This is a genomic window from Rhizobium sp. Root491, from assembly GCF_001427205.1.
Lineage (GTDB): Bacteria > Pseudomonadota > Alphaproteobacteria > Rhizobiales > Rhizobiaceae > Agrobacterium > Agrobacterium tumefaciens.
Genome location: NZ_LMFF01000001.1, coordinates 1 through 55,709, shown reverse-complemented (window position 1 = coordinate 55,709; position 55,709 = coordinate 1). Strand labels below are relative to the sequence as shown.

Below are 55,709 nucleotides of genomic sequence, written 5' to 3'. Positions count from 1 at the left end.
TAACCCCATCGACTTCCAAGAATTCATGATCCTGCCGGTCGGCGCAGAAAACATTCGCGAAGCCGTGCGCATGGGCTCCGAAGTCTTCCATACGCTGAAAAAAGAACTGTCCGCACAGGGCCACAACACCAATGTCGGCGATGAGGGCGGTTTTGCACCGGGTCTCGAAAGCGCGCCGGCAGCACTCGATTTCATCATGAAGTCGATCGAAAAGGCTGGCTACCGTCCAGGCGACGACATGTTCATCGGTCTCGACTGTGCGGCGACCGAATTCTTCAAGAACGGCAATTACGTTTATGAAGGCGAAGGCAAGACCCGTTCGCCGATCGAGCAGGCCGAATACCTGGCCGAGCTCGTGGCGAAATATCCGATCATCTCCGTCGAAGATGGCATGGCTGAAGACGACTGGGATGGCTGGAAGGCGCTGACCGATCTCATTGGCAACAAGTGCCAGCTGGTGGGCGACGATCTTTTCGTCACCAACTCCGCCCGCCTTCGCGACGGTATCAAGATGGGTGTCGCCAACTCCATCCTCGTCAAGGTCAACCAGATCGGTTCGCTTTCCGAGACGCTGGACGCAGTCGAAACGGCGCACAAGGCAGGTTACACCGCCGTCATGTCGCACCGTTCGGGCGAAACGGAAGATTCCACCATCGCCGATCTCGCGGTCGCAACCAACTGCGGTCAGATCAAGACCGGCTCGCTTGCCCGTTCCGACCGGCTCGCAAAGTACAACCAGCTTATCCGCATTGAAGAAATGCTGGGCCCGCAGGCTGCTTACGCCGGCCGTTCGATCCTGCGCGGATAATCCGCGTTCGGGTTTCGCGATATGGCCCGCCGCCTGGCGGGCCAGTCTCAGGGATGGGCGGTTTATCCGCACTGCTTACTCCCGAGTTGATCCGGGGTTCAGTCAGCCCAGGTCCCTGGGTTGAAAGGACTCTTTTCACGGCGAAGACGCGCTGTGGCTTGATGCCGGATCACGCTCGGCTAACGAACTCTCTCTGATATCTTCGTCATTATTAGCCCGCCTCTGGCGGGCTTTTTTGCGTCTATCAGCCGCGCGGAATTTAAGGTCAACGGATAGTTAAACAATCCGCATTAGTCTCGAGACTCACATTATGCGTTTTAAGGCTTCTCTCCGGCATGTGGACCAGACATCATAAAAAGAGACGATTCGGCCGTTTGATCGTTCCGGCCATTACGATCGCTTTTCTTTCCTATTTCGGTTATCATTCCATCCACGGCGACTTCGGCCTTCAGGCGACGGAGCGGCTGGAGCGGCAGCGTATTGCCAGAACGGCAGAGCTTGCCAAGCTCACGCAGGCGCGCGTTGCGCTGGAGCGGCAGGTCGAATTATTGAGCGACGGTTCTCTCGAACGTGACATGATTGACGAGATTTCCCGTTATCAGTTGAATATGTCCCGTACGGACGAAATTGTCATCATGAATACCTACTTCTAATTAACCGAAATCAAGTTAATTAATGATTTGTGATTTATTCACAGCACTTTAGCGTGAATATGTGCCATGCGTTTAAAGCATTGCTGCATGGCATTTTCTTGAATATGGTACGCGCCAATCTATCCATTCAAACGGCAACTCAGGGAGGGATGAATGGCGCCGCGAAAAACCGCGTCCGTATCCGGCCGAAAGACAACGGCAAAGGCTGCAGGCGAATTCACCGGTAAGAACAGCCCGGACTTTTCTAAGGAAGAAGAGCTTCACGCCTATCGTGAGATGCTTCTCATCCGTCGCTTCGAGGAAAAGGCCGGCCAGCTTTACGGCATGGGCTTCATCGGTGGTTTCTGTCACCTCTACATCGGTCAGGAAGCCGTTGTTGTCGGCATGCAGATGTCTCAGAAGGAAGGCGATCAGGTGATCACCGCTTACCGTGACCACGGCCATATGTTGGCTCTGGGCATGAGCGCGCGTGGCGTCATGGCTGAGTTGACCGGCCGCAAGGGCGGCCTGTCGAAAGGCAAGGGCGGCTCGATGCACATGTTCTCCAAGGAGAAGCATTTCTACGGCGGCCACGGCATCGTCGGTGCGCAGGTTTCGCTCGGAACCGGTCTTGCCTTCGCCAATAAATATCGCGGCAACGACAATGTCTCCGTGACATATTTCGGTGACGGCGCCGCCAACCAGGGTCAGGTCTACGAGAGCTTCAACATGGCCGCTCTCTGGAAACTGCCGATCATCTATATCGTTGAAAACAACCGTTACGCCATGGGCACCTCGACCGCCCGCGCCACCGCACAGTCGAACTATTCGCTGCGCGGCCAGTCCTTCGGCATTCCCGGCATCCAGGTGGATGGCATGGATGTGCGCGCCGTAAAGGCCGCCGCCGATCAGGCGCTGGAACATTGCCGCTCCGGCAAGGGTCCGATCATTCTGGAAATGCTGACCTACCGTTACCGTGGTCACTCCATGTCCGACCCGGCGAAATACCGTTCGAAAGACGAAGTGCAGAAGATGCGCTCCGAACATGACCCGATCGAGCAGGTCAAGGCACGGCTTCTGGAGCAGGGCTGGGCAAGTGAAGACGAGTTGAAGGCCATCGACAAGGATGTCCGTGATATCGTCGCCGATAGCGCAGACTTCGCCCAGAACGACCCAGAGCCGGATGTATCCGAGCTCTACACCGACATTCTGCTCTGATCGGGAAAGGGAAACCCATGCCAGTAGAAATTCTTATGCCCGCCCTTTCCCCGACCATGGAGGAAGGCACGCTTTCCAAATGGCTTAAAAAGGAAGGCGACAAGGTCACATCCGGCGACGTGATTGCCGAGATCGAGACCGACAAGGCGACCATGGAAGTGGAAGCTGTGGATGAAGGTGTTATCGGCAAGCTGCTGATCGACGCCGGCACCGAAGGCGTCAAGGTCAACACGCCGATCGCCGTTCTCATCCAGGAAGGCGAAAGCGCTGCCGACATCTCTTCTTCCGCCAAGAAGGAAGAGCCGAAGGCCGAAGCTGCAAATTCCGATTCGGATGCCGCAGGCGGCAAGACCCGCGAAGCATCCGAGGAGCCGAGCGCTGCCAAGGAAGCCGCAAAGGTTCCGGCAGCACCTAAGATCGAAGTCGCTGCCGATCCGGATATTCCTGAAGGCACGGAAATGGTGATGACGACGGTGCGTGAAGCGCTGCGCGACGCCATGGCCGAAGAAATGCGCGCGGATGAAAAAGTCTTCGTCATGGGTGAGGAAGTCGCCGAATATCAGGGCGCCTACAAGATTACCCAAGGCCTGTTGCAGGAATTCGGCGAACGCCGCGTTATCGACACCCCGATCACCGAGCACGGTTTTGCCGGTATCGGCGTCGGTGCGGCAATGACGGGCCTGCGGCCCATCGTCGAATTCATGACCTTCAACTTCGCCATGCAGGCGATCGACCAGATCGTCAACTCGGCTGCGAAGACGCTTTACATGTCGGGCGGCCAGATGGGTGCGCCGATGGTGTTCCGTGGCCCCTCGGGTGCTGCTGCCCGCGTTGGCGCTCAGCATTCGCAATGTTACGCCGCATGGTACAGCCATATTCCGGGCCTCAAGGTCGTCATGCCCTACACGGCAGCGGACGCCAAGGGTCTCCTGAAGGCAGCCATCCGCGATCCGAATCCGGTCATCTTCCTTGAGAACGAAATTCTCTACGGCCAGAGCTTCGAAGTGCCGAAGCTCGACGATTTCGTGCTGCCGATCGGCAAGGCGCGCATTCACCGCAAGGGCAAGGATGCGACGATCGTTTCCTTCGGCATCGGCATGACCTACGCAATCAAGGCGGTTGCGGAACTCGAAAAGCTCGGCATCGACGTCGAACTGATCGACCTTCGCACCATCCGTCCGATGGATCTGCCCACCGTCATCGAATCGGTCAAGAAGACCGGTCGTCTGGTCACCGTCGAGGAAGGCTTCCCGCAGTCATCGGTTGGTGACTTCATCGCCAATCAGGTCATGCGTGCCGCTTTCGACTATCTCGATGCGCCGATCCTGACGATTGCCGGCAAAGACGTTCCGATGCCTTACGCGGCAAACCTCGAAAAGCTGGCTTTGCCGAACGTCGATGAAGTCGTTCAGGCTGTCAAAACCGTCTGCTACAAGTAAGGGGAGGCGTTTCGATGCCGATAAACATCACCATGCCTGCCCTTTCTCCCACCATGGAAGAGGGCAATCTGGCCAAGTGGCTGGTCAAGGAAGGCGACAAGGTCGCACCCGGTGACGTGATCGCCGAGATCGAGACCGACAAGGCAACCATGGAAGTGGAAGCCGTCGATGAGGGCACGGTCGCCAAGCTCGTGGTTCCCGCAGGCACGGAAGCGGTCAAGGTCAACGCCCTGATCGCTATCCTCGCCGCCGATGGCGAGGATGTGGCTGAGGCAGCAAAGGGCGGCAATGCTGCTCCTGCCGCGTCCCAGGCCAAAGCCGAGGCTCCTAAGCAGGAAGCTGCAAAGGCCGAAGCGCCAAAGGAAGAAGCTGTCCCGGCCAAGGCTGAAAAGCCAGCTGCCGACCAGGCCTCCACACCTTCCACCCCGGCCCCGGTTGCAAAATCCGGCGAGCGCATCTTCGCTTCGCCGCTTGCCCGTCGTCTCGCCAAGGAAGCCGGTCTCGACCTCACGGCCGTGTCCGGTTCCGGCCCGCATGGCCGTATCGTCAAGACAGACGTAGAAAAGGCCGCCGCTTCCGGTGGTGCGAAGGCAGCTCCTGCCGCCGCAGCATCCGCAGGCGCACCGGCTGCCGCACTTGCCAAGGGCCCGTCCGAAGAAGCTGTTCTCAAGCTGTTCGAACCCGGTTCTTACGAACTGGTGCCGCATGACGGCATGCGCAAGGTCATCGCCAAGCGTCTGGTCGAATCCAAGCAGACCGTTCCGCATTTCTACGTTTCCGTGGATTGCGAACTGGATACGCTTCTGGCGCTGCGCGCCCAGCTCAACGCCGCCGCTCCCGAAAAGGACGGCAAGCCCGCCTACAAGCTTTCGGTCAACGACATGGTCATCAAGGCGCTGGCTCTCGCGCTGCGCGATGTGCCTGATGCCAACGTCTCCTGGACGGAAAGCAACATGGTCAAGCACAAGCATTCGGATGTCGGCGTTGCCGTTTCCATTCCGGGTGGCTTGATCACGCCAATCATCCGCAAGGCGGAAGAGAAGTCGCTCTCCACCATCTCCAACGAGATGAAGGACTACGGCAAGCGCGCCAAGGAGCGCAAGCTGAAGCCCGAGGAGTATCAGGGCGGCACGACGGCCGTGTCCAACATGGGCATGATGGGCGTCAAGAGCTTCTCCGCCGTCATCAACCCGCCGCATGCCACCATTCTGGCAGTCGGCGCGGGCGAACAGCGTGCTGTCGTGAAGAACGGCGAGATCAAGATCGCCAATGTCATGACGGTTACGCTCTCTACCGACCACCGTTGCGTCGATGGCGCGCTCGGAGCCGAGCTGATCGGCGCCTTCAAGCGCTATATCGAAAACCCGATGGGCATGCTGGTTTGATCGGAGAGTGAGATGGTGAAGTCGGTCCTCTGCTTTGGCGATTCCCTCACCTGGGGATCAGATGCGGAAACGGGTGGCCGGCACAGCCATGACGATCTTTGGCCGAGCGTCTTGCAAAAGGCGCTCGGGCCTGATGTGAAGGTGATCCACGAAGGGCTGGGCGGACGAACCACCGCCTATGATGATCATACCGCTGATTGCGATCGCAACGGTGCAAGGCTCTTGCCGACGCTGCTGCACAGCCACGCGCCGCTTGACCTGGTCATCATCATGCTCGGCACCAACGACTTGAAACCGTCGATTCATGGCTCGGCCATCGTCGCGATGAAGGGTGTGGAGCGGCTGGTCAAACTGGTGCGCAACCATGTCTGGCAGGTGCCGGACTGGGAAGCGCCGGATGTTCTGATCGTCGCGCCGCCGCAACTGTGCGAAACGGCCAACCCGGTGATGGGCGCTATCTTTCGCGATGCGATCGATGAATCGGCGATGCTCGCGCCGGTCTACCGGGATTTGGCCGACGATCTCGATTGCGGATTTTTCGATGCGGGGTCAGTTGCCCGCACGACGCCCGTAGACGGCGTTCATCTCGATGCTGAAAACACGCGGGCCATCGGGCGCGGGCTGGAGCCCGTCGTTCGCATGATGCTCGGACTTTGACAACAATTCTCGTTTCGGAACGGCATGCCGTGACCCGATAGGACAAGGCAGGATACCTATGGCTCAATCTTATGACGTCATCATCATCGGTTCGGGACCGGGCGGTTATATTGCCGCGATTCGCGCAGCCCAGCTCGGCATGAAGGTTGCCGTGGTCGAGCGCGAGCACCTTGCAGGCATCTGCTCCAACTGGGGCTGCATTCCTACCAAGGCGCTGCTGCGTACTGCCGATGTCTTGCATACGGCTCAGCACGCCAAGGATTACGGCCTGACGCTCGAAGGCTCGATCAAGCCTGATGTCAAGGCGATCGTCGATCGTTCGCGCGGCATCGCGCACCGCATGAACAACGGCGTCGGTTTCCTGTTCAAGAAGAACAAGGTCGATATCATCTGGGGCGAGGCCAAGATCACCAAACCCGGTGAAATCGTAGTTTCCAAGACCCAGAAGAAGCCCGTCGAACCGATGGGCCCGGTTCCGAAGAACACGCTGGGCGAGGGCACCTATACCGCCAAGCACATCATCGTCGCCACAGGCGCCCGCCCGCGCGCGCTTCCAGGCATCGAACCGGATGGCAAGCTGATCTGGACCTATTTCGAGGCAATGAAGCCGGAAGAACTGCCGAAGTCGCTGCTCGTCATGGGTTCCGGCGCCATCGGCATCGAATTCGCCAGCTTCTACCGCACCATGGGTGTCGACGTTACCGTTGTTGAAATCATGAGCCAGGTGATGCCGGTCGAAGATGCGGAGATCTCTGCCTTCGCCAAGAAGCAGCTGGAGAAGCAGGGCATCAAGTTCCATCTGGAAACCAAGGTTGCCAAGGTCGAGAAGGCTGCGAATTCGGTTACTGCGACGCTCGAGAAGAAGGACGGTTCGTCCGAGAAGATCACCGCTGACCGGATGATTTCGGCTGTCGGCGTCGTCGCCAACATCGAAGGTATCGGCCTTGAGGCCGTCGGCGTGAAGACCGATCGCGGCTTCATCGTCATCGACGGTTACGGCAAGACCAACGTGCCTGGCGTCTACGCCATCGGCGATGTCGCCGGCCCGCCGCTGCTCGCCCACAAGGCCGAGCATGAGGCCGTGATCTGCGTTGAAAAGATCGCCGGTCTGCCGAATGTTCACCCGATGGACAAGCTCAAGATCCCCGGCTGCACCTATTGCAACCCACAGGTCGCCTCTGTTGGTCTCACCGAAGCCAAGGCGAAGGAACTGGGCCGCGATATTCGCGTCGGCCGCTTCTCCTTTGCGGCCAACGGCAAGGCCGTGGCGCTCGGTGAAGATCAGGGCATGGTCAAGACCATCTTCGACAAGAAGACAGGCGAGTTGATCGGCGCGCACATGGTTGGTGCGGAAGTCACCGAACTCATTCAGGGCTTTGTGGTCGCCATGAACCTCGAAACCACCGAAGAAGAACTGATGCACACGATCTTCCCGCATCCGACCATTTCCGAGTCGATGAAGGAAAGCGTGCTCGACGCCTACGGACGTGTGCTGAACGCATGAGTGCCCCGTGATGCCCGGCATTGTCTAACCGTGCCGGGTGTCCCATATGTCTCAACGCTGGTTCTATAAGGGAGCGCGGGAATGGAAAATATCGGCTGGATTGCGGCAATCATCATCGGCGGTCTTGCCGGCTGGCTCGCCGGCAAACTCATGGATATGCGTTTCGGCATCTTCATGAATATCGTTCTCGGCATCGTCGGTTCGGTGGTTGCCGTTGCGGTGCTGAGAACCTTCGACGTTTTCGTGCAGGACAGCAGGCTCGGTTATTTCGTAACGTCCTTCATCGGCGCCAGCCTGTTGTTGTTCATGGCTAAGCTGGTACGGCGCTGACTAGGCTTCGTGCCCGGAAGGGGCTTACGCTTTTTCTGGAATTGTTCTAAAGCATCGCGTCAATAAATGTGATGATCGCGGCAAGCGATAGAAACAGGTTTCTTATGGTCACTATTCTCGACAGGACTTCGTCCGAAGAAAAGCGTATCCGCCACCCGGAGAAGGCCCATCGGCCCGATACCGAAGTCATGCGCAAGCCGGAATGGATCCGCGTCAAGGCGCCGACATCCAAGGGCTACCACGAGACGCGCGAACTGGTGCGCAGTCACAAGCTGGTGACGGTGTGCGAGGAAGCCGGCTGTCCAAATATCGGCGAATGCTGGGACAAGAAACACGCGACCTTCATGATCATGGGTGAGATCTGCACCCGCGCCTGCGCCTTCTGCAACGTCGCGACCGGCAAGCCCAATGCGCTTGACATGGACGAGCCGGAAAACGTCGCCAAGGCCGTCAAGCAGATGGGACTCAGCCACGTCGTCATTACCTCGGTCGACCGCGACGATCTTGCCGATGGCGGCGCGGAGCACTTCGAAAAGGTGATCTGGGCGATCCGCGCTGCGTCTCCCAACACCACCATCGAAATTCTGACCCCGGACTTCCTGAAAAAGCCCGGCGCGCTGGAGCGTGTCGTCGCGGCGAAGCCCGATGTCTTCAACCACAATATGGAAACCGTTCCCGGCAATTACCTCACGGTTCGCCCCGGTGCGCGTTATTTTCATTCCGTGCGCCTGTTGCAGCGCGTCAAGGAACTGGACCCCACCATGTTCACCAAATCAGGCATCATGGTCGGCCTTGGCGAAGAGCGCAACGAAGTGCTGCAGCTGATGGACGATCTGCGCAGTGCTGACGTGGACTTCCTGACTATCGGCCAGTATCTGCAGCCGACCCGCAAGCACCACAAGGTCGAGGCTTACGTCACGCCGGAGGAATTCAAGTCCTATGAGACGGTCGCCTATACCAAGGGCTTCCTGATGGTCTCCTCCAGCCCGCTGACGCGTTCCTCCCACCATGCGGGCGACGATTTTGCACGCCTGCGCGCGGCCCGCGAGAAGAAGCTTCTGGCCGCTGCGGAGTAAGTGGGCGGGGCGGGCAATTTCTCTAACGCGTCATCCTTGAGCTTGTCCCGAGGATGACGTTGCTGCTTTCACCTGAAGTCAGGCCACAACCTTCTCCGGCCGATGCGCGCGCATGCACAGGATGACGCTCAGCACGACTGAGCAAATCGCCAGGACTTCGACGATTGTTGGCCCACGACCTTCCCAGAGGAAGCCATAGAGCAACGCAAAGAGCGTCTCGAACAGGATCATCTGTCCAACCATGGTGAGCGGCAGCAGGCGGCTCATGCGGTTCCAGAGAGCATTTCCGAGAATGGATGCGGTGAACCCGAGACCGGCGGCGATGGCCGCAAAATGCAGCCAGTCCTTGGAGCTATGGCTTTCCCCGCCGAAAGCAAAGGCCGGTATGGCGAGCGCCAGCGCCAGCCCGCCGGTCACCACACCCGTCATCATGTTCCAGTCGTCGGCGCTGACATCGTGAAGGCGTGACAGCCAGCGGGCATTGCCAACCGCAAAGGCCGTCCATGAGGCGAGCGCGCCAAGCGCACAGGCCAGCCCGATCAGGCGGGATACATCCAGCCCCGCATCGCTTTCCGTCAGCGACTGCCAGGATATGCCGATAATGCCGATTGCGCCAAAGGCGAGCGACGGCCACAGACGCTTGAGCGATACCGCGCCATGATCGCGCGTGCCGATGATGGTGACGGCAACCGGCAGGAAGCCGATGATGATGGACGTGAAGGCAACGCCGCTCAGTTTCACCGCCGTTGATATGAAGACATAATAGGCGATGTTGCCGATCATGCTCAGCCAGCCGAGCGCGATCCATTCGCGCGCACCGAAATGGGCCGATACCCGTTTCAGGCGCGGTCCGATGATGATGAGCGAAATCAGCCCGTAGGTCAGGTAACGGGCCGTCGACAGTTGCAGGGCGGAAAAATCCGGTACGAGTTTCGGGGCGAGAAAGATCGCACCCCAGAGAGCGCCCGCCATCATGCCGTAGATAACACCGAGGCTTGTCTTGTTCATGTCATGTCACATCCGCATTCACGATTGCCCGCGATGTGCCACAGCCACGTACGGCTGTCTTGACAAAAACTCCTGAGAGAAGAGGTGCTGTGCTTTCAGTGAATTCCGAAGGCCCGGCGATAAGCGGCAGGCGTTTTGCCCATCGCGTTGCGCATGGCGCGCGTCAGTGCCGTCTGGTCGGAAAAGCCGGCCCGCAAGGCAATTTCCGCAATCGGCAATGTGGAGTGGCGCAGCAATGCGCAGACCTTGTCCATGCGCAGCTCTGCAAGCCAGCGGTGAGGAGGGAGGCTAAACTCTTCCAGAAACAGCGCATGCAGGCGGCTATCGCTGATCGCGGCGCAGGATGCGAGCGTCTCGATGGTCCAGGGGAAAAATGGCTCCGCTCTGACGATCTCGCCCAGCGCATGCAGGCGGTGGCGGATATCGGTCTTTTCAGTCGCAAGGCTGTCGATCAGGAGCGGTGCCCAGAGGTTGGCAATATCCTCACGCGGCCCATCCGATCCGATGACGCCGCGCATGTAAGCGATCAGCTGCCGTGTATCCCGTGCGATATCGAGAAACGGCTTGTGCACAAATCTCTCCAGCACCTGTTCGGGAACAGCAGTTTCGTCGATATCGACCACCAGCGACCGGTTGATCGTCGTCGCTTCCTGTGTGTGCGATGTGTTGGGATGAATGAAGACCGCGCGCCCGGTGGACAATTCGTCCTGTAGCCCTGCTACATCGATCCGCAGACATCCCGAGACCGGAAGAACGATCTGCACGAAGCCGTGCCGTTCCTTCGGTCTTTCCTGCGTATAGGTTCTGATATCGGCGGATGCGGCGATCATGAGATTGTCATTTCCATCGTGCAAAGAAACGGCCGCCTCGAAAAGCGGCCGGTTTCAGTCCTGATTATGACATCGTCTTGAAGATTGGGCCAGCCGGCTTTATCGAGCCGGCGTCTAACATTCTTCCTTGGCGGTCGATTCGCCGCGTTTGCGCTTGCGCAAAACCGGCTTGTTCTCTCTCGCCTCGCATTTCGCAACGTCGATGAGATAGGCAAGCATCGGCATTTCGTTCATCGATGCAAGTTGCTTGGCGGATTCGAGAAGGTTGATGATGTTGGAAAAATCGTCCATCGGCTCACTCAGTGGCTCAAAGCGGGTTATGTGGGTGTGAACCCAGGGATGAATAAGCGCGGTGAAAATGGGAGGTTCCAGCGCCGTTGCATCCCATGGGTGTAATATTAGTCGCAAATAAATAGCAATCCCTGCGAGGGGGTTGCAATAGTTAAATTTCCGTAACATCGGACGCCGCGGCCATAACGCGGCAGAATAATAGCCGCGCTATTTAAAAATGGCATGGTGGCGAAGACGAGGTTTATTCGATGCCGAACTATCTTGAAAAGGTGGAGGACGCGGCTGCGATTATCGCATCTGCACAGCGTATTTCGGTCGTCGGTTGCTCCGGAGGCGGAAAATCGACGCTTTCCCGGAAGCTCGTAAGACGCTTTGGATTTGAATACATTTCCATGGATCGCGATATTTTCTGGTTGCCCGGCTGGCAGGCACGCCCGCGCCAAGAACAGCGGCAAAGGATTGCCGCCGTCGTCACCAAAGACCGGTGGCTGATGGACGGCAGCAATCCATCGTCTTTCGACATGCGTCTGCCGAGATCCGACATCGTCCTTTGGGTGCGCATGCCGCGCTGGCTTTGCCTTTGGGGCGCCATCACCCGGATTGCCAAGGGGTATGGCAAGGCGCGTCCTGAAATGGCTGAAGGGTGCCCCGAAAGACTGGATCTCGATTTCCTGCGCTATATCTGGAATTTCGAACGCCGGCACGCCCCGATCTTCGAGCAGAATTTCGCGCTTTATGGTCCCAACGTGCCGGTATTCCAGCTTAAAAGCCGAAAACAGCTTCGCCGCCTTCTTGATCTTCTTGTTATCGAGGATTAACTCCCGCTCATGCCACAGTTCGAAACGCATCGCCTTGTAAAACACTCGCCCGACCGCATGTACGACCTCGTCGCCGATGTGGAGAAGTATCCGCAGTTTCTGCCGCTTTGCGAAGCGCTGGTCATCCGCTCGCGCAAGGAGCGGGACGGCAAGACCCTGCTGGTGGCAGATATGACGGTGGGCTACAAGGCCATTCGCGAGACCTTCACCACGCAGGTGCTGCTGAACCCGGCAGAGCGCGCCATCGACGTGAAGTATATCGACGGCCCGTTCAAATATCTCGACAATCGCTGGCGTTTTGAAGCCTCCGCAGAGGGCGGCTCGGCCATTCATTTTTTCATCGAGTATGAATTCAAGAACCGGCTGCTCGGTGCGGTCATGGGATCGATGTTCGACAGGGCCTTCCGCATGTTCGCCGAAGCCTTCGAGACCCGCGCCGATAAAATCTACGCGGACCCGGCCTGATTGAGGGTAATCAGCATCTCGAGCGCCGTCCTGACGGTCGCAAGACGGATTTCCGTTCGCCCGATCTCTCCGTAGTGCATTTCATGGTGCAGGATTTTACCGCTGCGCGCCCTGGCGGCCAGATGCACCAGCCCCACCGGTTTTTCAACCGAACCTCCGCCCGGACCGGCAATGCCGGTCACGGCTACGGCAAAATCCGCCCGGGAACGAAATAGCGCGCCATGCGCCATTTGCAGCGCGGTCTGTCGGGATACGGCGCCGAAATTCGCCAGCGTCTCAGTTCCAACCCCAAGCATGTCCATCTTGGCCTGGTTCGTGTAGGTGACGAAGCCGCGATCGACGACGGCAGAAGAGCCGGCGATTTCCGTCAGCGAACCAGCAATCAGGCCGCCCGTACAGCTTTCCGCCGTCGAGACCATGAAGCCGCCGGCGGTAAAGTCAGAAATAATCCGCCGCGCCAGTTCTTCTATATCCGCGGGAAAAAGGCTCATAGCGGTCTTCCCTTGTAGACCACAGTGGCAGTGGCAATCGCAGCAATACCTTCCCGGCGGCCGACGAAGCCGATCGTCTCGTTGGTGGTCGCCTTGACCGAGCAGCGCTCCAGCGCGATGCCGAGCATGTCGGAAAGCGCCTCACGCATGGCCTGCCGATGCGGTCCGATGCGCGGCGCTTCGGCAATCAGCGAGACATCGGCATTCATGATCGTGCCGCCATTGCCGCGGACTACCTTGGCCGCGTGTTCGAGGAAGATGCGCGAAGCGGCACCCTTCCATTGCGGATCGGAAGGCGGGAAGTGATCGCCTATGTCGCCAGCGCCGCAGGTGGCGAGCAGGGCATCCGTCAGCGCATGCAGCGCCACATCGGCATCCGAATGGCCTTTGAGTTTCTGGTCGTGTTCGATGAAGACGCCGCACAGCGTCACACCGTCTCCGGCTTCTAGCTGGTGCACGTCGTAACCATTGCCGGTGCGCACGTCAGGCAGTCCGTAGGAGAGCTTTTCATCGGCCATGGCAATATCCCGCTTGAGAGTGAGTTTCACATTGTCGACCGAGCCTTCGGTCAGCGTCACAGGCAGACTTGCCCATTCAGCGATCGAGGCGTCATCGGTAAAGTCGGTTTTTCCAGATGTGGCAGCAGCGCGATGCGCGGCGAGGATTTCGCCATAGCCGAAGCTTTGCGGTGTCTGCGCCGCATAAAGACCCTGCCTTGAAACTGTCTCCGCGACAGAATCGCCTTCGCCACGCTTCAGCGTATCAGTGACAGGTAGGGCAGGCAGAACGCCGACAGCGCCCGCCTTGTGCAGCGCCACGATGCGTTCCAGCATGTCCACGGCGATGAAAGGCCGCACGGCATCGTGGATCATCACATGTGTGAGGTCTTGCGCGGCCAGCGCTTCCAGACCAGCGAGCACCGATTGCTGCCGGGTTGCGCCGCCCGTGACGGTGACGATCCGCTTCCCGGCATTCAGCCGTTCAAGGATTGGTGACAGGAGTGCCGCATCGTCAGCATGGATAACGACCACGATAGGAGATGTGTCTACCCAGGCAAGAAAGGTCGACAACGTATGCTCGATCACGGCCTTGCCACCGATCGGGCGATATTGTTTCGGCCCTTCCTCAGGGGAGCCGGCTCTTTCTCCGCGTCCTGCGGCGACAACGACGATGCCGAGTTTCATAGTGCTTTCCTGCATTGGTCTTATGCTTTGTGCGCAACCCTTAATGGTTGACAGTCCTGCTCTAGCGTTTCAAAACCCGAATGGCCAGCCCGATAAGCCGCCCACCCGCACCCACATGTCGCAGGATCGGTCATCCCGTTTGTTCAAACCTGCACAAATTGCCGCCGCCAGCAAAACAGGCAGGCAGGCCACGCGCAAATAAAAGGTGCAACCCTGTAAAAGTGCTTGGCAACTGCGCAAACACTGTCTAAAAATAATGCATATAACTCTTCTGCACGAAAGATCATCACTTGCCCCTTCCGGAGTTGTCAGTCCCGTTCAGCATCGGCTCAGTCGCGATCCGTAATCGCGCAGTGCTGGCGCCTATGTCGGGCGTGACAGATTTGCCTTTCCGTCAGCTCGCCTGGCGTTACGGCGCGGGCCTTGTGGTGACTGAAATGGTCGCAAGCCGGGAACTTGTCGCCAATCGTGGGGAATCCTGGGCGCGGCTGAAAAATGCCGGGATGGTTCCGCATATGGTGCAGCTCGCCGGACGCGAAGCGCATTTTATGGCGGAAGCGGCAAAAATTGCGGCTGACAATGGCGCTGGCATCATCGACATCAATATGGGTTGTCCGGCCAAGAAGGTGACGGGCGGTTACTCCGGTTCGGCCTTGATGCGGGATCCTGATCATGCGCTGTCGTTGATCGAGGCGACCGTCGGCGCGGTCGATGTGCCCGTGACGCTGAAGATGCGGCTAGGCTGGGATGAAAACACCATCAATGCACCCGAAATTGCTCGCCGCGCTCAAGCCGCCGGTGTCCAGCTGATCACCATTCACGGCCGCACCCGCATGCAGTTTTACGAAGGACGGGCGAACTGGGATGCCATTCGCGCCGTGCGCGAGGTGATTTCCGTGCCGCTGATCGCCAATGGCGATGTCGAGACCGCCGAAGATGCGCGTGAAATCCTCAGCCGTTCCGGCGCGGATGCCGTTATGGTCGGTCGCGGTGCACAGGGTCAACCCTGGCTGCCGGCTGTACTGGCCGGACATGCAGCGCCGCAACGCGCCGATATTGCCGATATCGCCGTCGAACATTACGACATGATGCTCGAATTTTATGGAAGGGAAGCCGGTCTTCGGCATGCCCGCAAACATCTGGGCTGGTATCTCGACCGTTTCGCGACGGAGATCGCCACCACCGACAAGGCTAAAATCATGACATCGCGTGATACGGGGGAAGTGGCTGATCTGCTGCGCTCCGCCCTTTGCGACAATGCGGGCGAAGAAGCCGCAAGGAAGGCCGCATGAGCGCTGATAAACACAGCCCGGCAGATGCGAACCCGCTCGCCATGGCGGTTCTGAACGCGGTGCAGAATCCCGTTATTCTGGTGGATGCCGAAGGTTTCATCGCTTTTGCCAATTGGGAAGCAGAAGCTTTTTTCGGGGCCAGCGCCTCCCATCTCGCCCGCTACCGCGTCTCCACCTTCATTCCCTTCGGCAGTCCGCTGCTTGCGCTGATCGATCAGGTGCGGGAACGCCGCGCGCCGGTAAATGAATATCGGGTCGATCTGAGCTCCCCCCGGCTTGGACAGGACAAGCTCGTCGATCTCTATGTCGCGCCTGTTGTCAGCGAGCCGGGGTCTGTTGTCGTCGTCTTCCAGGAACGGTCGATGGCTGACAAGATCGACCGGCAATTGACCCATCGGGCTGCTGCACGCTCTGTCACCGGCCTTGCCTCGATGCTGGCGCATGAGATCAAGAACCCGCTTTCGGGCATTCGTGGTGCCGCGCAGCTTCTCGAGACATCGGTTGCCGATGAGGACCGTGCGCTGACGCGGTTGATCTGCGACGAGACCGATCGTATCGTCTCGCTGGTCGACCGCATGGAAGTATTTTCCGACGAGCGTCCGGTGGACCGCGTGCCGGTCAACATCCATTCGGTGCTCGACCATGTGAAGGCCATAGCCAAGGCCGGCTTTGCTCGTAACATCAAGATTTCCGAGAATTATGATCCATCGCTGCCGGCGGTCTATGCCAACCGCGACCAGCTGGTGCAGGTCTTTCTCAATCTTGTGAAAAACGCGGCGGAAGCCGTCGGAAATCAGTCAGAGGGCGAGATCGTGCTGACGACGGCATATCGTCCCGGCATGCGCATGTCCGTGGCAGGCAGCCGCGAACGCATCTCGCTGCCGCTTGAGTTTTGCGTCCATGACAATGGGCCGGGAGTGCCGGCCGATCTCCTGCCGCATCTCTTCGACCCCTTCATTACCACCAAGACGAATGGTTCGGGCCTGGGTCTGGCGCTTGTCGCCAAACTGATTGGCGCCCATGGCGGCATTGTCGAATGCGACAGCCAGAACCATCGCACGACTTTCCGCGTATTGATGCCCGTCTCGCCTGAAGTGGCGCTGGACGACCGCATCTTGCCGAACTCGACAGGAAATGACAGATGACAGCTACTATCCTCGTCGCCGATGATGATGCCGCGATCCGCACCGTGCTTAATCAGGCGCTCAGCCGTGCCGGTTACGATGTGCGCATCACGTCCAATGCCGCAACGCTCTGGCGCTGGGTTTCTGCCGGCGAGGGCGATCTGGTCGTTACCGATGTCGTGATGCCCGATGAAAACGCCTTCGATCTGCTTCCGCGCATCAAGAAGGCCCGCCCGGACCTGCCGGTTCTGGTGATGAGTGCCCAAAACACTTTCATGACCGCGATCAAGGCCTCGGAGAAGGGGGCTTACGATTACCTGCCCAAGCCCTTCGACCTGACGGAGCTGATTGCCATCATCGGCCGCGCCCTGTCGGAGCCGAAGCGCAAGCCCGCCAAACTGGACGACGATATGCAGGACGGCATGCCGCTCGTCGGCCGCTCGGCCGCCATGCAGGAAATCTACCGGGTTCTCGCCCGCCTGATGCAGACCGACCTGACGCTGATGATTACCGGCGAATCCGGCACCGGCAAGGAACTGGTGGCGCGCGCGCTGCATGATTACGGCAAGCGCCGCAACGGCCCCTTCGTCGCCATCAACATGGCGGCAATCCCGCGTGATCTGATCGAATCCGAACTGTTCGGCCATGAGAAGGGCGCCTTCACCGGTGCGCAGAACCGCTCGACCGGCCGTTTCGAACAGGCCGAGGGCGGCACGCTGTTTCTCGACGAAATCGGCGATATGCCAATGGACGCCCAGACGCGGCTGCTGCGCGTATTGCAGCAGGGCGAATATACGACGGTGGGCGGACGCACGCCCATCAGGACCGATGTTCGTATCGTCGCCGCCACCAACAAGGACCTGAAGCAGTCGATCAACCAGGGCCTTTTCCGCGAAGACCTCTATTACCGCCTGAACGTCGTGCCGCTGCGGCTGCCGCCGCTGCGCGACCGTGCTGAGGATATTCCCGATCTGGTTCGCCATTTCATCCAGACGGGTGAGAAGGAGGGGCTGGAAGGAAAGCGTTTCGAGACCGAGGCGCTGGAAGTCATGAAGGCCTATGCCTGGCCCGGCAACGTGCGCGAACTCGAAAACCTGATCCGTCGCCTGATGGCGCTTTATCCGCAGGAAGTCATCACCCGCGAGATCATCGAGCAGGAATTGCAGTCGGATGTTCCAGACAGCCCGCTCGACAAGATGGCGGTTCGCACCGGCTCGTTGACCATTTCGCAGGCGGTCGAGGAAAACATGCGGGATTATTTCGCAAGTTTCGGCGAAGGCCTGCCGCCGCCAGGTCTCTACGACCGTGTTCTGCGTGAACTGGAATATCCGCTCATTCTCGCCGCCCTGACGGCGACGCGCGGTAACCAGATCAAGGCTGCCGATCTTCTCGGCCTCAACCGCAATACGCTGCGCAAGAAGATTCGCGAGCTTGGCGTTTCCGTGTATCGCAGCTCCCGCCCCAGCTGAGAATGTTGACAAGGCCGCGGTTGTCGTTGCATTTTCGCCACATTGTGTTGCTTGGAAAACACTAGGATGGAGAGAGATTCGCCGGCACGAGGCGGATTCGCCCATTTTCATGAATGTGGTGCTGGCTAGCCAGCGATTGGGAGAAATGCATGCGGAAACCCGCCGCCGAAAAAGCCGTTGCCGAAGACGCAGCGGGAATGGTGGTAGCCGATCGCAGGATGTCTTTCGCTCTGCCGGGGCTGGTGCTTGCCGGTGTCGCCCTTGTTTGCGCCATACTGACACTTTTCGTGCTTCTGGGCGTAACACCGATTGCGCCGACATCGAATGTCGTCATCGCCTCGGTCGTCATCAATTCGGTCTTTGTGATCGGACTGATCTTTCTCATCGGTCGGGAAATCAACCGCCTGCTGAAAGCGCGGAAAAAGGGCAGGGCGGCGGCACGATTGCATGTGCGCATCGTCGTGCTGTTTTCCATCGTTGCGATTACACCGGCCGTTCTCGTCGCCATCTTCGCCAGTCTGACGCTGAATGTCGGTCTCGACCGCTGGTTTGCGCTACGTACCCAGTCGATCGTCGATTCCTCCAGCAATATCGCGCAGGCCTATATGATGGAGAATGCCGGTTATCTTCAGGGACAGACCCTGTCGATGGCCACCGACCTCGACCGCAACCGCGCGCTCTTTTATCTCGACCGCACCGGCTTCGTCGATCTCATGACCCGTCAGGCCAAGGGCCGTGGTCTTCTCGGCGCATTCCTGGTGCAGGAAGACGGCGACGCCGTCGCGCAGGCCGATATCAAGACGGAAAAGCCGCTTCCGGCCATTCCGCACGATGCGCTTGAAAAGGCCGCCGCTGGTCAGCCAACCCTTATTCCGCCTGGCATCACCAATCTCGTCGGCGCCATCATCAAGCTCGAGGGCATCAGCGGTACGTTTCTTTACACCGTGCGTGCCGTCGATCCCAAGGTAATGGGCGCGATGCGGCTGATGGAAGAGAACCGCGCCGAATACAAGGCGATGGAGGCCGGCCGTGCGCCGTTGCAGATTGCGTTTGCAATCCTTTATCTCGGTTTCGCGCTGATCGTGCTTCTGGCGGCGATCTGGACCGCGATTGCGGTAGCCGACCGTATCGTGCGTCCTATCCGTCTCCTCATCAGCGCCGCAGACAGTGTCGCCACCGGGAACATGCATGTGCTGGTTCCCGTTCGCGCCATCGATGGCGACGTTGGCCGCCTGTCGCGCACCTTCAACAAGATGGTCTCGGAACTGCGCAGCCAACAGGAACAGATCATTGAAGCGAAAGACGACATCGATGATCGCCGCCGCTTCATCGAGGCCGTATTGTCTGGCGTTACCGCCGCCGTTATCGGCATTGATGAAAACCGCAGGATCACCATCGTCAATCCTTCGGCTGAAGAATTCGTGGCGCTTTCCTCCGACCAGCTTATCGGTGCGCAACTATCTGATATCGCGCCTGAAATCGAAGAGGTCGTGACCGAGGCCAACACCTGGTCGCGCGGCAATTTCCGCAAGCAGATCAACATCATGCGGCGCGGCACCGAACGGACGCTCAATGTGCAGGTGACCCGTGAGGATGCACGCGACAGCCGCGACAGCTACGTCATCACGCTCGACGATATCACCGATCTCGTCATTGCCCAGCGCTCGACCGCCTGGTCCGACGTCGCGCGGCGTATTGCGCATGAGATCAAGAATCCTCTGACACCTATCCAGCTTTCCGCCGAGCGCATCAAACGCCGCTTCGGCAAGCAGATCGACGAGAACGATCGCGCCATCTTTGACCAGTGTACGGACACCATCGTCCGGCAGGTTGGTGACATCGGCCGTATGGTGGATGAATTCTCGGCCTTTGCCCGCATGCCGAAGCCCACGAAGGAAAAGTCGGACCTGCGTTCGATCTTGAAGGACGCGGCATTCCTGCGCGAAATAAGCGCCGCAGACACGAAATTCTCCACGGAATTTGGCGATGTCCCGCTGGAGGGCATGTTCGATGCCCGCATGCTGGGACAGGCGTTCGGCAATCTCATCAAGAATGCAACGGAAGCGATCGAGGCGGTCGAAGGCGAAAAGCGGCCAGGCAAAATCCTGGTGCGCGCATCCTTCGACGAGGCCAATTCGCGGTTCGTGGCTGACATCATCGACAATGGCAGAGGCTTGCCCGTCGAGAACCGTCATCGCATTCTCGAACCCTATATGACGATGCGGGACAAGGGCACGGGCCTCGGCCTCGCCATCGTCAAGAAAATCATTGAAGAGCATGGCGGGTATCTGGAACTCCACGATGCCCCGCCGGAGTTCGACCATGGCCACGGTGCCATGATCAGAGTGCTGCTGCCCTATATCGAGGCGGTCGGCGGCAAAAATAACAAGGAAGCAGCATATGGCGTCTGATATTCTGGTCGTGGATGACGAGGCGGACATTCGCGAAATCGTAGCGGGTATTCTTTCCGATGAAGGCCACGAGACGCGCATGGCGTTCGACAGCGACAGCGCGCTGGCCGCCATTTCCGAACGCGTTCCGCGTCTCATCTTTCTCGACATCTGGATGCAGGGGTCGAAGCTCGACGGTCTGGCCCTGCTGGACGAGATCAAGAGCCGCCATCCCGATATCCCTGTTGTGATGATTTCCGGTCATGGTAACATCGAAACCGCCGTCAACGCCATCAAGCGCGGCGCGTTCGATTTTATTGAGAAACCGTTCAAGGCGGACCGCCTGATCCTGATTGCTGAACGCGCGCTGGAGAACTCCAAGCTGAAGCGTGAGGTGCAGGAACTCAAGAAGCGCACTGGCGACGCGGTTGAACTCGTCGGCGCGTCGCTTGCGGTTTCCCAACTTCGCCAGACCATTGACCGCGTGGCGCCCACCAACAGCCGCATCATGATCCTCGGCCCCTCCGGTTCCGGCAAGGAGCTGGTGGCTCGCATGGTGCACAAGAAATCCTCGCGTGCCACAGGACCTTTCGTTGCGCTGAACGCTGCGACCATCACGCCGGACCGCATGGAAATCGCCTTGTTCGGCACGGAAGGCCTGCCCGGGCAGCCGCGCAAGGTGGGCGCTCTGGAAGAGGCCCATCGCGGTGTTCTCTATCTCGATGAAGTCGGCGAGATGCCGCGCGAAACCCAGAACAAGATCCTGCGCGTGCTGGTCGATCAGCAGTTCGAGCGTGTCGGTGGCGGCAAGCGGGTAAAGGTGGATGTGCGCATCATCTCCTCAACCGCCCATCACCTCGAAAGCCTGATCGCCGAAGGCCAGTTCCGCGAAGATCTCTACCATCGCCTCGCCGTGGTGCCGGTGAAGGTGCCGGCGCTGTCCGAGCGGCGTGAGGATATTCCTTTCCTCGTCGACATGTTCATGCGGCAGATTTCCGAACAGGCCGGCATCCGCCCGCGCAAGATCGGCGATGACGCCATGGCCGTTCTCCAGACGCATGACTGGCCGGGTAACATTCGCCAGCTCCGCAACAATATCGAGCGGCTGATGATTCTGGCACGCCCCGAAGGCGGTGAGGCACCAATCTCGGCAGACATGTTGCCGGCGGATATTGGCGACATGCTGCCGAAGATTTCGGCGCAAGGCGATCAGCACATCATGACCCTGCCGCTGCGCGAAGCACGTGAAATGTTCGAGCGGGACTATCTGGTCGCCCAGATCAACCGCTTCGGCGGCAATATTTCACGAACGGCGGAATTTGTCGGCATGGAAAGATCGGCACTGCATCGCAAACTGAAATCTCTCGGCGTATAAGACACGAAGGCCCAAGTCGTCGTAATCGATTATTCCGTCAGAGAGACAGCATGAAAGTCATCATTTGCGGCGCAGGGCAGGTGGGTTACGGCATCGCCGAACAACTGTCGCGCGAGGACAATGAGGTATCGGTCATCGATACCTCCGCGACCCTCATTACCGCCATTACCGAGACGCTGGATGTGCGCGGTTATGTCGGCCATGGCGCCCATCCCGACATGCTGGCAAAGGCGGGTGCGGACCAGGCCGACATGATCATCGCCGTGACCCTGCATGACGAGATCAATATCGTCGCCTGCGAGGTTGCGCATGCGCTGTTCAGCGTTCCGACCAAGATCGCCCGCATCCGCGACCAAAGCTATCTGAAGCCGGAATATGCCGATCTGTTCAGCCGCGAAAACATGTCGATCGACGTGACGATTTCGCCTGAAGTCGAAGTCGGCAAGATGGTACTCAGGCGCATCGCCTTTCCGGGTGCCACCGATGTCGTGCGTTTCGCCGACGACACGGTCTTCATGCTGGCAATCGAGTGCATGGAGGACTGCCCGGTCATCAACACGCCGCTGCAGCAACTTTCCAACCTCTTTCCGGACCTTATCGCAACCGTGGTGGGTGTCTACCGGAACGGCATCCTCAAGGTCGCGCACTCCTCCGAGCAGCTGCGCGTCGGCGACCTCGCTTATGTCATCTGTCAACGCCAGCACGCACGCCGCACCCTTGGCCTCTTCGGCCATGAGGAGCAAGAGGCGCAGCGCATCGTGATTGCGGGCGCCGGCAATATTGGCCACTTCGTCGCGCAGAAGATCGAGGAGTTGCAGCCTAAGACGCGGGTAAAAATCATCGAGGCGGATCGCGACAGGGCTATTGCCGCATCGGAACAGCTCAGCAACACCATTGTCATGCATGGTTCGGCGCTGGACCAGAAGATTTTGCTGCAGGCCGATATTCAGGATGCGGATCTGATCGTGACGCTCACCAACAGCGATCAGACCAATATACTGGCGGCGGTGATGGCCAAGCAGCTTGGCTGCAAATCCAACCTTGCATTGTTGAACAGCTCGTCCTTTCACGAGGTTGCGGATTCACTCGGTCTCGACGCCTATATCAATCCCCGGGCCGTTACCATTTCGCGCGTTCTCCAGCATGTGCGCAAGGGCCGTATCCGGTCGGTTTATGCCGTTCAGCGCGGCTCGGCGGAGGTAATCGAGGCAGAGGCGCTGGAGACTTCGCCGCTGGTCGGCCAGTCCTTCCGTGACATCGATATGCCTGATGGCGTGCGCATCGGCGCGATCTATCGCGACGGTGTGGTGATCCGCCCGGACGGCAGCACGAAGATCAAGGCGAAGGACCGCGTCGTGCTGTTTGCATCTGCCGATGCGGTGCGCGACGTGGAACAGCTTTTCCGGGTTTCGATACAATATTTCTGACTGTTTCGAATCGAAAAAGCAGGTCAATACTCGTACTCATTCGGCTGTTTTCGCCGTTGCGGAACAGGACACGATTTGATACCAGAGTTGCAGGTCGGCCAAGCGGGGGACTAGACTCGGCCGGCTTATTATTGATTGATTATTTTCCGGTATCCCTGCCGGCAAAAAAGAAAGAAGCGGCGCCATGGCGGAACGTTCTCAAAACCTTCAGGATCTTTTCCTCAATACCGTTCGTAAGCAAAAGATTTCGCTCACGATTTTCCTGATCAACGGCGTCAAGCTGACGGGCGTTGTCACTTCCTTCGATAATTTCTGCGTGCTTCTGCGCCGTGACGGTCACTCGCAGCTTGTTTACAAGCATGCGATCTCCACCATCATGCCCGGCCAGCCGATGCAGATGTTCGAGAGCGAAGAAGGCGCAGCCTGATCAGGCTCCCTCAACGGTATCTTCGATATAAGCTGACCTGAACCGGGAACATTTCCGGTTCAATCAGGTTAATCCAGATAGTCGTCCGCACGGATGCGGTCGGCTTCAAATTCATTTCTTGATAAGGCTGAACCCATTACGACGCGCGACACCTCGAACGAATCGATCATCCCCGAACAGGAAAAGCACCGCGACGACATGCGTGCGGTGGTCATCGTGCCTGTCCTCAAGCAGCAGCGCGAAAGCCGTGATGCGGTGGCGGGTCCGGTTTCTCCTGTACGGTCTGTTGAGGCCAAGCTTGAGGAAGCAAAGGGGCTGGCGCTCGCCATTGGTCTTGAGGTAACGCAAGGTCTTGTCGTGCCGGTCAACCAGCCGCGTCCTGCAACTTTGTTTGGAACCGGCAAGATCGAGGAAATCGGCCATCTTCTGGATGAAACCAATTCCGGTCTGGTGATCGTCGATCATCCTTTGACCCCGGTGCAGCAGCGCAATCTTGAAAAGCAGTGGAATGCCAAGGTCATCGACAGGACGGGCCTGATCCTCGAAATCTTCGGCCGCCGTGCCTCCACCAAGGAAGGCACGTTGCAGGTCGATCTTGCGCATTTGAACTATCAGAAGGGCCGCCTCGTCAGAAGCTGGACACACCTTGAACGCCAGCGCGGTGGCGCGGGCTTCATGGGCGGTCCGGGTGAAACGCAGATCGAGGCCGACCGTCGGCTGCTGCAGGATCGCATCGTCAAGCTCGAGCGCGAGCTGGAGCAGGTGGTGCGCACCCGCCAGCTTCACCGCGCCAAGCGCCGCAAGGTGCCGCACCCGATCGTGGCGCTGGTCGGTTATACCAATGCCGGCAAGTCCACCCTGTTCAATCGCATTACGGGTGCTGGCGTTCTGGCGGAAGACATGCTGTTCGCAACGCTCGATCCGACCTTGCGCCGTATGAAGCTGCCGCATGGCCGCACGGTTATCCTGTCCGATACCGTCGGTTTCATCTCCGATCTGCCGACGCATCTCGTCGCCGCTTTCCGCGCAACGCTGGAAGAGGTGCTGGAAGCCGATCTTATTTTGCACGTGCGCGACATGTCCGATCCGGATAATGCCGCCCAGTCGGCCGATGTGCTGCGCATTCTTGGCGATCTCGGTATTGACGAGAAGGAAGCCGAAAAGCGCATCATCGAGGTCTGGAACAAGGTCGATCGTCTCGAACCCGAAGCGCATGACGCCATCATTGAACGTGCCGAGGGCCGCTCCGATATTCGTGCCGTTTCGGCGGTCACGGGCGAGGGCGTCGATGCCCTCATGGACGAGATTTCCGGCCGTCTGTCAGGTGTCCTGACGGAAACGACTGTCGTCCTCTCCGTCGAGCAATTGCCGCTGATCTCATGGGTCTACAGCAACTCCATCGTGGATAGCCGCGAAGACAATGAGGACGGTTCGGTTTCCCTTGATGTGCGCCTGTCGGAAGCGCAGGCCACCGAGCTGGAACGGAAGCTTGGAAAGGCAACCATCCGCGAGCGGGAAGACTGGGAGCAGTAAACGCTCCGAGAACGATTGCGGTATATTTCCTTATACTCAACGTCATCCTTGGGCTTGTCCCAAGGATCTAGACACAGAGATACAATCAGGATGTCGCAGATGCTCGGGACAGGCCCGAGCATGACGCAGGAGAGGTTTTAGGTTTTCGTCACCACTGTCGAAAGCACCGGGCGCTCTGAGTTTTTCAGCATATCCGGGTGATCAGGACGAAATCATATCCAGCGAGCGTTCGATGCGTTTTGCCGCCTGCCACAGGTCTTCCATTCTCTCAAGGCTCGCTTCCTGAAGCGTTTCGCCATTTTCGGTGAGCGACGTCTCGATGTGATTGAAACGCCTGCGGAATTTCGTATTGGTGCCGCGCAGCGCGTCTTCCGGATCGGCTTTGACATGGCGGCCGATATTGACCAGCGCGAAGATGAGATCGCCAAGTTCATCAGAGACCTTCTCCGGCTTTCCCTCCGCCAGCGCTTCACGCAGTTCGGCGATTTCCTCCTCGATCTTGTCGAGAATGGGGGCTGGATCCGACCAATCGAAACCGACGCGCGCAGCCTGTTCCTGCAACTTGAGAGCCTCGGTCAGAGCCGGCTGGCTACGCTGCACACCGCCTAAAAAGCCGGCCTTGAAATCCTCGGTGATACCGCGGCGGGCGCGGCGTTCCGCACGCTCGCGCTTTTCCTCGGCCTTGATCTGGTCCCATTGCAGCTTGACGCTGTCAGGCGTATTGGCAGCGGAAACGGCAAAGACGTGCGGATGGCGGCGGATCATTTTGGACGTCACGGCCTCAACCACGTCGCCAAAGGCGAATTCGCCCCGTTCCTCGGCGATGCGGGCATGGAAAACCACCTGCAGCAACAGGTCGCCAAGTTCTTCGCAAAGATCATCCATATCCTTGCGCTCGATGGCGTCGGCAACCTCATAAGCCTCTTCGATGGTGTAAGGCTTGATTGTCTCGAAGGTCTGGACGACATCCCAGGGGCAGCCGGTTTCCGGCTGGCGCAGGGCTTCCATGATCTCGATCAGGCGGGAAATATCCTTCGAGGCTTCCATAGTCTTTCAAACCTTCGTTCTTTATTTTCACACATATCCAGGCGGAAAACCGTCTAGAAATGCTCTAGTTCAGCGGAATATCGTTGCCGCTCTTCGATGACTGATAGCTGGTGGAAAGCTCGTCATAGGCAGCCTTGATGCGGGCCGTCTGCGCCTTCAGCTCGGTCTTCAGAGGATCGTCTTCGGTCTCCACCAGATCGGCAATGAAGAAAGAGTTCCAGAAGGCGTTGCTGCGGCGATACCCGCCCGGCTCCAGCCCGAAAACTTCCTTGAGGATTTTCAGGTCGTGCGGAATGGCGAAAGCGTCGCGCGAATCCTCGTGGCTGAAAAAGGAGTAGAAATTATCGAAGCCGGCCCAGGTGATGGCTGACATGCACATGGTGCAGGGTTCATGGGTGGAAAGGAAAATCAATTCCTTGGTGTTCGGCTTCTCACCCAGCTCGTAAAACCGCTTCAGCGCGTGCACTTCGCCATGCCAGAGCGGGTTTTCCAACTCGTTATTCGTCTCCGCGATCACCAGCGACAGGTCGGATTTACGCAGGATCGCCGCACCGAAAACCTTGTTGCCGAGGCTGACGCCGCGCGTCGTCAGGGGCAGGATATCGTGTTCGATAACATCGAGAAGACGGGTGGCGATGGTCGAGCTGGTCAAGGGTCTAATCCTTCGTACCGCCTCAGAGTGAAGCGGTTTTTGCATGGAGAAATCGACGAAAATAGTCCCTTCTTGTTCGGCGCGAGGGCCTGGTTTGTCAAGGGATTCTCATGGGATTTCGAGGCGTTCGACAGGGTTGATAAAGGTGCGCCGGTTAGTTTTCCTCAAAAACAGGGGTGTTCGAGAAATAAAAATCCAGGTGTCGGAAAGGCTTGAATTTCTGTTTCTTCAATCTTGCGCCGCAATGCGGGATAAATGCCCGATGCACAACGAACATGATTTTTCCGCTTCTGGCGATCGCCTTTCGACCTTCCCCGCGTTCTTCCGGGTTGAGGGACGGCACGTCGCTGTTTTCGGCAATGGCGACGAGGCCTTTGCGAAGGTAAGGCTGCTTGCCAATACCAATGCACATATCATTGCTTATGCCGACGAGCCGGAAGCGGATTTTGCGCGCTATATCAGCGAAAACGGCATCGATCATCGGGCCTTGAGTTTCGCAAGCCCGCTGATTGAAGGTGCGACGCTGGTTTTTGCCGCCACTGGAGACGAGGCACTGGACCGCGAGATCGTTTTGGCTGCGCGCGCCAAGAAAATCCCCGCCAATGCAGTGGATCAGCCGGAGTTCTGCGATTTCTTCACGCCGGCACTCGTTGCCCGCGCACCCGTCGCCATCGCCATTGGCACCGAAGGCGCCGGCCCGGTTCTTGCCCAGATGATCCGTGCACGCATCGACCAGATGCTGTCTCCGTCGCTCGGCAAGCTTGCGCGCCTCGCCGTGCAATATCGTGACGCCGCCGAGCAGAATGTTCCCAAGGGCGCGTTGCGGCGCAATTTCTGGCGCCGGTTCTTTTCAGGTGCTGTCGCAGATGCCGTCGCTCTCGGCGATACATCATCCGCCCGCCATGCCGCTGACCGTTTGCTGCAATCGCCCGAGCGCAGCGAAGGCCGCGTCTGGCTTGTGGGCGCTGGTCCCGGTGCTGAAGATTTGCTGACGCTGCGCGCGCAGCGCGTGCTGATGGAAGCGGATGTGATCGTCTACGATGCGCTAGTGCCGCAGGCAATCGTTGACATGGGGCGCCGCGACGCCGAGCGGCTGTCCGTCGGCAAACGCAAGGGGTGCCACAGCAAGTCGCAGGATGAGATCAACCGCCTGCTGGTGCGTCTTGGTAAAGACGGCAAGCGCGTCGTGCGCCTCAAATCCGGTGATCCGCTGGTCTATGGCCGGGCGGGAGAGGAAATGGCGGCGCTGCGCGATGCCGGTATCGGTTACGAGATCGTTCCGGGCATTACCTCCGCCTTCGCCGCTGCTGCGGATTTCGAATTGCCCTTGACGCTGCGCGGTGTCGCTTCGTCGCTGATTTTCACCACCGGCCACGATCTGACTGGCGATGTCCTGCCGGACTGGGCGCGGCTTGCCGTCTCCGGCGCTACCATTGCTGTCTATATGGGCCGCAGCGTTGCCGCGTCGGTCGCGACGAGGCTGATACAGGCAGGTCTGGGCGTGGAAACGACCGTAGCCGTCATCGAAAATGCCAGCCGCGCGGATCGCCGCCTGCTGCATGGCACTTTGAACGATCTGCCCGACCTCGAACATCGCGACGAACTGACCGGTCCGGTCATGGTCATTATCGGCGATGCGGTGGCGGGCGCCAATTTTGACAGGTCCGAGGCGCTCGCGCTTGTTGCGCGGCCAGCGAACCTTAAAAGGGAGTATGCAAATGGCTGACAAGGTTTTGACCGCCAACCGCCTGGGCGATGGGATCGCTGTATGGCTCGATGCCAATGGCGAATGGACGGAGAACCTGCAGGACGCAATCGTCGCCCGCCACGCAGAGGCCGTCGCTTCGTTCGAGGAAATCGGCAAGCGGGATTTTTCCGCCAACAAGGTCGTTGACGTGAATGTCATCGACGTGGTGGAGGAGAATGGCAAGCTTTGGCCGACGCGGCTTCGTGAGCGCATTCGCGCCGCTGGCCCGACCATGCACTATGCCAACGGCTTCAAGCCGGCCGATGCAGCATTCATCGCAGTCTGAGGAAGAATATGTACCGTTACGACGAGTTCGATCATGCATTTGTTGAAGGCCGCGTGGCACAGTTTCGCGATCAGGTCGAGCGCCGGTTGTCCGGCGAGCTTGCCGAGGACGCGTTCAAGCCGCTGCGCCTTATGAACGGTGTCTATCTCCAGCTCCATGCCTATATGCTGCGCGTCGCCATTCCCTACGGCACGCTGAATTCGCAGCAGATGCGGATGCTGGCCCATATCGCCCGCAAATATGACCGGGGTTACGGCCACTTCACCACCCGCCAGAACATTCAGTACAACTGGCCGCGCCTGTCCGACACGCCCGATATCCTCTCCGAACTGGCAAGCGTGGAAATGCATGCGCTGCAGACCTCGGGTAACTGCATTCGCAACGTGACCGCAGACCATTTCGCGGGCGCCGCCGCAGACGAGGTCGCCGATCCGCGTCCTTATGCGGAAATCCTGCGTCAATGGTCTTCCGTGCATCCGGAGTTCTCGTTCCTGCCGCGCAAGTTCAAGATCGCTGTAACGGGCGCCGAGCGCGACCGCGCCGCGATTCAGGTTCACGATATCGGCCTGCATCTGAAAAAGAACGACAAGGGCGAGATCGGTTTTGCCGTCTATGTCGGCGGCGGGCAGGGCCGTACGCCGATGATCGCCAAGAAGATCCGCGACTTCCTGCCGGAAGAAGACCTGCTGTCCTATACCACGGCCGTTATGCGCGTTTACAACCTGCACGGCCGCCGCGACAACAAGTACAAGGCGCGTATCAAGATCCTCGTGCATGAAACCGGCGCAGAAGAACTGGCCCGCCAGGTCGAGGTCGAATTCGCGGAGCTGAAAAACACGGAATTGAAGCTGCCGGATGCCGATATTGCGGCCATTACCGCGTATTTCGCACCGCCAGCACTGAAGGACCGCCCTGAAGGCTGGGAGAGCCTGGCGCGCTGGAAGCGGGCGGATGAAGGTTTTGCCCGTTTTGTCGAGCAGAACGTCCAGCCGCATAAGCATCCGGACTACGGCATGGTGACGATTTCCCTGAAGCCGATTGGCGGCATTCCCGGCGATGCGACCGACGAGCAGATGGAACTCGTCGCCGATATCGCCGCCGAATACGCTTTTGACGAAATCCGCATCAGCCACGAGCAGAACATCATCCTGCCGCATGTGGCACTGGCCGATCTCGAGCCGGTCTATCGCGCACTTGTAGGAGCCGGACTGGCGACTGCCAATGCCGGGCTGATCACCGATATCATTGCCTGTCCTGGGCTGGACTATTGCGCGCTTGCCAATGCGCGCTCCATTCCGGTGGCGCAGGAAATCTCTACCCGTTTTGGCGCGCCGGAACGTCAGGCGGAAATCGGCGAGCTTAAGATCAAGATTTCCGGCTGCATCAATGCCTGCGGCCACCACCATGTCGGCCATATCGGCCTTCTGGGTGTTGAGAAGAAGGGTGCGGAACTCTACCAGATCACGCTTGGCGGATCGGGTGATGAAAACACCTCGATTGGTGAGATCATTGGCCGTGGTTTCGAGCCGGAAAAAGTGACCGACGCGGTGGAAACCATCGTCGACACCTATCTGGGCTTGCGTCTTTCGAAGGAAGAAACCTTCCTCGAAGCCTATCGCCGCGTCGGACCGCAGCCGTTCAAGGATGCGCTCTACGGTTCCGCCGCTGAAGCCGCCTGAGGAGATTGCCATGACGAAAATATGGAACCGCGACGGCTTCGTGGAAAACGATCCCTGGGTGATCGAAACGGAAGAAGTGAAGGCAACTGCCGAGCAGAAATCGGTGCTGCCGCTCGCTGATTTCCTTGTCCGTGCGGCCGAAAGCAATGATGTCGGCCTCGGCGTTCTGATTGCGCCTGCCGACGATGTCACCCGGCTCGAGCCCTATCTCGACCGTATCGACCTTGTCGCCGTCAGCTTCCCGGCCTTCAATGACGGGCGGGGTTTCAGCCATGCCTCGTTGCTGCGCAGCCGTCTTGATTTTGCCGGCGAGGTGAGGGCGGTTGGCGATGTTTTGATCGACCAGGTGCCGCTGATGCTGCGCACCGGCTTTACCAGCTTTGCGGTGACGAACGAGACGGCGATCCGCCGCCTGTCCGAAAATCGCCTGCCGGAAATCCCGGTCTATTACCAGCCGACGGCCCTTTCGGCCAACGGTGGAGAGGCCTATAGCTGGCGCCGCCGTGCGGCCCAATGACGCGTTGCGCGGAAATATGAGTTTTAGATGCATATTTTCTGCGCGCATGGCAGTATTGATATTCTCATGCCTTCAAACCGCGGCAAAAATGGTATAATTGCCCGGTCGAAGAATGTCGCTTATCGAATGAATGGACGGAACCTGAAATGAACGCGCCAGCCAAGACGGAAGATTTCGCGATCAAGATACCCGATGGTGTTTACGCCGAGACAGTTTTGTCGGTGGAACACTATACGGATCACCTGTTCCGTTTCCGCATGACGCGTCCGGCCGGCTTCCGCTTCCGTTCCGGCGAATTCGCCATGATCGGCCTGATGGTCGGCGAAAAGCCGATCTACCGCGCCTATTCCATCGCCAGCCCTGCCTGGGACGAGGAACTTGAATTCTTCTCGATCAAGGTTCCGGATGGCCCGTTGACCTCGCATCTTCAGGCGATCAAGCCCGGCGATACCGTGCTTATGCGCAAGAAGCCGACAGGCACTCTGGTTCTGGATGCGCTGACACCAGGCAGGCGGCTCTATATGTTCTCGACCGGCACCGGCATCGCACCCTTCGCAAGCTTGATCCGCGATCCCGAGACCTATGAAAAGTTTGAAGAGGTCATCCTCACCCATACCTGCCGCGATGTGGCCGAACTGAAATACGGTTTCCATCTGGTCGAGGAAATCAGGAACCATGAATTCCTGAACGAGATCGTCGGCGACAAGCTCAAGCACTATGCGACTGTCACCCGCGAGGATTATCCCTTCAAGGGCCGCATCACCTCGCTGATAGAGAACGGCAAGCTGTTTGCGGATCTGGGTGTTCCCGCACTCGATCCCGCTATCGATCGCGGCATGATCTGCGGTTCTTCGGCCATGCTGAAGGACACGAAGGAGCTTCTTGAAAAGGCCGGCCTTAACGAAGGTGCGAACAACAAGCCTGCCGAGTTCGTCATCGAGCGTGCTTTCGTCGGATAACCGACACTTGCGCAAGTTGGATGAAGGAGGCCGTGAGGCCTCCTTTTTTATTTGTACGGTTTACTGAGGCAGTGCTTCGTCGGCCTGCTTCGGGGCGATCTCGTTTCGGTAGATGAAGAAGAGAGCGATGGCGATGGCCGATATGCCGCCGCCGACCAAGTGCGAAAGGGCGTAACCGCCTTTGGTGACCAGCCAGCCGGCAACGACGTTGCTGAGGGACGCACCAATGCCTTGCACCATCATGACGCTTGCAAGGCCGACATTGAACCGGCCGGTTCCCTTGAGAATGCGTTCGGCGGCCACAGGCGTCACGATGCCCAGAAGGCCGGCACCGATACCGTCAAGTAGCTGTACCGGAAAGATTACCCAGAAATCGGTGAAGGCGGAAGCCAGCAGACCGCGGATCGGAAGGGCGGCAAGCGCGATCAGGAACACCGTCGCAAGACCGAAGCGACGGATCAGCCACGGCGCCAGGGCCGCAACGAAGATCATTGCAAATTGCGCGACGCCAGTAATGATCGCTGTCGTGCGGAATGGTGTCTGCAGTTCGATGGCAAAATTCTGCGCGATAAGCCGCCCCATCGGCGCGTTGCCGAAGTGGAAGATAAGAAGAATGATCGCGAGGAATATCAGACCGCGTTCGTGAAGCAGCACATTGATGCCTGAGGGTCCCGGTTCGCCCTTGTCTTCGCCAAGGCCTCGCGCCACCTTGTGGTCGATCCTGTCGGGGTCGATGGCGGCGGCGGCAACAAGTGCGCCGGCAGCCGTCAAAAGCATCAGCCCGATGACGCCATGCAAGCCGAAGAAGGAAACAGCAACGTAAGTGGCGAAGAGCGATGCGAAATTGCCGCCATGGTTCCAGAATTCGTTTCGCGATATCTGACGGGAGAACAGGCGTTCACCGACCAGACCAAGCGTCAGTCCGGCCAGAGCCGGTCCCACGACGGCGCCGACAACCGCAGTCATGATCTGGCCGGTCCAGACGATCCACGCATCGGGAAAAATCAGCGTAATCAGCGCACCGACGGTCACGAGAACGACGGGGATGGCAATCAACGTTCTTTTCCACGTCGTGCCGTCCACCAAGGCGCCGCAGAGCGGTGTGGCAAGCAGACCGACGAGGCCGCCGACCGTGGCGATCATCCCCAGCGAAAGCGATGACCAGCCCTGTGTCGCCAAAAATGCGTCCAGGAACGGCCCTAGCCCGTCGCGAGCATCGGCCAGAAAGAAATTCAGCGCCGCAAGGGCAAAAAGCGTGCGGTCTGACATACCACCGCTGCGAGGCAGACCGCCGGAGGGGAGGCTGCCGCGCGGTGCCAAAACGCCGATCGTCGTCATGAAATATGCTCCGAAAAATATGCGGTAGGTGATCAGAAATTGATCGACGCTGGCGAGAAACATCTATGCCTGCATTTGGTTGCATCGGCACGATAGAAACATGAGCCTCTCGAATTTTTTGATAGTTGCTAAATAAACCGGAGGAACGTTTGACGGTGCAAGCGAGTTAGTCTTCGTGAAAAATTGGATACGCGCCATGAAAACGACGGCTATCACGAGTTTATTTTTTGCAGGGCTGCTCGGTGTGCAGCCGGCATTAGCGGACGAACGCGAATTCCTCTCGTCGCTGAAAGGCACATGGGCGGGTAAGGGAACCGTGATCACCCGCATTGGCACGCCGCCAATCAACGTCAATTGTACGCTGAATTCCAAAGCGGGGACCTCGTCGCTCAATATGTCCGGCACATGCCGTGGCCTTCTGGTGGTCAGGCGCGCAATTGCGGCCGACCTGTCGGAGAAAGGTGGACGTTACAGCGGCGCTTACACCGGACCCTCCGGCCGACCGTCTGCCCTTTCCGGTACGCGACAGGGAAATGCAATCAATCTGACGGTTCGCTGGAACCGCGACATCAACGGCGACCGCGTCGCAGCCATGACAATAGAAAAAGTCGGGCAAAACGGACTGCGGCTTCGCACCACCGACAAGGACGGCAGGACCGGCAAGACGGTGGTGACGAGCGATATCCGGCTCGTGCGCTGACCAAACCGTGAGATGAAGACAACGATCGATAAGGCGGCTTAAGCCTCTAGCTGAATTCGAGCAGCAAGGGGCAATGATCCGAGACTTCGGGCTGTCTCACCACATCGAAGTGATCGACCTGCACAACCGGGTTGACCAGCATGTAATCTGCAAAACGGTTTTGTTTGGCATAATGCGAGGTGCGCGTGTCTGTGAAACCACGTGTTGTGACGAGTTCGATGAGATCCAGTTCTTTCAATACCGTGAAGGTGTCGCTCTCAGCCAGAACATTAAAATCGCCGCAGACGATGATCCGGTCACCATCCTCCGCGATGTCTTTGACGAGTTTCACGAGGCGTTTTGCCTGCATCAGACGGGCGGGAATATCGTGTTTACCGTTGGGGTCACGCAGCCCATGCATATGGGCGATGACGGCTGGCTGGCCGGTCGTGAAGTCGAAAACCCTGACAGCGTGGCCCGTGCGCGAACGCGGATGATCTCCGTACCCATTCGCAGAAAAGCAGCCGTGCACGAAACCTTGAGCCTGCGCAACAATCGCGATGGACTTACGCACGAAAGTCGCCAGCCCCCATTGTGAGGGATATCGTGTCTCCCCGTGCCAGAGGTCACCCTGTGACGCCGGGCAAAAGATTGCAAGATGATCGGGTAAGGCTTCTTGGACATCGCGAAGAAAGTTCGCCCTTTGTGGCAGGTCCCTACCGTCATCGCGATAGCTCAGCCAGTCCTCTTCGGCTGCCGGTGTGTGCACCACTTCCTGCAAACATAGAATGTCGGGATCGGACACGGAGATATAGGGAATAAGCTCGTCATGGAGCTTTCCGCCCCAACCATTCAGGCAAATCAAACGCATTCAAACTCCATCACCGCTTAAATTGCAGCATCCGGTTTAGCATGGAACGGGTTACGATCAATCGCATGTGACGTGGTAGCGCAGTCTTGGGGCTTGTGTCCGGAACGAAAAAGGCCCGGATCGCTCCGGGCCTTCATAAGTTCGTTCGTACCGATGCCTTTATTCGGCGGCCTCGGCATAAGCCTCCATCGGCGGGCAGGTGCAGATGAGGTTGCGGTCGCCATAGACATTGTCAATGCGGTTTACCGGCGACCAGTATTTGTCAATGCGGAAGGCTCCGGGCGGGAAGCAACCCTGTTCGCGGCTGTAGGGACGATCCCACTCGCCGACGAGATCTTCCACCGTGTGCGGTGCGTTCTTCAGCGGATTGTTGGTCTTGTCCGCACGGCCTTCCTCGATGTCGCGGGCTTCCTCGCGGATCGCCAGCATGGCATCGCAGAAACGGTCGATTTCCGCCTTGGTCTCGGATTCCGTTGGCTCGATCATCAGCGTGCCGGCAACCGGCCAGCTCATGGTCGGCGCATGGAAACCGCAGTCGACGAGACGCTTTGCAACGTCGTCCACCGTCACGCCGCAGCTGTCTGCCAGCGGGCGGGTGTCGATGATGCACTCATGCGCCACACGTCCCGTTTCGGACTTGTAGAGCACGTCGTAAGCACCCTTCAGCCGTTCGGCGATGTAGTTGGCGTTGAGGATCGCAACCTTGGTCGCCTGCGTCAGCCCTTCGCCGCCCATCATCAGGCAGTAGCTCCAGGAAATCGGCAGGATCGACGGTGAGCCGAAGGGGGCAGCCGACACCGCACCTTCACGACCGTCCGTCGTCGGATGGCCGGGAAGATAGGGAGCAAGATGCGCCTTGACGCCGATCGGCCCCATGCCCGGACCGCCGCCGCCATGCGGGATGCAGAAGGTCTTGTGCAGGTTGAGGTGGCTGACGTCGGAACCGATATCGCCGGGACGGGCAAGACCGACCATGGCGTTCATGTTGGCGCCGTCAAGATAGACCTGACCACCGTGTTTATGGGTGATCTCGCAAATCTCGCGAACCGTCTCCTCAAACACGCCATGGGTGGACGGATAGGTGATCATGCAGCACGAGAGGTTTTCCGCATACTGCTCTGCTTTTGCTCGGAAATCGTCGATATCAATATCGCCATTTTCCCGCACTTTCACCGGCACCACTTTCATGCCGACCATCTGCGCGGAGGCTGGATTGGTGCCGTGCGCCGAGGTTGGAATGAGGCAAACGTCGCGATGTGCGCCGCCATTGGCGATGTGGTAGTTGCGGATGGTCAGGAGCCCCGCATATTCCCCTTGCGCGCCGGAATTCGGCTGCATGGAGAAGGCGTCGTAACCGGTGACTGAGCACAGCTTTTCCGAGAGGTCATCGATCATTTCCTTGTAGCCGAGCGCCTGATTGGCTGGCACGAAGGGATGGATGTCGGAAAATTCCGGCCACGTGATGGGCAGCATTTCCGCAGTTGCGTTCAGTTTCATGGTGCAGGAACCGAGCGGGATCATCGAGCGGTCGAGCGCGAGATCACGGTCCGAAAGACGGCGGATGTAACGGGTCATCTCGCTTTCGGCACGGTTCATGTGGAAGATCGGATGCGTCATGTACTGGCTGGTGCGCAGCAGTTCCTTCGGCAGGCGATATTCCAACTCGAAATCCGAGATCGAGAAATTGCCGCCGAATGCGCGCCAGACCGCCTCAAGCGTCGCGGGACGCGTGCGCTCGTCAAGGCTCATGCCGATCTTGGTCGCGCCGACCTTGCGCAGGTTCACACCTTCCGCAACGGCCGAGCGCAGGATGACGCCCTGCATATGGCCGACTTCGACGGTGATGGTGTCGAAGAAGGTTTCCGGCTCGATGACGTAGCCTAGTTTCTCGAGGCCCTTGGCCATCAAAACGGCTTTCTGGTGGGTCTGCTGGGCAATCGCCTTGATGCCCTGCGGGCCATGGAAAACGCCATACATCGACGCCATGACTGCAAGCAGCACCTGCGCGGTGCAGATGTTGGAGGTAGCCTTCTCGCGGCGGATATGCTGCTCGCGGGTCTGCAGCGACAGACGATAGGCGCGATTGCCGCGCGCATCGACTGAGACGCCAACCAGACGGCCAGGCATGGAGCGCTTATGTGCATCCTTGACTGACATGTAAGCCGCATGCGGACCACCATAGCCGACCGGAACGCCGAAACGCTGCGAGGTGCCGATAGCGATATCCGCACCCATTTCACCGGGGGACTTCAACAGCGTCAGCGCCAGAAGATCGGCGGCAACGGCAGCGATGGCACCCGTCTGGTGCAGGCGGGAAATCAGGCCCGAGAAATCGCTGACATGACCGTGGGTGCCCGGATACTGGAAGATCGCGCCGAACACGTCGACAGGATCGAGATCGGTAAAGGGATTACCAACGATCACCTTCCAGCCGAGTGGCGCCGCGCGTGTCTCGATCAGCGCGATGGTCTGCGGATGGCAATTGGCATCGACGAAGAAGGCGGTTGCCTTGGACTTCGCGACGCGCTGGCACATCGCCATGGCTTCGGCAGCGGCGGTCGCTTCATCGAGCAGCGATGCATTGGCGACATCGAGGCCGGTCAGATCGCAGACCATGGTCTGGTAGTTCAGCAGCGCCTCAAGACGGCCCTGGCTGATTTCTGGCTGGTAAGGCGTATAGGCGGTGTACCAGGCCGGGTTTTCCAGAATGTTGCGCTGTATCACCGGCGGCGTGATTGTGCCGTAATAGCCCTGGCCGATCAGCGAGGTCAGCACCTGGTTCTTGTTGGCCGTCTCGCGCAGGCGGTCGAGCGCCTCGCGTTCGGTCAGCGCTGCACCCCAGGTCAGCGGCACCTTCTGGCGGATGGAGGAGGGAACGGTGGCGTCGATCAGGGCATCGAGGCTCTTGTAGCCGATGACCTTCAGCATCTCCGCCATTTCCGACGGCGACGGCCCGATGTGACGCCGGTTGGCGAAATCATAGGGCTGATAGTCGGTGAAATGGAATTCCGTGGGCGTCGTCATTACGCGATCAGCTCCTTGTAGGCTGCCTCGTCGAGCAGCGTATCGGCATCCGCGGCGTTGGAGAGCTTCAGCTTGAAGAACCAGCCGGCACCCTGCGGATCGGAATTGACCAGCGAGGGATCGTCGACGATGGCCTGATTGATTTCCACCACTTCGCCATCCAGCGGACAATAGACATCGGAAGCCGCCTTGACGGATTCAACGGTCGCCGCGTCGCCATTCTTGGAGAAGGTGGCGCCCACTTCCGGCAATTCGACGAAGACGAGGTCGCCAAGCTGTTCAGCGGCGTGGCTGGTAATGCCAACGGTGGCGATATCGCCTTCGAACTTCAGCCATTCGTGTTCTGCGGTAAATTTCAGCATCGTATTCTCTCCGGAGATGGGATGAAGATTATCGTTTGTAGGTAGGCTTGATGAAGGGCAGGGCAGCGACGGTGACGGGCAGATATTTGCCGCGCACTTCCGCAAAGATCGCCGTGCCGGGAGCAGTATAGGCCGCAGGGACGTAACCCATGGCAACGGGACCTTCGACCGACGGACCGAAGCCGCCGGAAGTCACTTCGCCGATTTCCGTCTTGCCTTCGGCATCCGCGAAAAGCTTGGAATGACCGCGCACCGGTGCCTTGCCCTCTGGCTTCAGGCCGACGCGACGGCGCGATGTGCCGTCCTTGAGTTCACCGAGAATACGCTCCGCCCCAGGGAAACCGCCTTCGCGATCACCGCCGGCGCGGCGCGCCTTCTGGATCGCCCATTCAAGCGAGGCTTCGATGGGGGAGGTCGTTGTATCGATATCGTTGCCGTAGAGACAAAGGCCAGCTTCAAGACGCAGGCTGTCGCGTGCTCCAAGCCCGATCGGCTCGCAATCAGGGTGCTCAAGCAGGGCCTTTGCGATCTCTTCCGCCTTTTCGGCAGGCACGGAGATTTCAAAACCATCCTCGCCGGAATAACCGGAACGGGAAACGATGCAGGGAACGTCGTGCAGCGGAACTTCCAGCACGTCCATGAACTTCATTTCGGAAACACCGGCCCAAAGCTCGGCCAGAACCGCTTCCGCGCGTGGTCCCTGAAGCGCAATCAGCGCACGATCATCGAGAAGGGTAATGTCGCAAGTGTCAGAAAGATGCGCCTTCATATGGGCGACATCGGCGTCCTTGCACGCCGCGTTGACGACGACGAAAAGGTGATCGCCGCGATTGGTGATCATCAGATCATCGAGGATGCAGCCGTTTTCATCGGTGAAGAAACCGTAACGCTGGCGGCCTTCCTTTAGGCCGAGAATGTCAACCGGCACCAGTTTTTCAAGCGCGATTGCAGCGTCGGCATTGTTGCCCGACTTCGCCTTCACGATAACCTGGCCCATGTGGGACACGTCGAAGAGGCCAGCAGAGGTACGGGTCTGAAGATGTTCCTTCAGCACGCCCGCCGGATATTGTACCGGCATGTCGTAACCGGCGAAAGGCACCATGCGGGCGCCAAGGGAAACATGCAGGGAATGGAGCGGCGTGATTTTAAGCTCGGCGGTATCGTCCAAGGACGCCTCCAGGGTTGCGCGAAAGATCGCGCGGGCTCAGGTCATGACGCGAAAAACGCGCCGGGTTCAAGAGCCCCCTCTGTCCTTGTCGCCTGAGATTGTTATCCCTTCGGCGAGCCGTCCTTATGAAAGGTGGCTTCTCTCCAGAGTTCCGTCGTCACCGGTGGTCCTTTTGCCTGAGAGTTTCCGGGGCGGTTGCTCCTTCGGCACCGCAATGAAGCGGTTTCTCCCAACGATGATGCGAGGCTCATTATCTTCGAAGCCCGGTCATTGGCAAGGACGAAATGACGCATCTGAACAGATTTTTGCTCCATCTGCGCCATCGCTGGCTAGATACACGGCGAGTTCCATGCGTGAGGCGTGCCGTCAGTCTGATTTTTTCTCCGGCAGACCCTCGCGCTTTGTCGACGCCAGTTCATCAAGTTCCTTTTCTGTCATGGACTTCTCCATGCTTTTTGAAGCACCTTGTAAACTGGATTTCTTGACTTCACCGCGTTTGGTGGCCAGCGCCGCACCCGCGGCTTTCTGCTGGGCTTTCGATTTGGCTGGCATGTCGGTACTCCTTCCGAAACGATCCGTATTGGAGAGGAAATGCCGCCCTGTATCGATTGTTCCGTTGAGCGGATGGGCCTGCGGCAAATTTCCCCTTTGAAATCGGAAAGAAAGAGGGGTATCGCCAGAAGATGGACGCAAATCGAAAACGACCGCTGACAAGGGTGGAGAAAATGCTTCGCATTTTCTGTGCGCTTTTGATGTTGTCGCTTGGTTTTGCCCACAAGCCCGCGCTCGCCGGGGCACCTGCCGTTCTTCTGGATGAGAGTTACCGGCTGCCGGACGGCACCTTTGCCGAAATCTGCCTAGGCCACAGCGGCGGGGTAAATGCCTCGCACCCCAATGACGGCCCCGCCCATTCAAGCGATGCGATCCTGTTTTGCGAGGCCTGCCTTCTGGCCTCGTCCATTCTCTTGCCGGTGCCCGATGCGGCCGGCTGGCTGAGGACGGAATTCGCCTGGCTCGACAATCGCCTGACCGCGGAATGGGGCTTTCGCTCGGTCCAGACGATCCGCAAACCGTCCGCACGCGGCCCACCAACCCTGTCGGCCTGATCTCTTCGTTTCACAGGATCATCGCCGCCGGGTGGCGGCACGGAGCAGCTGCCCGGGCCAATGGCGCCGCAGTCGCAAGGACAAACAAATGAAAACCACCAAGATCATCACCTGCACCCTTTTCGTCGCCTCCGTCTCGACGGCGCAGGCCTTCGCCCATACGACCTTCGTTGACGGTTCGGCCGAACAGGAAAGCACCATCGTTGCCGCACTTCAGGTGCCGCATGGCTGCGATGGCGGACTTGCCACCACGGAAGTGCAGATCAAGCTGCCGGAAGGCTTCATCACTGCCAAGCCGCAGCCCAAGGCCGGTTGGGACCTTGAGGTCATCAAGGGCGACTATCAGAAAGCCTACAAGAACCACGGAAAGGACATCAAAAGCGGCGCGGTCGAAATCCGCTGGAAGGGCGGCAATCTGCCGGATGAATTCTATGACACCTTTGCCATTCAGGGAAAAATCTCCGGCATAGAGGCCGGGCAGCACCTTCCCTTCAAGGTAACGCAGCTTTGCGGCGACAAAGGCAAGGTTTCCTGGGACGAGGTAGCGGCCGCAGGCGTCGATCCGCATTCGCTGAAAAGCCCGGCGCCGACCATCCGCGTTACCGCAAAAGCCCATGCCGGCGGGCATGATCATTCCGCTATGGCCATGGATATAGATATGGACGTGGTGAAGGCTGGCAGTCTCGAGCTCTCGGCTGGCGCGACAAAGGCCATGCTGCCCGGTCAGCCCGTGGGCGGCGGTTATGTGACGATCAAGAATACCGGTTCCAGCGACGACAAGCTGATCGGCGTCGAATCCTCCGCCGCCGGCCGCGCGGAAATTCACGAAATGGCCATGGTCAACGACGTCATGAAAATGCGCAAGCTGGATGACGGCATCGTCATTCCCGCCGGTGAGACAGTGGAACTGAAGCCCGGCGGCCTGCACATTATGTTCTTCAACGTGAAGAAGCCGTTTGCCGAAGGCGACAAGGTGCCGGTGACGCTGATCTTTGAAAAGGCTGGCAAGGTTGAGATTGTGCTTTCCGCAGGCTCGGCCAAGGGTGGTGACGACAAGAACGCTCACCAGCACAACTGACGCAAAAAAGAGGCTGCCGGAACGCAATACTCATCCGGCAGCCTCAGCTTGTTCGACCAATATTATTTTGTAACAGTCAGCTTGGCCTGCATACCCGCTTCGTAGTGACCTTTTATGTTGCATAAGAGGAGATATGTGCCGGGCGTAAGCTTTGCCTTGAGCTGACCATCGCCGCCCGGCTTCAGGTCGGCCACTTCGCCAAGACTTTTAAGCTGTTTTTCATCGACACGGTGTTTCGCGGTATTGAGCGGTATTTTTTCGTCTGCAGACTTCAGCTTGACGAGCACCATTTCGTGCTGCTCGCTCATGGCATCGTTATGCACATGAAACACGGCTTCACCGGCTTTGACCGTCGTCTGGTCCATCACGAGTGTCATTGGTCCGCCACCTTCACCGCCTTCGGTGACCTTGATGGTCGTGGCCGCGAAAGCCGGCGCCGAAACAAGGAGCGCGATCGTGGTGGCTGTGACGTGACGAGCAATAAAAATCATGATCTTCCTCCAGTTGGTACCGAAGGACTAAAATTTGAATCTGACAACAACCTGAACGGGCGAAATGCGCACCAAAAAACTCATAAATCGATTTAATAAATATGGATATAGAATTGATATTATAAGTTTTTATTGGATTGATTTTCTTCGTAGGCCTGCACGGCCTGATCGAGTGTTGTCTGGGGGGCATACCGATGGCTGGCGCTTGTCAGGAAATAGAGGGTCAAGGCCGGCGGCTTGATGGCGGTGAGCAAGGCTCTCAACTGGAAATCGTCTCCCTGTTCGGCCTTGCGCGCCAATTCGTGAATGGCTTCCTCAACCTCGCTTCTGCGCGATACACGCTGCGACGGCTTCACGGCCTCCAGTGCGTAGGCCGCAGTGTTTGCAGAAACGGAAAGAACCTGTGTCATCCAACCTCCGGCCATCCTTCGCCGACCCTTAAAACCGCAGATTAGCAGCTGCGTCTTGTTGGAAGCCTAAATCGCGGACGTGCAATTTAATCGAGTTTTAATCGAAAAAAAGGTCGGGACGAGGGGGTTTCACCACCCGTGGCTATGTTCTAGAAAACGTCTTCAACAGACCCGTCGGGTATTTCTCCGGAGACATTCCCCAAATGCTGAATATCGCTCTTGTCGCAGCAGGCGGCGCAATCGGTTCGGTTTTCCGCTATCTCGTGGGTCTGTTGAGTGTGCGCCTTGTCGGCATGACTTTCCCCTGGGGAACGCTGGCGGTGAATGTGGTCGGATCCTTTCTCATCGGTTTCCTGGTTGAGCTTGTTGCAAGGCGGCTGAACGCGTCCATGGAGATGCGTCTGTTTCTGGTCACCGGCGTTCTCGGTGGCTTCACCACCTTTTCGTCCTTCTCGCTGGATGCGGTAGCGCTTTTCGAACGTGGCGCGCTCGGCCTTTCAGCGGTTTACATCACGGCAAGCCTGGTGGTTTCCATCGCGGCGGTTTTCGCCGGGCTGGCCTTGGGCCGCAGTTTGTTCTAAAGGCTTGCTCCAAACGGTGCGCCGGATAACAGGGCGCGCGATCAAGACAGAGAGACTGGAAATTTCATGGCAGGTATCGAGCATATCAAGGTCGAGGCCGACGAGGCCGGTATGCGCCTCGATCGCTGGTTCAAGATTCACTATCCGGGTCTGGGGTTCGGGCAGCTGCAAAAGCTGCTGCGCTCAGGACAGGTGCGTGTGGACGGCGGCCGGGTGAAGACGGACGCACGGGTGCAGCCGGGGCAGATGGTGCGTGTGCCGCCTGTTGATTCCGACCTCAAGGTCAAAAGCGGACCGATCGGATCCAGGGACCTCAAACATTCGGCAGACGGCGAACTTCTGGCGCGCATGCTGCTGCATGAGGACGACAAGGTTCTGGTGTTCAATAAGCCGGCCGGCATTGCCGTTCAGGGCGGATCGGGTGTCAACCGTCACATCGACGGGCTTCTGGAAGCGTGGACCAGCCCGAAGGGCGAAAAGCCGCGTCTGGTGCACCGTCTGGACCGTGACACGTCGGGCGTGCTGGTAGTGGCCCGCACCCGAGGTGCTGCACAGAAGCTGACGGCCGCTTTCCGCGAGCGCGATACCAAGAAGACCTATTGGGCGCTGGTTCGCGGCGTACCGCGCAAGCATCAGGACAAGATTTCCACCTGGCTGGTCAAGGAGCAGACCCCCGACGGCGACCGCATGCGCATTGCCAAGCACGGCGAGGAGGGGGCAGATCACGCCATTTCCTATTACCGTGTTATCGATACCGCTGCGCAGAACCTCGCCTGGCTGGAAATGGAGCCCTATACCGGCCGTACCCACCAGCTGCGCGTTCACGCACTGCATATGGGGCACCCGATCATCGGCGATCCGAAATATTACATCGATGATCCGAACTGGGATTTTCCGGGCGGTGTACAAAAGCGTCTGCACCTGCATGCACGCCATATCGACATTCCGCACCCGAATGGCGGCCGGCTTCGCGTCAGCGCGCCTTTGCCACCGCATATGGTACAGACTTGGAACCTGCTCGGCCTCGACGTGGCCGATGGCGACAGGGAAGGCTGATATCAGATGAAACTCGTTCTTTTCGATTGTGACGGCACGCTGGTCGACAGCGCCGGCCTTATCCATGCCGTCATGGTCGATACCTTCGCCGATTTCGGAAAGCCACGGCCTGATATTGCGCAGACCAAGGCAATTATCGGCCTGACGCTCGACATCGCCATCGCCCGCATGCTCGGTAAGGCGCATGTGGATGACGAGGCGCGCGCGATGACTGAGCGCTATCGGGAAATCTATCACCCGATCCGCGCCCGACCTGGCATGATCGAGCCGCTGTTCGACGGTATCGCGCCTTTGATCGACACGCTCGCCAGACGGGATGAGGTGCTGATCGGCGCGGTCACCGGCAAGGGCCGTCGCGGGTTGACCCATATTCTCGAAACGCATGGTTTTGCCGAGCATTTCATCGTGTCGCGCACGGCGGATGATTGCCCTTCCAAGCCGCATCCGGCCATGGTGATGGAATGTTGCCATGAAACCGGCATGGTTCCGGCCGACACTTTCGTCATCGGCGATGCTATCTATGACATGCAGATGGCAAAGGCCGCCGGCGCAAAGGCCATCGGCGTTGCCTGGGGCTACGCCTCGGTCGATGATCTCTGGGAGGCAGGCGCAGACGCCGTCGTCAGCCATCCGAGCGAAATTCCGGCCCATGTTCCCGCCGATATTCTTGAATGATCCTTTCTATTCGACTGATGAGGACGTGCCATGCGTGATCTCCTGAACGACCTTTCGGAAGGCCTCAGCCACCCCGATCCGATCCTTCGCGCCCAAATCCAGATGCAGCGGCCCCTGCCGAAACGTTTCTATAAGGACGTTACCGTTGCTGACGTGGAAGACGGCGGCTTCACCATCCATCTCGATGGCAAACCTTTGCGAACGCCCGCCAAGAAGCCGCTTGTCTTGCCATCGAAGGCGCTTGCGGATCTGCTTCGCGATGAATGGGATGCGCAGAAAGAAGTGGTGAACCCGGTCGTCATGCCGGTCTCGCGGCATGTGAACACCGCCATCGACGGTATCGCCAGCGACACACAGGCGGTTTTCGAGGACATATTGCGCTTTTCGTCTTCCGATCTCCTGTGCTACCGCGCAGGTCAACCGGAAGCGCTTGTGGCGCGACAGGCGGACCATTGGGATCCGGTGATCGACTGGGCGGCCAATGTTCTCGGCGCACGCTTCATTCTCGTCGAAGGCGTCATGCATCGCGATCAGCCTCGGGAAGCGGTTGCAGCCTTTGCCGTGACGCTCAAAAAATACGATACGCCGATCGCGCTTGCCGCCCTGCACACCATGACGTCGCTGACCGGCTCCGCCATTCTGGCGCTGGCACTGGCGGAAGAGCAGCTGACGCTGGAGGAAACCTGGGCGCTGGCCCATCTTGACGAGGACTGGACCGCCGAACATTGGGGCGAGGACGAGGAGGCGCTGGAGCGCCGCGCCACCAGGCTCATCGACATGCGTGCAGCACTCAACGTTCTGGAGGCGTTGAAGAGCGCGCCTTAACGCTTTTCTAACCCTGATGACCGAATATGCGGTTACCTCACGTTAGGGGAGCCGCAGATCATGAACACTCGATTGAAACGCCTTGGCATTGTTGTGCTGGCGTGTTTCACGCTCATGTCTTTCAGGCTGGAACCGGAGGCGACAAATGCCGACCGGCTGCTTTATGATGTGCGCGGCGCCTTTGTAGCGGCACGGCCGGATGTAGCGCCGGCATTGATGCAATCCATTCATGCGCAACTACAGAATGCCATCAAAACGACGGCACGCGGCGAAATCAGACCGCGCGTTGTGCTGACCATTCGCCTCGCATCCGTCACCCGCGGCCCCTTCCTGTTTGGAGAACGGGCATCGGCCCGTGTCATCGTTCGTGCGGCCGCCGTGGCGACGGGCGAGGTTATCGCCGAGGCCAAATTCACAGCCACCGTCGTCAGCTTCGACAATCAGTCGATCGAGCAGGATCTCGCTTACGGCGTCGCGGAGCGCGTGATCCGCGAGTTCCGGCTGAGCCGACCCGGACCGACAACGCTCGCGACGGCGTTGTTTCCGTGAACAAGTATGGTTTCCAGATAGAGTTTAAACTGGTTTCACAAGAAGGCCGGTGGCCATGGACTGGAAAGCCTCGACAGCCTTCGGCAGCACCCTCACAGGATCGTCACTGGCGGCGATCCATAGCGCAGCATTAAGTGCAGCGCCGCTTAGAAGCCGGGCAGCAGCTTCCGCATCGACTGACTTGATGACCCCCTGTTCGATGAGGCTCTGAACCGTTCGCTTGGTCGCCTGCAGACAACTGCTCTGGCTAGGCCACTGCGACGGATCACCCAATACCGCAGGCCCGTCGAGCAGAACGATGCGTTGTACTTCCGGATCAAGCGCCATTTCGATATAGGCAGCGCCCTCGGCGAGCAAACCTTGCCAATCGTCCTCGGCCAGTGCCCCGATCTCTTGAGCGCGAGACGCCATTTCAGAATCGATCTGATCGACCACCGCCGCCAGCAGCCCACGCTTATCTCCGAAATTGTGATAAAGCGCCCCACGCGTCAGACCAACCTGAGCAGTCAACTCGTCCATTGATGCGGAAGAGTATCCCTTTTCGGCGAAAATCTTTCGTGCAGCCGCGATCAGTTTTACGCGATTTTCCTCCATCGTTTCCGCGCGTCGTTTTGCCATTCTCTCCTCAATTTTACATACGTGACGTATACGGGTTGACATACGGAACGTATGCCACCAAATTCAAATACGCACCGTATATCAAATAAGGCGTTGTGTGAAGCGCTCGAAGCGTAACGTTCCGCCCAGAGAGTGCACTTGATTACAAAGAAGAGAGATTTAAAAATGGCGAAGCGCGAAGCAATCTTTCCCGCAAACAGACATGCTCTTTACGAGGAGCACGGCTATTCGGCGGCTATCCGATCCGGGGACCTTCTGTTCGTTTCCGGGCAGGTGGGCAGCCTTTCCGATGGAACGCCAGAACCCGATTTTGAACGTCAGGTACAATTGGCTTTCGAAAATCTCAAAGCCACGCTGCATGCAGCGGGCTGTACATTTGATGATATTGTCGACGTGACGACATTCCATACGGACCCCGAAAAACAGTTCGGAACCATCATGGCCGTCAAGCAGCAGATTTTCAGCACGAAGCCTTACCCGAACTGGACTGCAATAGGCGTGAACTGGCTCGCGGGCTTCGATTTCGAGATCAAGGTCATCGCCCGCATTCCTTTGGATGCATAAATCTCCGAAAGCCATAGCGAAGACGGCGTACTAAAAACGCCGTCACGTCGCTGTTCAAGATGTCGGACGTATCCAAACCGCGCAGGTTAAGCTTCCCCTTTCGCAGCCTTAGCCCAGTCGCTCGGCATGCCATTTCAGATGGTCATCCATGAAGCTGGAGATGAAATAATAGGAGTGGTCGTAACGCTCGTGCATGCGCAGCGTCAGGCCGATATCGGTTCCTTTGATCGCCTCTTCGAACAGCCAGGGACGCAGGCCTTTATCGAGGAAACTGTCGGCCTTGCCCTGGTCGATCAGGAATTCCGGAAAACGGGCGCCGTCTTCGACCAGCGAGCAGGCATCGTATTGCCGCCATGCGGCACGATCCGTTCCGAGATATTTTTCCAGCGCCGGTTCGGACCAGTCGGCAGAGGAGGGGGCGACGATTGGGGCGAAGGCGGAGCAGCTCTTGAAGCGGTCTGGGTTCTTAAGCGCAATCGTCATGGCACCATGGCCGCCCATCGAATGGCCGAAAATGCCCTGACGGCTCATATCCGCGCGGAAATGCTGGCCAATGAAGGCTGGCAGCTCTTCCGTCACGTAGCTGTACATATGGTAGTGCTCCGACCAAGGTTCCTGCGTGGCGTCGAGATAAAAGCCGGCGCCCTTGCCCATCTGCCAGTTGGTCACTTCATCAGGCACATCGTTGCCACGCGGGCTGGTATCCGGGCAAACGATGATCAGCCCGAGTTCGGATGCCATGCGGCGATATTCGCCTTTTTCCATGACATTGGCGTGGGTGCAGGTGAGGCCGGAAAGATACCACAGAACCGGGCACGGCTCGCTGATCGCCTTCGGCGGCACATAGACTGCAAAGGTCATCTCGCATTTCAGGGTTTCGGATGGGTGCGAAAATACGCCCTGCATGCCGCCAAAGGCCGTATTTTGCGAGATGATATTCATGAAGCCATTCCTTTATGAAGAGTTTTTTCCGGTTCAGCCCGCAAGCGCGACCGCAGCATTGACCGCCGCTGCTACCAGAACCGTGTTGAAGAAGAAGGAGACGATGGAGTGCAACAGCGTGACCTTGCGCATCGGTGTCGTGGTTACAGCAACATCCGAGGTCTGCGCCGTCATGCCGATGACAACAGCGAAATAGAGGAAGTCGTAACCGCAGGGTTCCTTCGTTGCCGGGAAATCCATGCCGCCTCTATGCTTGCGCTTGCCATCAACGGTTTCCGGACGCCAGTAAAGATGTGCGTAGTGCAAGGCAGTCATGGTGTGGATTGTCAGCCACCCGAAAATCACGGAGCCGAAGGCGAGCAGCAGCGTCCAGACGGTTTCGCCGGAATGGTTGAGTGCCTGGAAAAGTGAAACGACGGCGACGGTGGCAGCGATCAGCGTAATGGCGATGATGGCCATTGCCGGCAGGTCATCACTATCGGCATGCGCTTTCAGGTGCTGGGCCGTTAATTTCGGAAGCCGAAAGGCCACCAGCCCGAGATAGGTCAGGAAAAACAGAATGGCTGCAATTTCGATGGCGAGCGGCCGTGCGAATGCCAGCGCCAAGCCAAGGCCGAAGGCGCCAACAAAAAGAGCGACGAAGAAAGGCTTATGGCGGCTGTAGGTGTTGCTCTGCGGATTGGCCGGGGTCATGGGCTGCGCCTTCCTGTTTACGCGGTCATTTTTTGACACGGCGGCAGAAACGGTCAAGCGTCTCCAGAAAAGCAGACCGGTCGCGCGGCGAGAAAGCCGCGTTATATCCCTTGCTCTCACCGGTTTCGCGCAGGTGTGCGCCAAGGTCGCGCATCGCAGTTGCCATGCCGATGTTGGTTTGGTCGAAAACGCGGCCGGTCGGTCCCGTCACCAGCGCGCCCCTGGCAACGCAACGCCCGGCGAGCGGCACATCGGCGGTAATGACGATATCGTTTTCGCCCGCACGCTCCGCAATCCAGTCATCCGCCGCATCGAAACCGGCCGATACGATCACGTTTTTCACCATCGGATCGCGCGACGGGCGCAAACCGGAATTGGCAACGAAAGTCACCTCCAGCCCATGCCGTTCCGCCACCTTGAGAATCTCGGGTTTCACGGGGCAAGCGTCGGCATCGACATAGATTTGCGGGGTCTGCGACATGGGCACTCTTCGAGGATCATTTATGCATCGCTTTTAAGGGCAAACGCTGCGATTACCAAGCCCGCCATCCGTGAAAATATGGCGACAGGCATGGTAATGAATACGCTTGCGACCTTCATACAAGTCCAGTATGTTCACTTTATGTTCCTGGTGTGAGGTATTCCCGATGCTGGAAGAATTCATCGTGCAGGCCAAGTCCGCCACTTATGTGGGCGGCGGCAACAAATCCTCGACACCCACCCGCATCGGCTCACACGACCTCGGCTTTCGAAGTGGCGACTGGAACTACATCGATAGCTATTTCGGCGGAACCGACTTCATCGGTCAGGAGGTCGTCTGGCATCAGGGAATTCCACTTTGGGCCATGAATTATTACGGCCGCGTCATCCGCCCTGAGCTAATCGACGGCACGGTGGCGGGCAGGGTGATCCAGCGATCGCTTTCCACGCTATACAGGGAAGGGCGCTTCCTCGGCGGCTTCACCCACGAGGTCGAAGACATGATCTATGTCGATACCAATGAGGGCGAATTCCGGTCTTTTACCGGCCTGGAGCGCATATATCGGGACAGCGTTGAGGTGTACCGGCTCGACTACCACGGCGGCGTGATAAAGCCGTAGCCGCGCCGCGAGTAAGATCAAACAGGGACGATGGAGATCCATCGCCCCTTTATCGATTTCAAATCAGCCGGGCTGCTTCGTCTTGCGCAGGTATGGAAGAACAGTGTCATAAGAGCCGAAACGGGCAATCGCATCCTCGTTGGAGACGGCGGCGGTGATAATGACGTCTTCGCCCTGTTTCCAGTTTGCCGGTGTCGCCACCTGATGTTTAGAAGTCAGCTGGATGGAATCGATCGCGCGAAGAATTTCGTCGAAGTTGCGCCCGGTGGTCATCGGGTAGGTGAGGACCAGCTTGATCTTCTTGTCGGGACCGACAACGAAGACGGAGCGCACGGTGGCGTTGTCGGCCGGCGTGCGGCCTTCGGAACTGTCGCCAGCGCCCGCCGGCAGCATGTCATAGAGCTTCGCGACTTTCAGGTCCTTGTCGCCGATCAGCGGATAATCGACATTAAAGCCGGTCGCGGTGCGGATGTCGTTTTTCCATTTCTCATGGCTTTCGACCGGATCGACCGAAATGCCGATGATCTTGACGCCGCGCTTTTCGAATTCCGGCTGCAGGCCGCCCATCGCGCCGAGTTCCGTGGTGCAGACCGGCGTGAAATTCTTCGGATGCGAAAACAGGACCGCCCAGCCGTCGCCGATCCATTCGTGAAAGCTCACCGGACCGTGTGTGGTCTCGGCGGTGAAATCGGGTGCGATGTCGTTTATACGCAGGCTCATCTGATGGTTTCTCCCTAATGATTTAAATTGAAATTCTGAAGGTTTCGGCAATCCGCGTCCGGCGCAGGAGCTTAGAGTTTTTGCGTAAAATGGCCAGCCCTTTCCACGGCAAACGGCACGCTAATGACCTGTCATGGAAACGTACAAGGATTGTTTTCGTTCTGGCAAACGCCTATTCTGACGCGCTGCCTTTTCCAGCCGGCGCAAAAAGCTGATGCTCGACCACAATGAGCCAATAGTCTCCAAACAGACGCGATGGGGAACAGCAATGACGATCACGATCACCGCTTTTGAACGCTCGCCCGATGGCGGCAAGGGTCTGGCACGCGACATGCGCGTCCGCTGGGCGCTGGAGGAAGCGGGGCTGTCCTACGATGTTCGCCTTCTCTCCTTCAAGGCGATGAGGGAACCTGCGCATCTGGCACTTCAGCCATTCGGACAAATCCCGACCTATGAGGAGGGCGACCTCGTACTGTTCGAATCCGGCGCGATCATTTTCCACATCGCGGAGCGCAATGCCGGCCTGTTGCCGCGGGATGTGAATGCGCGGGCACGGGCGATAACCTGGATGTTCGCCGCGCTCAACACGGTGGAGCCGCCAATCGTTGACCGCTCGATTGCCCGGTTTCTGGAGGGCGACAAGAGCTGGTACGAAGAGCGCTTAGCGATAATCGATAAAAATATCAGCAAGCGGCTCGGCGAACTCTCCCGCTGCCTCGGTGACGACGACTGGCTCGACGGTGCGTTCAGCGCTGGAGATCTGTTGATGATATCGGTGCTGCAAAGGATAAAAAGCTCAGGCATCCTCGACGAATATCCAAACCTTTCAGCATATGTGGCTCGCGGTGAGGCGCGTCCGGCCTATCAACGCGCCTTTGCCGACCAGCTTGCCGTCTTCAAGGCCGCCTCGACCGGTTGAACGTCGGTGAATAGCGAGGGCCTTAGGTAAGAACCAACTACACTGTCTGTACAGGATTGCCCGCCCTCAAAGGCTCCCGCAGCCGCTTCGGTGATTGTTGTGCCTCTATCGCAGCCGGTTCTACTGCTTGATTGAAATGGAAATCTGCGATAGTGCTAATATTGAGGTACGTACCTCAAATTTAGAAGCAGCTCAAATGCGGACAGAGAAGAACAATCGATATGTCAGCAATATCCAGGCGTTTTCGTCTGGTGAAGCTGATGGGAACAACGGGGCAACGTCACAAGGGTGAGGATGATGACGGCGTTTGAACTTGATCGGAATTTGCAATAACAGATGAGCCATCGCTTCGAGGATTGTTCGAGGCGACCCACGCGCTGGCGATATTGAAGTGTCAGGACACCATTGGCGAGCATGCGCGGGAATTTATCAGACGCTCTCCGTTCCTGTGCATAGGAACGCAGAATCTGGCGGGAAGTGCTGACGTAAGCCCTCGTGGCGACCCTGCGGGGTTCGTCAAGATTCTTGATGAACGCACACTCGCGATACCGGATCGGCCGGGTAACAATCGTCTGGATACGTTGACCAATATCATTGCCAATCCAAGCGTCGGGCTATTGTTTGTCATACCGGGATTTGACGACACGTTGCGTGTGAACGGGCAGGCAAAGCTCGCAACCGACCCGGAACTTCTGAGATGCATGAGCATCAATGATCGAGCGCCCAAACTCGCGATTGTCGTCAGGGTGAGTGAGGTTTTCATGCATTGCGCCAAGGCGTTTCGGCGGTCTCATTTGTGGAGCCCGGATCATTTTCAGGATCGCTCCGAGATGCCGTCGCTCATCAAAATCATCCTTGACGAAACGACGGGGGCGCCCAGCAACAAGGATGAGATGCGGAAATTGGATGACGATCTGGAAAAGGACTACCAGAGAACACTTTATTAGCTATTTTCGAGGGGAGGCGGTGCGGCTCCTGTTGTCTTCAGCAGCCCTGTGTTTAGCGGCAATCTCGATGAGAATCAGCGTCATTCAGGATGAGACTCGCGCCGGGGTGTGACGGAGGGAGGGCGTAGCCCGATCGTAGTCATACCTCGTCGTGGCGCAGATTTTGGCGTCTCAAGATCGCGGTCGGTCCGGTACATTTTCGGTTTTCTGTATTGGAGAACCAGTNAGCAAAGCTGGGCTGGTCGGCTGTTTAGCGGCAATCTCGATGAGAATCAGCGTCATTCAGGATGAGACTCGCGCCGGGGTGTGACGGAGGGAGGGCGTAGCCCGATCGTAGTCATACCTCGGCGTGGCGCAGATTTTGGCGTCTCAAGATCGCGGTCGGTCCGGTACATTTTCGGTTTTCTGTATTGGAGAACCAGTTTGTGCCGGGTCGCCATGTAACCGATCATCAGATGAGACTCTTCATGAAGTATCGACAAACGCATTCCGTTGAGGTTGCCGCTGCAAAAGCGTCAATCAGCAGGGCCACGGCCTATCGTCTCGGCAAAGAGACGCAACTTCCATCTCAAAGCAAAGCGCCACGCGAGCGCCGCCGTCCTGATCCTTTGGAGCCGATATTCGAGACAGAAGTCGTCCCGCTCCTCAAGGCAGCACCTGGCATCCGCGCTGTCGCTGTCTACAACGAGATGCTGCGCCGGCATCCAGACCTTTCTGAAGGTATCCGTCGCACGCTCGAGCGACGCATCCGGTCGTGGCGTGCTGTCCATGGCGAAGCGCAGGAGGTAATCTTCCGCCAGACGCACGAGCCGGGCCGGCTGGGCCTTTCTGATTTTACCCACGCCAGCGGCCTTGRTGTAACGATCGCCGGCGAACCGCTTGATCATCTGTTTTATCACTTTCGGCTTGCCTGGTCCGGCTTCGAACATGCCCACGTCATTCTCGGCGGAGAAAGCTTTGTCGCTCTGGCTGAAGGGCTCCAGAATGCCCTTTGGTCTGTCGGCGGCACGCCGCTTTATCATCGAAGCGACAGCTTGTCGGCTGCATTCCGCAACCTTGACGCCGATGCCAAGGTCGATCTTACACACCGATACGACCAACTTTGCGCTCATTATCGAATGACGCCGACACGCAACAATAAAGGCGTCGCCCATGAGAACGGCTCGATCGAAAGCTCCCACGGTCATCTCAAAAACGCCGTTCATGATGCCCTGCTGATGCGGGGCACCACAGATTTCGATGATCTCACTTCTTACCGCGCCTTTGTCGACGAGATCGTCAGCCGTCGCAATGCTGCCCATGGCAAACGCATTGATGCGGAACGATCCCATCTGCAGGCGCTGCCTGAGCGTCGCACGACGGACTTCGAAGAGATCGTAGTGACGGTATCGCGCACCGGTGGTTTCACCTTGCGCAAGGTGTTCTACACGGTGCCGTCCCGGTTAATCGGCCACAGGCTAAGAGTTCGCTTGTTCGACGATCGGCTGGATGTCTTTGTCGGAGGTACGCACCTGATGACGTTGCGCCGGGGACGTGGCCACGCTGACGGGCGGCACGACCAGGTCGTCAACTACCACCACGTCATCCATTCCCTGCGCAAAAAGCCGATGGCGCTCCGGGGCCTCGTTTATCGCGACAAGCTTTTTCCGCGGGAGGAATATCGCAGAGCTTTCGAGGCCCTCATCGAACAACTGCCTGACAAGCAGGCTTGCAAAATCACCGTAGAGCTTCTGGCGCTGGCTCATGACCGCGGCTGCGAACGCGAACTTGCCGAAGAATTGGCCAGGACACTCGATGCCGGTGACCTACCCGATCCAGCCGCCATGCGAACGCTCTTCGGCCCGGATCCAGCCGGGCTGCCTACCGTTCATGTGCAGCTCGCATCGCTCACCGGTTATGAGGCATTGATCGGGAAGGGAGAAGCCGCATGAAGAACGCCCACGTCATCGATGAAGCACGGCTCAGCATCATGCTCAATGAACTTCGGCTGCCGACAATCAAAACCCTGTGGCCACGATTTGCTGAACAGGCAGATCGGGAGGGTTGGCCAGCAGCTCGCTTCCTGTCGGCGATTGCCGAGCACGAGCTGGCAGAGCGTGCCCATCGCAGGGTTGAACGGCATCTCGCCGAGGCACACCTTCCGCCCGGAAAGACATTGGACAGCTTCGCCTTCGACGCTGTACCCATGATCTCAAAAGCGCAGGTTATGGCAATAACTGCCGGCGACAGTTGGCTCGCCAAGGGAGCGAACATCCTCATGTTCGGTCCGCCCGGCGGAGGAAAGAGCCATCTTGCTGCCGCTATCGGCCTTGCGCTGATCGAGAACGGATGGCGGGTCCTGTTTACCCGGACAACCGATCTTGTGCAGAAGCTCCAGGTCGCCCGCCGCGAACTGCAACTTGAGTCAGCAATCGACAAACTCAATAAGTACGACCTGCTAATCCTCGATGATCTCGCCTACGTCACCAAGGACCAGGCGGAAACAAGCGTACTCTTCGAGCTGATCTCAGCGCGATACGAGCATAGATCAATCCTGATCACTGCCAACCAGCCGTTTGGAGAGTGGAACCGGATCTTTCCAGATCCTGCCATGACACTCGCAGCAGTCGACCGGCTCGTACATCACGCCACGATCTTCGAGATGAATGTCGAGAGTTATAGGCGCAGAACGGCCCTTGAGGAAAAACGCCAACGGGGTCGACCAGCTTCCTTCGCGACAATCAAAACCTCGGCGCAGGCTGTCGCGGAGCGGCAATCAGAAAACGAAGAAGAACTTGTCAGCGACAATCAGCGTGATAACTTGATCTCGACCGCGACCTAAGAATCTCATCCAGATTGTCGCCAGCGTCTCATCCTGATTGCCGCGCTACACGCGTATGCCTGCCATGGATCGGGGCGTGCAAATTGCTGACGCGCCGGGTCGATGCGAAACG

58 protein-coding genes and 1 riboswitch (1 of these 59 running past the window's edge) are annotated in these 55,709 nt (G+C 58.4%); of the genes, 38 read left to right on the top strand and 20 right to left on the bottom strand.

The features are described 5' to 3' along the window. The 9 genes from eno to lipA all read left to right on the top strand — a co-directional run. A protein-coding gene (gene eno / locus ASD46_RS00285) for a phosphopyruvate hydratase (RefSeq protein ID WP_003512870.1) crosses the window boundary here: on the top strand, positions 1–808 show its 3' portion. 467 nt of this gene lie to the left of the window's left edge; only the last 808 of its 1,275 coding nucleotides appear in the window; the start codon falls outside the window, past its left edge; the stop codon is at positions 806–808. A gap of 335 nt (positions 809–1,143) precedes the next feature. Next, on the top strand, positions 1,144–1,461 hold the full coding sequence (locus tag ASD46_RS00280; RefSeq protein ID WP_003512872.1) for an FtsB family cell division protein: 318 nt from the start codon (positions 1,144–1,146) through the stop codon (positions 1,459–1,461). A 153-nt stretch (positions 1,462–1,614) separates the two neighbouring features. Continuing rightward, a complete protein-coding gene (pdhA, locus tag ASD46_RS00275; protein WP_003512874.1) occupies positions 1,615–2,658 on the top strand; it encodes a pyruvate dehydrogenase (acetyl-transferring) E1 component subunit alpha in 1,044 nt (347 codons plus the stop codon). A 17-nt stretch (positions 2,659–2,675) separates the two neighbouring features. Further along, positions 2,676–4,097, top strand: coding sequence for a pyruvate dehydrogenase complex E1 component subunit beta (locus ASD46_RS00270; RefSeq protein WP_003512876.1), 1,422 nt, complete (start codon positions 2,676–2,678; stop codon positions 4,095–4,097). A gap of 14 nt (positions 4,098–4,111) precedes the next feature. Further along, positions 4,112–5,482, top strand: coding sequence for a pyruvate dehydrogenase complex dihydrolipoamide acetyltransferase (locus ASD46_RS00265; protein ID WP_025593356.1), 1,371 nt, complete (start codon positions 4,112–4,114; stop codon positions 5,480–5,482). A gap of 12 nt (positions 5,483–5,494) precedes the next feature. Beyond that, entirely contained in the window at positions 5,495–6,139 is a 645-nt protein-coding gene (locus ASD46_RS00260; RefSeq protein WP_003512881.1) for an SGNH/GDSL hydrolase family protein, read from the top strand. A gap of 58 nt (positions 6,140–6,197) precedes the next feature. Further along, complete coding sequence (lpdA, locus tag ASD46_RS00255; protein ID WP_013636031.1) at positions 6,198–7,643, top strand: dihydrolipoyl dehydrogenase; 1,446 nt, start codon at positions 6,198–6,200, stop codon at positions 7,641–7,643. 81 nt (positions 7,644–7,724) lie between these two features. Then, positions 7,725–7,973 carry a GlsB/YeaQ/YmgE family stress response membrane protein gene (locus tag ASD46_RS00250; RefSeq protein ID WP_003512885.1) on the top strand — a complete coding sequence of 83 codons (249 nt, stop codon included), beginning with the start codon at positions 7,725–7,727 and terminating at the stop codon, positions 7,971–7,973. Positions 7,974–8,077: 104 nt separating this feature from the next. Continuing rightward, complete coding sequence (gene lipA, locus ASD46_RS00245; protein WP_003512887.1) at positions 8,078–9,049, top strand: lipoyl synthase; 972 nt, start codon at positions 8,078–8,080, stop codon at positions 9,047–9,049. 78 nt (positions 9,050–9,127) lie between these two features. Here lipA and ASD46_RS00240 read toward each other — a convergent pair whose 3' ends face one another. From ASD46_RS00240 to ASD46_RS27390, 3 genes are all read right to left on the bottom strand, one after another. Beyond that, positions 9,128–10,057, bottom strand: a complete 930-nt coding sequence (locus ASD46_RS00240) for a DMT family transporter (RefSeq protein WP_019565544.1) — start codon at positions 10,055–10,057, stop codon at positions 9,128–9,130. Positions 10,058–10,152: 95 nt separating this feature from the next. Continuing rightward, a complete protein-coding gene (locus ASD46_RS00235) occupies positions 10,153–10,887 on the bottom strand; it encodes a helix-turn-helix transcriptional regulator (RefSeq protein WP_025593361.1) in 735 nt (244 codons plus the stop codon). A 114-nt stretch (positions 10,888–11,001) separates the two neighbouring features. Then, complete coding sequence (locus ASD46_RS27390) at positions 11,002–11,178, bottom strand: hypothetical protein (protein ID WP_003512893.1); 177 nt, start codon at positions 11,176–11,178, stop codon at positions 11,002–11,004. 248 nt (positions 11,179–11,426) lie between these two features. Here ASD46_RS27390 and ASD46_RS00230 point away from each other — a divergent pair, with 248 nt between their 5' ends. Together ASD46_RS00230 and ASD46_RS00225 are read left to right on the top strand one after the other, a co-directional pair. Continuing rightward, positions 11,427–11,996: an ATPase AAA gene (locus ASD46_RS00230; RefSeq protein ID WP_025593362.1), complete on the top strand. Its 570-nt coding sequence runs from the start codon at positions 11,427–11,429 to the stop codon at positions 11,994–11,996. Between the two features lie 9 nt (positions 11,997–12,005). After that, entirely contained in the window at positions 12,006–12,461 is a 456-nt protein-coding gene (locus ASD46_RS00225) for a type II toxin-antitoxin system RatA family toxin (RefSeq protein ID WP_003512897.1), read from the top strand. Here ASD46_RS00225 and ASD46_RS00220 read toward each other — a convergent pair. Continuing rightward, positions 12,443–12,952, bottom strand: coding sequence for a CinA family protein (locus ASD46_RS00220; RefSeq protein ID WP_019565546.1), 510 nt, complete (start codon positions 12,950–12,952; stop codon positions 12,443–12,445). The two genes, ASD46_RS00225 and ASD46_RS00220, sit on opposite strands and share 19 nt — an antisense overlap. Then, a complete protein-coding gene (locus ASD46_RS00215; RefSeq protein ID WP_025593364.1) occupies positions 12,949–14,136 on the bottom strand; it encodes a bifunctional 2-C-methyl-D-erythritol 4-phosphate cytidylyltransferase/2-C-methyl-D-erythritol 2,4-cyclodiphosphate synthase in 1,188 nt (395 codons plus the stop codon). Before ASD46_RS00215 ends, ASD46_RS00220 begins: the two co-directional genes overlap by 4 nt. Before the next feature lie 305 nt (positions 14,137–14,441). Here ASD46_RS00215 and dusB point away from each other — a divergent pair, with 305 nt between their 5' ends. The 8 genes from dusB to hflX all read left to right on the top strand — a co-directional run bounded on the left by dusB (position 14,442) and on the right by hflX (position 25,173). After that, complete coding sequence (gene dusB, locus ASD46_RS00210; RefSeq protein WP_255610144.1) at positions 14,442–15,428, top strand: tRNA dihydrouridine synthase DusB; 987 nt, start codon at positions 14,442–14,444, stop codon at positions 15,426–15,428. Further along, the gene (locus tag ASD46_RS00205) at positions 15,425–16,573 is read left to right on the top strand and encodes a two-component system sensor histidine kinase NtrB (RefSeq protein ID WP_003512904.1); all 1,149 of its coding nucleotides are present in this window, start codon (positions 15,425–15,427) and stop codon (positions 16,571–16,573) included. Before dusB ends, ASD46_RS00205 begins: the two co-directional genes overlap by 4 nt. Further along, positions 16,570–18,021, top strand: a complete 1,452-nt coding sequence (gene ntrC / locus ASD46_RS00200) for a nitrogen regulation protein NR(I) (RefSeq protein WP_003512914.1) — start codon at positions 16,570–16,572, stop codon at positions 18,019–18,021. Before ASD46_RS00205 ends, ntrC begins: the two co-directional genes overlap by 4 nt. Before the next feature lie 149 nt (positions 18,022–18,170). Continuing rightward, positions 18,171–20,432 (top strand): sensor histidine kinase NtrY-like, encoded by a 2,262-nt coding sequence (locus ASD46_RS00195; RefSeq protein ID WP_003512916.1) that lies wholly within the window; start codon positions 18,171–18,173, stop codon positions 20,430–20,432. Next, positions 20,422–21,786 (top strand): sigma-54-dependent transcriptional regulator, encoded by a 1,365-nt coding sequence (locus ASD46_RS00190; protein ID WP_003512918.1) that lies wholly within the window; start codon positions 20,422–20,424, stop codon positions 21,784–21,786. Before ASD46_RS00195 ends, ASD46_RS00190 begins: the two co-directional genes overlap by 11 nt. Positions 21,787–21,836: 50 nt before the next feature. Beyond that, positions 21,837–23,213, top strand: coding sequence for a Trk system potassium transporter TrkA (gene trkA, locus ASD46_RS00185; RefSeq protein WP_003512920.1), 1,377 nt, complete (start codon positions 21,837–21,839; stop codon positions 23,211–23,213). A 184-nt stretch (positions 23,214–23,397) separates the two neighbouring features. Then, the gene (hfq, locus tag ASD46_RS00180) at positions 23,398–23,640 is read left to right on the top strand and encodes an RNA chaperone Hfq (RefSeq protein ID WP_003496145.1); all 243 of its coding nucleotides are present in this window, start codon (positions 23,398–23,400) and stop codon (positions 23,638–23,640) included. Between the two features lie 93 nt (positions 23,641–23,733). Beyond that, positions 23,734–25,173 (top strand): GTPase HflX, encoded by a 1,440-nt coding sequence (hflX, locus tag ASD46_RS00175; protein WP_200951514.1) that lies wholly within the window; start codon positions 23,734–23,736, stop codon positions 25,171–25,173. Positions 25,174–25,374: 201 nt separating this feature from the next. Here hflX and mazG read toward each other — a convergent pair whose 3' ends face one another. Further along, positions 25,375–26,220 carry a nucleoside triphosphate pyrophosphohydrolase gene (gene mazG, locus ASD46_RS00170; protein ID WP_025593370.1) on the bottom strand — a complete coding sequence of 282 codons (846 nt, stop codon included), beginning with the start codon at positions 26,218–26,220 and terminating at the stop codon, positions 25,375–25,377. Between the two features lie 64 nt (positions 26,221–26,284). Beyond that, the gene (locus tag ASD46_RS00165) at positions 26,285–26,872 is read right to left on the bottom strand and encodes a deaminase (protein ID WP_025593372.1); all 588 of its coding nucleotides are present in this window, start codon (positions 26,870–26,872) and stop codon (positions 26,285–26,287) included. 262 nt (positions 26,873–27,134) lie between these two features. Here ASD46_RS00165 and cysG point away from each other — a divergent pair, with 262 nt between their 5' ends. The 5 genes from cysG to ASD46_RS00140 all read left to right on the top strand — a co-directional run bounded on the left by cysG (position 27,135) and on the right by ASD46_RS00140 (position 32,060). Then, positions 27,135–28,598: a siroheme synthase CysG gene (cysG, locus tag ASD46_RS00160; protein WP_013636043.1), complete on the top strand. Its 1,464-nt coding sequence runs from the start codon at positions 27,135–27,137 to the stop codon at positions 28,596–28,598. After that, the gene (locus tag ASD46_RS00155) at positions 28,591–28,905 is read left to right on the top strand and encodes a DUF2849 domain-containing protein (RefSeq protein WP_003512933.1); all 315 of its coding nucleotides are present in this window, start codon (positions 28,591–28,593) and stop codon (positions 28,903–28,905) included. The genes cysG and ASD46_RS00155 overlap by 8 nt, the downstream gene beginning before the upstream one ends. Before the next feature lie 8 nt (positions 28,906–28,913). Further along, positions 28,914–30,584, top strand: a complete 1,671-nt coding sequence (locus ASD46_RS00150) for a nitrite/sulfite reductase (protein WP_003512935.1) — start codon at positions 28,914–28,916, stop codon at positions 30,582–30,584. Positions 30,585–30,594: 10 nt separating this feature from the next. Then, complete coding sequence (locus tag ASD46_RS00145; protein ID WP_025593375.1) at positions 30,595–31,101, top strand: DUF934 domain-containing protein; 507 nt, start codon at positions 30,595–30,597, stop codon at positions 31,099–31,101. Between the two features lie 146 nt (positions 31,102–31,247). Continuing rightward, positions 31,248–32,060 carry a ferredoxin--NADP reductase gene (locus ASD46_RS00140; RefSeq protein ID WP_060641774.1) on the top strand — a complete coding sequence of 271 codons (813 nt, stop codon included), beginning with the start codon at positions 31,248–31,250 and terminating at the stop codon, positions 32,058–32,060. A gap of 60 nt (positions 32,061–32,120) precedes the next feature. On the opposite strand, the gene ASD46_RS00135 is transcribed toward ASD46_RS00140, so the two are convergent. Continuing rightward, entirely contained in the window at positions 32,121–33,461 is a 1,341-nt protein-coding gene (locus tag ASD46_RS00135) for an MFS transporter (protein WP_029658762.1), read from the bottom strand. A 133-nt stretch (positions 33,462–33,594) separates the two neighbouring features. Here ASD46_RS00135 and ASD46_RS00130 point away from each other — a divergent pair, with 133 nt between their 5' ends. Beyond that, entirely contained in the window at positions 33,595–34,098 is a 504-nt protein-coding gene (locus ASD46_RS00130) for a hypothetical protein (RefSeq protein WP_013636046.1), read from the top strand. Positions 34,099–34,144: 46 nt separating this feature from the next. On the opposite strand, the gene ASD46_RS00125 is transcribed toward ASD46_RS00130, so the two are convergent. From ASD46_RS00125 to ASD46_RS00105, 5 genes are all read right to left on the bottom strand, one after another. Continuing rightward, a complete protein-coding gene (locus ASD46_RS00125) occupies positions 34,145–34,948 on the bottom strand; it encodes an endonuclease/exonuclease/phosphatase family protein (RefSeq protein ID WP_025593377.1) in 804 nt (267 codons plus the stop codon). Between the two features lie 159 nt (positions 34,949–35,107). After that, positions 35,108–37,972, bottom strand: a complete 2,865-nt coding sequence (gene gcvP, locus ASD46_RS00120; RefSeq protein WP_003512945.1) for an aminomethyl-transferring glycine dehydrogenase — start codon at positions 37,970–37,972, stop codon at positions 35,108–35,110. Continuing rightward, the gene (gene gcvH / locus ASD46_RS00115; protein WP_003512948.1) at positions 37,972–38,334 is read right to left on the bottom strand and encodes a glycine cleavage system protein GcvH; all 363 of its coding nucleotides are present in this window, start codon (positions 38,332–38,334) and stop codon (positions 37,972–37,974) included. Before gcvH ends, gcvP begins: the two co-directional genes overlap by 1 nt. A gap of 28 nt (positions 38,335–38,362) precedes the next feature. Then, positions 38,363–39,502, bottom strand: a complete 1,140-nt coding sequence (gene gcvT, locus ASD46_RS00110) for a glycine cleavage system aminomethyltransferase GcvT (protein ID WP_013636050.1) — start codon at positions 39,500–39,502, stop codon at positions 38,363–38,365. Positions 39,503–39,656: 154 nt separating this feature from the next. After that, positions 39,657–39,744: riboswitch (glycine riboswitch) on the bottom strand. Between the two features lie 124 nt (positions 39,745–39,868). Continuing rightward, positions 39,869–40,054, bottom strand: a complete 186-nt coding sequence (locus ASD46_RS00105) for a DUF3008 family protein (RefSeq protein ID WP_025593382.1) — start codon at positions 40,052–40,054, stop codon at positions 39,869–39,871. 173 nt (positions 40,055–40,227) lie between these two features. Here ASD46_RS00105 and ASD46_RS00100 point away from each other — a divergent pair, with 173 nt between their 5' ends. Together ASD46_RS00100 and ASD46_RS00095 are read left to right on the top strand one after the other, a co-directional pair. After that, on the top strand, positions 40,228–40,608 hold the full coding sequence (locus ASD46_RS00100; protein ID WP_025593384.1) for a hypothetical protein: 381 nt from the start codon (positions 40,228–40,230) through the stop codon (positions 40,606–40,608). Between the two features lie 88 nt (positions 40,609–40,696). Beyond that, positions 40,697–41,686, top strand: coding sequence for a copper chaperone PCu(A)C (locus ASD46_RS00095; RefSeq protein WP_025593386.1), 990 nt, complete (start codon positions 40,697–40,699; stop codon positions 41,684–41,686). Positions 41,687–41,748: 62 nt separating this feature from the next. On the opposite strand, the gene ASD46_RS00090 is transcribed toward ASD46_RS00095, so the two are convergent. Further along, positions 41,749–42,177, bottom strand: coding sequence for a plastocyanin/azurin family copper-binding protein (locus tag ASD46_RS00090; protein ID WP_025593389.1), 429 nt, complete (start codon positions 42,175–42,177; stop codon positions 41,749–41,751). A 119-nt stretch (positions 42,178–42,296) separates the two neighbouring features. Next, a complete protein-coding gene (locus ASD46_RS00085) occupies positions 42,297–42,587 on the bottom strand; it encodes a hypothetical protein (protein ID WP_025593390.1) in 291 nt (96 codons plus the stop codon). A gap of 203 nt (positions 42,588–42,790) precedes the next feature. On the opposite strand from ASD46_RS00085, the gene crcB reads away from it, so the two are divergent. The 5 genes from crcB to ASD46_RS00060 all read left to right on the top strand — a co-directional run bounded on the left by crcB (position 42,791) and on the right by ASD46_RS00060 (position 46,273). After that, a complete protein-coding gene (crcB, locus tag ASD46_RS00080; RefSeq protein ID WP_013636055.1) occupies positions 42,791–43,168 on the top strand; it encodes a fluoride efflux transporter CrcB in 378 nt (125 codons plus the stop codon). 66 nt (positions 43,169–43,234) lie between these two features. Continuing rightward, entirely contained in the window at positions 43,235–44,224 is a 990-nt protein-coding gene (locus ASD46_RS00075) for an RluA family pseudouridine synthase (RefSeq protein ID WP_003512960.1), read from the top strand. Positions 44,225–44,230: 6 nt separating this feature from the next. Continuing rightward, entirely contained in the window at positions 44,231–44,899 is a 669-nt protein-coding gene (locus ASD46_RS00070; RefSeq protein ID WP_035198224.1) for an HAD family hydrolase, read from the top strand. A gap of 30 nt (positions 44,900–44,929) precedes the next feature. Continuing rightward, positions 44,930–45,724 (top strand): ATP12 family chaperone protein, encoded by a 795-nt coding sequence (locus ASD46_RS00065; protein WP_060641773.1) that lies wholly within the window; start codon positions 44,930–44,932, stop codon positions 45,722–45,724. Between the two features lie 60 nt (positions 45,725–45,784). Beyond that, the gene (locus tag ASD46_RS00060) at positions 45,785–46,273 is read left to right on the top strand and encodes a hypothetical protein (RefSeq protein WP_013636057.1); all 489 of its coding nucleotides are present in this window, start codon (positions 45,785–45,787) and stop codon (positions 46,271–46,273) included. Positions 46,274–46,297: 24 nt separating this feature from the next. Here ASD46_RS00060 and ASD46_RS00055 read toward each other — a convergent pair whose 3' ends face one another. Then, the gene (locus tag ASD46_RS00055; protein WP_025593394.1) at positions 46,298–46,891 is read right to left on the bottom strand and encodes a TetR/AcrR family transcriptional regulator; all 594 of its coding nucleotides are present in this window, start codon (positions 46,889–46,891) and stop codon (positions 46,298–46,300) included. A 165-nt stretch (positions 46,892–47,056) separates the two neighbouring features. On the opposite strand from ASD46_RS00055, the gene ASD46_RS00050 reads away from it, so the two are divergent. After that, positions 47,057–47,455 carry a RidA family protein gene (locus ASD46_RS00050; protein WP_013636059.1) on the top strand — a complete coding sequence of 133 codons (399 nt, stop codon included), beginning with the start codon at positions 47,057–47,059 and terminating at the stop codon, positions 47,453–47,455. Positions 47,456–47,563: 108 nt separating this feature from the next. On the opposite strand, the gene fghA is transcribed toward ASD46_RS00050, so the two are convergent. Genes fghA through ASD46_RS00035 form a run of 3 tightly spaced genes read right to left on the bottom strand, consistent with a single transcriptional unit; the run spans position 47,564 to position 49,571 of the window. Beyond that, a complete protein-coding gene (gene fghA / locus ASD46_RS00045; RefSeq protein WP_025593396.1) occupies positions 47,564–48,397 on the bottom strand; it encodes an S-formylglutathione hydrolase in 834 nt (277 codons plus the stop codon). A gap of 33 nt (positions 48,398–48,430) precedes the next feature. Continuing rightward, complete coding sequence (locus ASD46_RS00040; protein WP_013636061.1) at positions 48,431–49,090, bottom strand: DUF1345 domain-containing protein; 660 nt, start codon at positions 49,088–49,090, stop codon at positions 48,431–48,433. A gap of 25 nt (positions 49,091–49,115) precedes the next feature. Then, a complete protein-coding gene (locus tag ASD46_RS00035; protein ID WP_003512976.1) occupies positions 49,116–49,571 on the bottom strand; it encodes a YaiI/YqxD family protein in 456 nt (151 codons plus the stop codon). Positions 49,572–49,737: 166 nt separating this feature from the next. On the opposite strand from ASD46_RS00035, the gene ASD46_RS00030 reads away from it, so the two are divergent. Further along, positions 49,738–50,190 carry a DUF5680 domain-containing protein gene (locus tag ASD46_RS00030; RefSeq protein ID WP_025593398.1) on the top strand — a complete coding sequence of 151 codons (453 nt, stop codon included), beginning with the start codon at positions 49,738–49,740 and terminating at the stop codon, positions 50,188–50,190. Between the two features lie 63 nt (positions 50,191–50,253). On the opposite strand, the gene ASD46_RS00025 is transcribed toward ASD46_RS00030, so the two are convergent. Then, positions 50,254–50,910: a peroxiredoxin gene (locus tag ASD46_RS00025; RefSeq protein ID WP_003512980.1), complete on the bottom strand. Its 657-nt coding sequence runs from the start codon at positions 50,908–50,910 to the stop codon at positions 50,254–50,256. Positions 50,911–51,178: 268 nt separating this feature from the next. Here ASD46_RS00025 and ASD46_RS00020 point away from each other — a divergent pair, with 268 nt between their 5' ends. From ASD46_RS00020 to istB, 4 genes are all read left to right on the top strand, one after another. After that, entirely contained in the window at positions 51,179–51,829 is a 651-nt protein-coding gene (locus ASD46_RS00020) for a glutathione S-transferase family protein (RefSeq protein ID WP_025593400.1), read from the top strand. Positions 51,830–52,185: 356 nt separating this feature from the next. Then, complete coding sequence (locus ASD46_RS00015; protein ID WP_323455088.1) at positions 52,186–52,776, top strand: pyridoxamine 5'-phosphate oxidase family protein; 591 nt, start codon at positions 52,186–52,188, stop codon at positions 52,774–52,776. 455 nt (positions 52,777–53,231) lie between these two features. Beyond that, the gene (gene istA / locus ASD46_RS00010; RefSeq protein WP_082546133.1) at positions 53,232–54,707 is read left to right on the top strand and encodes an IS21 family transposase; all 1,476 of its coding nucleotides are present in this window, start codon (positions 53,232–53,234) and stop codon (positions 54,705–54,707) included. After that, positions 54,704–55,597 (top strand): IS21-like element ISRel5 family helper ATPase IstB, encoded by an 894-nt coding sequence (gene istB / locus ASD46_RS00005; RefSeq protein ID WP_035197805.1) that lies wholly within the window; start codon positions 54,704–54,706, stop codon positions 55,595–55,597. Before istA ends, istB begins: the two co-directional genes overlap by 4 nt. The last annotated feature ends 112 nt before the right edge of the window (positions 55,598–55,709 follow it).

Coding starts and splice junctions, on each gene's coding strand:
- ASD46_RS00155 (WP_003512933.1), top strand. CDS start 28,591: ATGGCTGACAAGGTTTTGACCGCCAACCGCCTGGGCGATGGGATCGCT.
- ASD46_RS00030 (WP_025593398.1), top strand. CDS start 49,738: ATGCTGGAAGAATTCATCGTGCAGGCCAAGTCCGCCACTTATGTGGGC.
- ASD46_RS00085 (WP_025593390.1), bottom strand. CDS start 42,587: ATGACACAGGTTCTTTCCGTTTCTGCAAACACTGCGGCCTACGCACTG.
- ASD46_RS00125 (WP_025593377.1), bottom strand. CDS start 34,948: ATGCGTTTGATTTGCCTGAATGGTTGGGGCGGAAAGCTCCATGACGAG.
- ntrC (WP_003512914.1), top strand. CDS start 16,570: ATGACAGCTACTATCCTCGTCGCCGATGATGATGCCGCGATCCGCACC.
- ASD46_RS00040 (WP_013636061.1), bottom strand. CDS start 49,090: ATGACCCCGGCCAATCCGCAGAGCAACACCTACAGCCGCCATAAGCCT.
- ASD46_RS00075 (WP_003512960.1), top strand. CDS start 43,235: ATGGCAGGTATCGAGCATATCAAGGTCGAGGCCGACGAGGCCGGTATG.
- ASD46_RS00150 (WP_003512935.1), top strand. CDS start 28,914: ATGTACCGTTACGACGAGTTCGATCATGCATTTGTTGAAGGCCGCGTG.
- ASD46_RS00135 (WP_029658762.1), bottom strand. CDS start 33,461: ATGTTTCTCGCCAGCGTCGATCAATTTCTGATCACCTACCGCATATTT.
- ASD46_RS00260 (WP_003512881.1), top strand. CDS start 5,495: ATGGTGAAGTCGGTCCTCTGCTTTGGCGATTCCCTCACCTGGGGATCA.
- ASD46_RS00280 (WP_003512872.1), top strand. CDS start 1,144: ATGTGGACCAGACATCATAAAAAGAGACGATTCGGCCGTTTGATCGTT.
- ASD46_RS00265 (WP_025593356.1), top strand. CDS start 4,112: ATGCCGATAAACATCACCATGCCTGCCCTTTCTCCCACCATGGAAGAG.
- fghA (WP_025593396.1), bottom strand. CDS start 48,397: ATGAATATCATCTCGCAAAATACGGCCTTTGGCGGCATGCAGGGCGTA.
- ASD46_RS00020 (WP_025593400.1), top strand. CDS start 51,179: ATGACGATCACGATCACCGCTTTTGAACGCTCGCCCGATGGCGGCAAG.
- crcB (WP_013636055.1), top strand. CDS start 42,791: ATGCTGAATATCGCTCTTGTCGCAGCAGGCGGCGCAATCGGTTCGGTT.
- ASD46_RS00025 (WP_003512980.1), bottom strand. CDS start 50,910: ATGAGCCTGCGTATAAACGACATCGCACCCGATTTCACCGCCGAGACC.
- ASD46_RS00190 (WP_003512918.1), top strand. CDS start 20,422: ATGGCGTCTGATATTCTGGTCGTGGATGACGAGGCGGACATTCGCGAA.
- ASD46_RS00065 (WP_060641773.1), top strand. CDS start 44,930: ATGCGTGATCTCCTGAACGACCTTTCGGAAGGCCTCAGCCACCCCGAT.
- ASD46_RS00055 (WP_025593394.1), bottom strand. CDS start 46,891: ATGGCAAAACGACGCGCGGAAACGATGGAGGAAAATCGCGTAAAACTG.
- ASD46_RS00250 (WP_003512885.1), top strand. CDS start 7,725: ATGGAAAATATCGGCTGGATTGCGGCAATCATCATCGGCGGTCTTGCC.
- ASD46_RS00140 (WP_060641774.1), top strand. CDS start 31,248: ATGAACGCGCCAGCCAAGACGGAAGATTTCGCGATCAAGATACCCGAT.
- ASD46_RS00090 (WP_025593389.1), bottom strand. CDS start 42,177: ATGATTTTTATTGCTCGTCACGTCACAGCCACCACGATCGCGCTCCTT.
- ASD46_RS00215 (WP_025593364.1), bottom strand. CDS start 14,136: ATGAAACTCGGCATCGTCGTTGTCGCCGCAGGACGCGGAGAAAGAGCC.
- ASD46_RS00035 (WP_003512976.1), bottom strand. CDS start 49,571: ATGTCGCAGACCCCGCAAATCTATGTCGATGCCGACGCTTGCCCCGTG.
- ASD46_RS00105 (WP_025593382.1), bottom strand. CDS start 40,054: ATGCCAGCCAAATCGAAAGCCCAGCAGAAAGCCGCGGGTGCGGCGCTG.
- cysG (WP_013636043.1), top strand. CDS start 27,135: ATGCACAACGAACATGATTTTTCCGCTTCTGGCGATCGCCTTTCGACC.
- gcvH (WP_003512948.1), bottom strand. CDS start 38,334: ATGCTGAAATTTACCGCAGAACACGAATGGCTGAAGTTCGAAGGCGAT.
- ASD46_RS00205 (WP_003512904.1), top strand. CDS start 15,425: ATGAGCGCTGATAAACACAGCCCGGCAGATGCGAACCCGCTCGCCATG.
- ASD46_RS00225 (WP_003512897.1), top strand. CDS start 12,006: ATGCCACAGTTCGAAACGCATCGCCTTGTAAAACACTCGCCCGACCGC.
- ASD46_RS00070 (WP_035198224.1), top strand. CDS start 44,231: ATGAAACTCGTTCTTTTCGATTGTGACGGCACGCTGGTCGACAGCGCC.
- lpdA (WP_013636031.1), top strand. CDS start 6,198: ATGGCTCAATCTTATGACGTCATCATCATCGGTTCGGGACCGGGCGGT.
- lipA (WP_003512887.1), top strand. CDS start 8,078: ATGGTCACTATTCTCGACAGGACTTCGTCCGAAGAAAAGCGTATCCGC.
- ASD46_RS00240 (WP_019565544.1), bottom strand. CDS start 10,057: ATGAACAAGACAAGCCTCGGTGTTATCTACGGCATGATGGCGGGCGCT.
- ASD46_RS00050 (WP_013636059.1), top strand. CDS start 47,057: ATGGCGAAGCGCGAAGCAATCTTTCCCGCAAACAGACATGCTCTTTAC.
- hfq (WP_003496145.1), top strand. CDS start 23,398: ATGGCGGAACGTTCTCAAAACCTTCAGGATCTTTTCCTCAATACCGTT.
- mazG (WP_025593370.1), bottom strand. CDS start 26,220: ATGGAAGCCTCGAAGGATATTTCCCGCCTGATCGAGATCATGGAAGCC.
- hflX (WP_200951514.1), top strand. CDS start 23,734: ATGCGGTCGGCTTCAAATTCATTTCTTGATAAGGCTGAACCCATTACG.
- istB (WP_035197805.1), top strand. CDS start 54,704: ATGAAGAACGCCCACGTCATCGATGAAGCACGGCTCAGCATCATGCTC.
- ASD46_RS00270 (WP_003512876.1), top strand. CDS start 2,676: ATGCCAGTAGAAATTCTTATGCCCGCCCTTTCCCCGACCATGGAGGAA.
- pdhA (WP_003512874.1), top strand. CDS start 1,615: ATGGCGCCGCGAAAAACCGCGTCCGTATCCGGCCGAAAGACAACGGCA.
- ASD46_RS00100 (WP_025593384.1), top strand. CDS start 40,228: ATGCTTCGCATTTTCTGTGCGCTTTTGATGTTGTCGCTTGGTTTTGCC.
- ASD46_RS00220 (WP_019565546.1), bottom strand. CDS start 12,952: ATGAGCCTTTTTCCCGCGGATATAGAAGAACTGGCGCGGCGGATTATT.
- ASD46_RS00060 (WP_013636057.1), top strand. CDS start 45,785: ATGAACACTCGATTGAAACGCCTTGGCATTGTTGTGCTGGCGTGTTTC.
- ASD46_RS00145 (WP_025593375.1), top strand. CDS start 30,595: ATGACGAAAATATGGAACCGCGACGGCTTCGTGGAAAACGATCCCTGG.
- ASD46_RS00130 (WP_013636046.1), top strand. CDS start 33,595: ATGAAAACGACGGCTATCACGAGTTTATTTTTTGCAGGGCTGCTCGGT.
- ASD46_RS00235 (WP_025593361.1), bottom strand. CDS start 10,887: ATGATCGCCGCATCCGCCGATATCAGAACCTATACGCAGGAAAGACCG.
- ASD46_RS00195 (WP_003512916.1), top strand. CDS start 18,171: ATGCGGAAACCCGCCGCCGAAAAAGCCGTTGCCGAAGACGCAGCGGGA.
- ASD46_RS00095 (WP_025593386.1), top strand. CDS start 40,697: ATGAAAACCACCAAGATCATCACCTGCACCCTTTTCGTCGCCTCCGTC.
- trkA (WP_003512920.1), top strand. CDS start 21,837: ATGAAAGTCATCATTTGCGGCGCAGGGCAGGTGGGTTACGGCATCGCC.
- ASD46_RS27390 (WP_003512893.1), bottom strand. CDS start 11,178: ATGGACGATTTTTCCAACATCATCAACCTTCTCGAATCCGCCAAGCAA.
- ASD46_RS00230 (WP_025593362.1), top strand. CDS start 11,427: ATGCCGAACTATCTTGAAAAGGTGGAGGACGCGGCTGCGATTATCGCA.
- gcvP (WP_003512945.1), bottom strand. CDS start 37,972: ATGACGACGCCCACGGAATTCCATTTCACCGACTATCAGCCCTATGAT.